50 protein-coding genes and 1 tRNA gene are annotated in these 51,880 nt (G+C 62.0%); 20 read left to right on the top strand and 31 right to left on the bottom strand.

Annotated elements, in window-relative coordinates:
• The 4 genes from B7449_RS13110 to B7449_RS13095 all read right to left on the bottom strand — a co-directional run.
• Positions 1-629, bottom strand: a 629-nt coding sequence (locus B7449_RS13110; RefSeq protein ID WP_048883687.1) for a sulfotransferase family 2 domain-containing protein, incomplete at its 3' end; no start/stop codon positions are given.
• A gap of 982 nt (positions 630-1,611) precedes the next feature.
• Positions 1,612-2,853 (bottom strand): MFS transporter, encoded by a 1,242-nt coding sequence (locus tag B7449_RS13105; protein ID WP_235721217.1) that lies wholly within the window; start codon positions 2,851-2,853, stop codon positions 1,612-1,614.
• 253 nt (positions 2,854-3,106) lie between these two features.
• Positions 3,107-3,772, bottom strand: coding sequence for a hypothetical protein (locus B7449_RS13100; RefSeq protein ID WP_048883684.1), 666 nt, complete (start codon positions 3,770-3,772; stop codon positions 3,107-3,109).
• 63 nt (positions 3,773-3,835) lie between these two features.
• Positions 3,836-4,636, bottom strand: coding sequence for a hypothetical protein (locus B7449_RS13095; protein ID WP_039736726.1), 801 nt, complete (start codon positions 4,634-4,636; stop codon positions 3,836-3,838).
• A gap of 541 nt (positions 4,637-5,177) precedes the next feature.
• Between B7449_RS13095 and B7449_RS21340 the strand changes: the two genes are divergently transcribed.
• Together B7449_RS21340 and B7449_RS13085 are read left to right on the top strand one after the other, a co-directional pair.
• Positions 5,178-5,339 carry a hypothetical protein gene (locus B7449_RS21340; RefSeq protein WP_167335759.1) on the top strand — a complete coding sequence of 54 codons (162 nt, stop codon included), beginning with the start codon at positions 5,178-5,180 and terminating at the stop codon, positions 5,337-5,339.
• 357 nt (positions 5,340-5,696) lie between these two features.
• Entirely contained in the window at positions 5,697-6,314 is a 618-nt protein-coding gene (locus B7449_RS13085) for a hypothetical protein (RefSeq protein ID WP_039736724.1), read from the top strand.
• A gap of 77 nt (positions 6,315-6,391) precedes the next feature.
• On the opposite strand, the gene B7449_RS13080 is transcribed toward B7449_RS13085, so the two are convergent.
• The 4 genes from B7449_RS13080 to B7449_RS13065 form a co-directional block, all read right to left on the bottom strand.
• The gene (locus B7449_RS13080; RefSeq protein ID WP_010515849.1) at positions 6,392-6,643 is read right to left on the bottom strand and encodes a hypothetical protein; all 252 of its coding nucleotides are present in this window, start codon (positions 6,641-6,643) and stop codon (positions 6,392-6,394) included.
• A gap of 118 nt (positions 6,644-6,761) precedes the next feature.
• Positions 6,762-8,207 (bottom strand): cardiolipin synthase, encoded by a 1,446-nt coding sequence (gene cls / locus B7449_RS13075; protein WP_039736734.1) that lies wholly within the window; start codon positions 8,205-8,207, stop codon positions 6,762-6,764.
• 256 nt (positions 8,208-8,463) lie between these two features.
• Complete coding sequence (locus B7449_RS13070; RefSeq protein ID WP_039736733.1) at positions 8,464-10,167, bottom strand: SulP family inorganic anion transporter; 1,704 nt, start codon at positions 10,165-10,167, stop codon at positions 8,464-8,466.
• A gap of 162 nt (positions 10,168-10,329) precedes the next feature.
• Positions 10,330-10,881, bottom strand: a complete 552-nt coding sequence (locus B7449_RS13065; protein ID WP_039736723.1) for a hypothetical protein — start codon at positions 10,879-10,881, stop codon at positions 10,330-10,332.
• 448 nt (positions 10,882-11,329) lie between these two features.
• Here B7449_RS13065 and B7449_RS13060 point away from each other — a divergent pair, with 448 nt between their 5' ends.
• Complete coding sequence (locus tag B7449_RS13060; RefSeq protein WP_039736722.1) at positions 11,330-12,328, top strand: aldo/keto reductase; 999 nt, start codon at positions 11,330-11,332, stop codon at positions 12,326-12,328.
• Between the two features lie 320 nt (positions 12,329-12,648).
• Here the strand turns inward: B7449_RS13060 and B7449_RS13055 are convergent.
• A tRNA-Arg gene (locus B7449_RS13055) sits at positions 12,649-12,725 on the bottom strand.
• A gap of 57 nt (positions 12,726-12,782) precedes the next feature.
• Positions 12,783-13,865, bottom strand: coding sequence for an alpha/beta fold hydrolase (locus B7449_RS13050; RefSeq protein WP_048883686.1), 1,083 nt, complete (start codon positions 13,863-13,865; stop codon positions 12,783-12,785).
• Positions 13,866-13,940: 75 nt separating this feature from the next.
• Between B7449_RS13050 and B7449_RS13045 the strand changes: the two genes are divergently transcribed.
• From B7449_RS13045 to B7449_RS13030, 4 genes are read left to right on the top strand one after another with little or no spacing between them, the layout of a single operon-like run.
• The gene (locus B7449_RS13045) at positions 13,941-14,156 is read left to right on the top strand and encodes a zinc-finger domain-containing protein (protein WP_010515816.1); all 216 of its coding nucleotides are present in this window, start codon (positions 13,941-13,943) and stop codon (positions 14,154-14,156) included.
• Positions 14,157-14,170: 14 nt separating this feature from the next.
• Positions 14,171-16,939, top strand: coding sequence for a DNA polymerase I (gene polA, locus B7449_RS13040; RefSeq protein ID WP_039736720.1), 2,769 nt, complete (start codon positions 14,171-14,173; stop codon positions 16,937-16,939).
• On the top strand, positions 16,939-17,568 hold the full coding sequence (locus tag B7449_RS13035) for an SCO family protein (protein WP_039736719.1): 630 nt from the start codon (positions 16,939-16,941) through the stop codon (positions 17,566-17,568). Before polA ends, B7449_RS13035 begins: the two co-directional genes overlap by 1 nt.
• A gap of 16 nt (positions 17,569-17,584) precedes the next feature.
• Positions 17,585-19,273: an ABC transporter substrate-binding protein gene (locus tag B7449_RS13030; RefSeq protein WP_039736718.1), complete on the top strand. Its 1,689-nt coding sequence runs from the start codon at positions 17,585-17,587 to the stop codon at positions 19,271-19,273.
• A gap of 166 nt (positions 19,274-19,439) precedes the next feature.
• Here the strand turns inward: B7449_RS13030 and B7449_RS13025 are convergent, their stop codons facing one another.
• A complete protein-coding gene (locus tag B7449_RS13025) occupies positions 19,440-19,889 on the bottom strand; it encodes a DUF2501 domain-containing protein (RefSeq protein WP_010515811.1) in 450 nt (149 codons plus the stop codon).
• Positions 19,890-20,279: 390 nt separating this feature from the next.
• Here B7449_RS13025 and B7449_RS13020 point away from each other — a divergent pair, with 390 nt between their 5' ends.
• Positions 20,280-22,067, top strand: a complete 1,788-nt coding sequence (locus B7449_RS13020) for an ABC transporter ATP-binding protein/permease (RefSeq protein WP_199858403.1) — start codon at positions 20,280-20,282, stop codon at positions 22,065-22,067.
• Here the strand turns inward: B7449_RS13020 and B7449_RS13015 are convergent.
• The 3 genes from B7449_RS13015 to B7449_RS13005 form a co-directional block, all read right to left on the bottom strand.
• The gene (locus B7449_RS13015; RefSeq protein WP_039736716.1) at positions 22,036-22,935 is read right to left on the bottom strand and encodes a metal ABC transporter solute-binding protein, Zn/Mn family; all 900 of its coding nucleotides are present in this window, start codon (positions 22,933-22,935) and stop codon (positions 22,036-22,038) included. The genes B7449_RS13020 and B7449_RS13015 overlap by 32 nt on opposite strands.
• Positions 22,936-23,048: 113 nt before the next feature.
• Entirely contained in the window at positions 23,049-23,900 is an 852-nt protein-coding gene (locus tag B7449_RS13010) for a metal ABC transporter permease (protein ID WP_039736715.1), read from the bottom strand.
• Positions 23,897-24,709, bottom strand: coding sequence for a metal ABC transporter ATP-binding protein (locus B7449_RS13005; protein ID WP_039736732.1), 813 nt, complete (start codon positions 24,707-24,709; stop codon positions 23,897-23,899). The genes B7449_RS13010 and B7449_RS13005 overlap by 4 nt, the downstream gene beginning before the upstream one ends.
• A 232-nt stretch (positions 24,710-24,941) precedes the next feature.
• Between B7449_RS13005 and B7449_RS13000 the strand changes: the two genes are divergently transcribed.
• The gene (locus B7449_RS13000; RefSeq protein WP_039736714.1) at positions 24,942-25,571 is read left to right on the top strand and encodes a LysE family translocator; all 630 of its coding nucleotides are present in this window, start codon (positions 24,942-24,944) and stop codon (positions 25,569-25,571) included.
• A gap of 125 nt (positions 25,572-25,696) precedes the next feature.
• Positions 25,697-27,142 (top strand): class II fumarate hydratase, encoded by a 1,446-nt coding sequence (fumC, locus tag B7449_RS12995; RefSeq protein WP_039736713.1) that lies wholly within the window; start codon positions 25,697-25,699, stop codon positions 27,140-27,142.
• A 112-nt stretch (positions 27,143-27,254) separates the two neighbouring features.
• Here the strand turns inward: fumC and B7449_RS12990 are convergent, their stop codons facing one another.
• The 4 genes from B7449_RS12990 to B7449_RS12975 all read right to left on the bottom strand — a co-directional run bounded on the left by B7449_RS12990 (position 27,255) and on the right by B7449_RS12975 (position 30,099).
• Positions 27,255-28,466 (bottom strand): SMP-30/gluconolactonase/LRE family protein, encoded by a 1,212-nt coding sequence (locus B7449_RS12990; RefSeq protein WP_039736712.1) that lies wholly within the window; start codon positions 28,464-28,466, stop codon positions 27,255-27,257.
• A gap of 61 nt (positions 28,467-28,527) precedes the next feature.
• On the bottom strand, positions 28,528-28,842 hold the full coding sequence (locus B7449_RS12985; RefSeq protein ID WP_010515802.1) for an antibiotic biosynthesis monooxygenase family protein: 315 nt from the start codon (positions 28,840-28,842) through the stop codon (positions 28,528-28,530).
• Between the two features lie 34 nt (positions 28,843-28,876).
• Positions 28,877-29,638, bottom strand: a complete 762-nt coding sequence (locus B7449_RS12980; protein WP_039736711.1) for an SDR family NAD(P)-dependent oxidoreductase — start codon at positions 29,636-29,638, stop codon at positions 28,877-28,879.
• A 104-nt stretch (positions 29,639-29,742) separates the two neighbouring features.
• Positions 29,743-30,099, bottom strand: coding sequence for a YidB family protein (locus tag B7449_RS12975; protein WP_039736710.1), 357 nt, complete (start codon positions 30,097-30,099; stop codon positions 29,743-29,745).
• Between the two features lie 243 nt (positions 30,100-30,342).
• Between B7449_RS12975 and B7449_RS12970 the strand changes: the two genes are divergently transcribed.
• The 3 genes from B7449_RS12970 to B7449_RS12960 all read left to right on the top strand — a co-directional run bounded on the left by B7449_RS12970 (position 30,343) and on the right by B7449_RS12960 (position 33,051).
• A complete protein-coding gene (locus tag B7449_RS12970) occupies positions 30,343-30,663 on the top strand; it encodes a hypothetical protein (RefSeq protein WP_039736709.1) in 321 nt (106 codons plus the stop codon).
• 45 nt (positions 30,664-30,708) lie between these two features.
• Positions 30,709-32,145: a cryptochrome/photolyase family protein gene (locus tag B7449_RS12965; protein WP_082084868.1), complete on the top strand. Its 1,437-nt coding sequence runs from the start codon at positions 30,709-30,711 to the stop codon at positions 32,143-32,145.
• 345 nt (positions 32,146-32,490) lie between these two features.
• A complete protein-coding gene (locus B7449_RS12960; RefSeq protein WP_242407813.1) occupies positions 32,491-33,051 on the top strand; it encodes a hypothetical protein in 561 nt (186 codons plus the stop codon).
• Positions 33,052-33,329: 278 nt separating this feature from the next.
• Here the strand turns inward: B7449_RS12960 and B7449_RS12955 are convergent, their stop codons facing one another.
• From B7449_RS12955 to B7449_RS12945, 3 genes are all read right to left on the bottom strand, one after another.
• Positions 33,330-33,533, bottom strand: coding sequence for a hypothetical protein (locus B7449_RS12955; RefSeq protein ID WP_048883682.1), 204 nt, complete (start codon positions 33,531-33,533; stop codon positions 33,330-33,332).
• A 104-nt stretch (positions 33,534-33,637) separates the two neighbouring features.
• Complete coding sequence (gene grxB / locus B7449_RS12950) at positions 33,638-34,282, bottom strand: glutaredoxin 2 (protein ID WP_039736706.1); 645 nt, start codon at positions 34,280-34,282, stop codon at positions 33,638-33,640.
• An 8-nt stretch (positions 34,283-34,290) separates the two neighbouring features.
• Positions 34,291-34,479, bottom strand: coding sequence for a YqaE/Pmp3 family membrane protein (locus B7449_RS12945; RefSeq protein WP_010516260.1), 189 nt, complete (start codon positions 34,477-34,479; stop codon positions 34,291-34,293).
• A 419-nt stretch (positions 34,480-34,898) separates the two neighbouring features.
• Between B7449_RS12945 and petA the strand changes: the two genes are divergently transcribed.
• Positions 34,899-35,531: a ubiquinol-cytochrome c reductase iron-sulfur subunit gene (gene petA / locus B7449_RS12940; RefSeq protein ID WP_039736705.1), complete on the top strand. Its 633-nt coding sequence runs from the start codon at positions 34,899-34,901 to the stop codon at positions 35,529-35,531.
• Positions 35,532-35,669: 138 nt separating this feature from the next.
• Here petA and B7449_RS12935 read toward each other — a convergent pair whose 3' ends face one another.
• Positions 35,670-36,788 carry an L-dopachrome tautomerase-related protein gene (locus B7449_RS12935; protein WP_039736704.1) on the bottom strand — a complete coding sequence of 373 codons (1,119 nt, stop codon included), beginning with the start codon at positions 36,786-36,788 and terminating at the stop codon, positions 35,670-35,672.
• A gap of 92 nt (positions 36,789-36,880) precedes the next feature.
• Complete coding sequence (locus B7449_RS12930; protein ID WP_039736703.1) at positions 36,881-37,417, bottom strand: DUF1269 domain-containing protein; 537 nt, start codon at positions 37,415-37,417, stop codon at positions 36,881-36,883.
• Positions 37,418-37,685: 268 nt separating this feature from the next.
• Here B7449_RS12930 and B7449_RS12925 point away from each other — a divergent pair, with 268 nt between their 5' ends.
• Complete coding sequence (locus tag B7449_RS12925; RefSeq protein ID WP_039736702.1) at positions 37,686-38,024, top strand: hypothetical protein; 339 nt, start codon at positions 37,686-37,688, stop codon at positions 38,022-38,024.
• A 124-nt stretch (positions 38,025-38,148) separates the two neighbouring features.
• Here B7449_RS12925 and B7449_RS12920 read toward each other — a convergent pair whose 3' ends face one another.
• On the bottom strand, positions 38,149-38,358 hold the full coding sequence (locus tag B7449_RS12920; RefSeq protein ID WP_039736701.1) for a hypothetical protein: 210 nt from the start codon (positions 38,356-38,358) through the stop codon (positions 38,149-38,151).
• Between the two features lie 156 nt (positions 38,359-38,514).
• On the opposite strand from B7449_RS12920, the gene B7449_RS12915 reads away from it, so the two are divergent.
• On the top strand, positions 38,515-39,363 hold the full coding sequence (locus tag B7449_RS12915; protein ID WP_199858402.1) for an acid phosphatase: 849 nt from the start codon (positions 38,515-38,517) through the stop codon (positions 39,361-39,363).
• A gap of 128 nt (positions 39,364-39,491) precedes the next feature.
• Here B7449_RS12915 and B7449_RS12910 read toward each other — a convergent pair whose 3' ends face one another.
• The 3 genes from B7449_RS12910 to B7449_RS12900 all read right to left on the bottom strand — a co-directional run bounded on the left by B7449_RS12910 (position 39,492) and on the right by B7449_RS12900 (position 43,881).
• Complete coding sequence (locus B7449_RS12910; RefSeq protein ID WP_039736699.1) at positions 39,492-41,516, bottom strand: AAA family ATPase; 2,025 nt, start codon at positions 41,514-41,516, stop codon at positions 39,492-39,494.
• Between the two features lie 159 nt (positions 41,517-41,675).
• Positions 41,676-42,671: a hypothetical protein gene (locus B7449_RS12905; RefSeq protein ID WP_039736730.1), complete on the bottom strand. Its 996-nt coding sequence runs from the start codon at positions 42,669-42,671 to the stop codon at positions 41,676-41,678.
• A gap of 283 nt (positions 42,672-42,954) precedes the next feature.
• On the bottom strand, positions 42,955-43,881 hold the full coding sequence (locus B7449_RS12900; RefSeq protein WP_039736698.1) for a glucosamine inositolphosphorylceramide transferase family protein: 927 nt from the start codon (positions 43,879-43,881) through the stop codon (positions 42,955-42,957).
• A 105-nt stretch (positions 43,882-43,986) separates the two neighbouring features.
• On the opposite strand from B7449_RS12900, the gene panB reads away from it, so the two are divergent.
• Positions 43,987-44,817 carry a 3-methyl-2-oxobutanoate hydroxymethyltransferase gene (panB, locus tag B7449_RS12895; RefSeq protein ID WP_039736697.1) on the top strand — a complete coding sequence of 277 codons (831 nt, stop codon included), beginning with the start codon at positions 43,987-43,989 and terminating at the stop codon, positions 44,815-44,817.
• Positions 44,814-46,181 (top strand): MFS transporter, encoded by a 1,368-nt coding sequence (locus tag B7449_RS12890; protein ID WP_039736696.1) that lies wholly within the window; start codon positions 44,814-44,816, stop codon positions 46,179-46,181. Before panB ends, B7449_RS12890 begins: the two co-directional genes overlap by 4 nt.
• Here B7449_RS12890 and B7449_RS12885 read toward each other — a convergent pair.
• Positions 46,130-48,469 carry a TonB-dependent receptor gene (locus B7449_RS12885; protein WP_039736695.1) on the bottom strand — a complete coding sequence of 780 codons (2,340 nt, stop codon included), beginning with the start codon at positions 48,467-48,469 and terminating at the stop codon, positions 46,130-46,132. The genes B7449_RS12890 and B7449_RS12885 overlap by 52 nt on opposite strands.
• 170 nt (positions 48,470-48,639) lie before the next feature.
• Between B7449_RS12885 and phoU the strand changes: the two genes are divergently transcribed.
• Both phoU and B7449_RS12875 read left to right on the top strand, forming a co-directional pair.
• Positions 48,640-49,344, top strand: a complete 705-nt coding sequence (gene phoU / locus B7449_RS12880) for a phosphate signaling complex protein PhoU (RefSeq protein ID WP_010516282.1) — start codon at positions 48,640-48,642, stop codon at positions 49,342-49,344.
• A gap of 5 nt (positions 49,345-49,349) precedes the next feature.
• Entirely contained in the window at positions 49,350-50,075 is a 726-nt protein-coding gene (locus tag B7449_RS12875) for a response regulator (protein WP_039736694.1), read from the top strand.
• 80 nt (positions 50,076-50,155) lie between these two features.
• Here the strand turns inward: B7449_RS12875 and B7449_RS12870 are convergent, their stop codons facing one another.
• The 3 genes from B7449_RS12870 to B7449_RS12860 form a co-directional block, all read right to left on the bottom strand.
• Positions 50,156-50,659: a peptide deformylase gene (locus B7449_RS12870; RefSeq protein WP_039736693.1), complete on the bottom strand. Its 504-nt coding sequence runs from the start codon at positions 50,657-50,659 to the stop codon at positions 50,156-50,158.
• A gap of 10 nt (positions 50,660-50,669) precedes the next feature.
• Positions 50,670-51,302, bottom strand: coding sequence for a hypothetical protein (locus B7449_RS12865; RefSeq protein WP_235721213.1), 633 nt, complete (start codon positions 51,300-51,302; stop codon positions 50,670-50,672).
• 260 nt (positions 51,303-51,562) lie between these two features.
• Positions 51,563-51,880, bottom strand: a 318-nt coding sequence (locus B7449_RS12860; protein ID WP_048883681.1) for a carbohydrate porin, incomplete at its 5' end; no start/stop codon positions are given.

Here is a 51,880-nt window from a genome sequence, read left to right as displayed (position 1 = left end):
CAACCGTGGGCCAGGTCAGATACACAGACTTCAGGACACTCCCCGGCATTGGCATGGCCAATGGGGGTCGGGGTATAATGACGGATGAAATCCTGTATGCTGGCCATGTCATCCAGCATGAACAGGTGGTCCACCCCGATATGCCCATGCGTATCGGTCAGGTACCATGTCTGCGGGCGGAAAATATGGTCTATGCCGTACGGCGAACGGACATGGGTGATGTGGTCCAATGCGTCATCAATGCCGCCAAATGCCATATATGTTGCGCGGAATCCATGCGCGACATGGCGCGAGGAACTGCCCCCCGCACGGGCATAACGATAGGCGGACATGAACCGCTGCACCGGGTCGCGCAGGATGGCAAAGGACGGGAAGTCCGTCAGGCCATGCATGCGGCGCTGGAAATACCGGATGGTTTCGTGGCCGACATTCATGCCGTACAGGGCATGCGTGATGGATGTTCCGGCATTCTTGGGAATATGGATGAACAGAATCCCACGTTCGCGCACCCTGTCGGCGCGTTTAAGGCGCTTGGGTCCGGGCGGATAGGGGATGTGAAGCGATGCCAGACGTTCATGCACGTCACTGGACATTTTGACCCGCAAGATCGGTTGCAACAGCGTTTGCATGGACGTGTCCGTTCCACGTTTGGATAACTGCGGCCCTGCGGGGCCAGAACGATCATTATTGCGACTGGATACGTACGGTGTATTAACAAACGAAACGAAATGAAACGGGACAGGTGCGTCGTCTGTAGTCGCGGTAAGTGGGGCAAGCCTGTCTGTTCAGGACAGGGCGTGTCAGAAACTGCCAGCAAGGTCTGTCTGGGAAAGCCCCGGTGCGGAGTGCATCGATAACTGCATCCTTACCGTATGAATGAATTTTGCGTCTTTTCTGGGGCCGATTGGCATTCGGGATTTTCTTTGTGTGGAACGAATGTTTCACCGAGCACCCGTCAGAACACGGAGCGGGGAACGGGAATCAAGCGGCACGAGTTGAACGAAGCGTAATGGCAGCGGATTGCGCCCCTGCTCTCGGGCAAAGTTGGGGATGCAGGCCGCGAACGGAAAAGGGGAGAGCAGGGATCAGGCGCTGGGGCGTTCCCGAGGTGGTCTGACGACTGCTGGCCGATACGCTGGGCCGTCCGCTGCGCTGCGTTGTTACTCAGGCACAGGCTCTGCTTGCGGGTCAGGCAGGGCCTCTGTCATTCTTCTGACCCGTTCCATCCAGCTTGCGCGCGGCGCAGACAGATGTTGGTGCATCGTTTCGCCGTGTCTGTATTGATACTGACGTGGTCCGTGCATCCTTCGGTATGCGGAGACAGGATCGGTCTGCCTGACGGAAATGGACTGGCCGGTTAATGCGCTGGGTTACCTGCCACGGAACCCTGTCGTGCTGTTGGACCCGGCACAGGATGTCAATAAGCGGCATCCATGCCCGGTAGTGTTCGGTGCTGTATGTGGTCCTGCACAGCGGTCCGTCCGCCGTGGCGGATATTGAAGGGGGCTGGTGCATGGCGCGCTACCTGTAGCCGTTCCTTGTCCACGCCCCGAACGACCGGCTGACCTTGCGCATGCATGACACCGGGCGATGTCATGCATGCTGCCTGCGTCAGGCGTGGGGATGCAGGGTCTGTTCCGGTTTCGGCACCACGGCGTGGGTGGCGCTGGTCAGCGGGTGCGGTACGACTTTACGGGGTTTTTTCGTCTGCCGACGGACATAATATTCCGCCAGCCCCACCAGCGCGAAGCCAATAAAGGCGAAGCACGACGACAGGACCGGAAGCCCGCCATAGGACCAGTGGGTATCCACGATATGACTGCCTGCCCACGCGCCGATCGCATTGCCGAAATTGAAGGAACTCTGGTTCATGACGGCAGCGATGTTGGGCGCCGCCCCCGCACAGGCGACCACGTAGGTCTGCAGCGGGGCCATGGGCGCATAGATGAATACCCCCCACAGGAAAAGCAGCGCCAGACAGGCCCACGGATGCAGGCTGCCGGGCACCAGCAGGACCTGCACCACCGCTACGGCGGCCATAAGCCCGGCGCACGATGGCAGCATCTTCCAGTCTGCCAGTCGCCCGCCCAGCAGGTTGCCCAGGCATAGCCCACCCCCGATCATGAGCAGGATGCCGTCAATCGCATGCGTGCTGAATCCCGAACGGGTCTGCAGGAACGGGGTGATATAGGTAAACAGGGTAAACATGCTGGAAGACGTGCACATCGATACCAGCATCATGGTTACGACCAGTGGGTGCAGCATGGCCCTGAACTGCGCCGATAGCGGAATGGCCGGCCCGCTGGCCTGGTCCTGCGGAATCCACAGCCACATGGTGGTCCATGCGAGCACGCCAACCGCACAGATCAGCCAGAACGCCATGCGCCACGATGTCATCTGCGCCACGACGGTGCCCATCGGCACGCCAAGGATCATGGCCAGCGTCAGCCCGATATAGACAAGGGACAGGGCTTCCGCCCGCTTGGCGGGGGGCACGACCTGTGCCGCCATGATGGACGCCGCGCCATAGAACGTCCCGTGCGAAAACGATGTCAGCACACGTGCCAGCATGAGGCTGACGTACCCCGGCGCCAGGGCGCTGCACGCATTGCCCGCGATGAAGATCGCCATTGTCAGCAGCAGCGTTGCGCGGCGTGACAGGCTGTTGGTCAGGATCGCTACAAGCGGGGAGGCAATGGTCACACCGATGGCATAGCCCGATACCAGCAGCCCTGCCTGCGCGATGGTGACATGCAGCCCGCTGGACAGTTGTGGCAGCAGCCCCATGACAATGGTTTCCGTCGTGCCAAGGCCAAACGCCCCGATAGCAAGGGCCAGCAACGCAACAGGCAAGATACGCGTCCTCAGTTTACGGTAGCGGCCCATGCCGCCACGCCGGAAGAAGGGGTGGACGCGTCGAGGAATGAATGCGTCCCTTCCCATCCGTTACCGCACGTCATGGCGGCCTGTCTGCCCGGAGGGGAAAGGGCGGCTGTACCAGATTTCCCTGTCCTTGACCGTAGGGAAATGCAGGTAATTTAGAAATATATTTTATGCAGGGGCCTGATGTGTATGCAGAAATGCAAACTTAATCCATATCTCTTATTTAGCGTTTCCTGCCCGTATCGTCAGATCCGGATATGGCGGGGTCAGGCATGTTGCCCCGTCGCAGGCTGACAAGGGGCGCCACCGGTTGCGGTGCCGGACAGCTTTGCCCGTCCCATGAACGGATCAGGACGCGCACGATCCGGCGCAATGCGTCACGGTCAGCCATCAGGCGCCGGGCCTCGCTGTGTCGTACGGGGTCGTTCTGCCCGAACAGGGCGGTTTCATATCCCATCTGCCGCCCCATCTCGACATCGGGCAGCGAGGACAGGGGAGCGTAGGACACGGACAGGCTGACCTGCTGGCTGGTCGTGCGGGCGGCTGTGGTTGCAAGGCCCATGGTCGGGGCAGTTGTCAGCGCACCGACCGTAAACTGGCCGCCACGGGTAAAACTGCCGGCAAGCTGCAGCGTCACATCGCCCGTTATGGTGCCCATTACGGGGTCTGCCGCATGTTGTGCACACTGCGCGGCCCGTACCGTCTGGTCAAGACGGCTGCCCTGCTGCGTGTTCCAGTCGGCGGCGTGTGAAACCGATACCACGCCCGCCCGCGTCAGTGTGGACTGTATGCCCGCCATGACGACCGGGATGGTGGTCTGTCCGGCACGGCCATGCGCGCAGGCGGACAGGCATGCGGCAGCGGCCAGCATGGATGGAAGGGATCGCATGGTTGTCCTGTCATCGGGAAAATGAAAGTTTCCGGGTGTCGCCTTTTTTCAGAAAGCCGACGTTCAGGACGTGCCCGCCAGGTAGGCTTCGTTACTGGTGATAAGGGCGTCCCAGTCCTGCCCCGTTGGGGCCAGTATTCCGCTGGGCAGCAACTGCCGCCATGCCAGGCCATGTGCCTCCATTATGCGTGAGCGCAGCCACCGCCACGTCGCCTTCTGCATGCTGCCCCATGTCAGCAGCGTGACAAGGTCGGTATCCGCCGTGCCGGCATAATTCCATAACAGCAGGCAGTGGCCACCCGCGCTGCCCGGTGTCGGGTCACCGTGGCTGGCGGGGGTGATGGTGTCCCATACGGGGGCAAGGCTGCCGTTGCCATCTTCCCACATATCCGACATGGCAAGCCGCACCCCGAGATAGGCGGCGGACAGTCCTGCCGTGATGTTGCGGATCCCGTTCATGTCCCCGCTTTCCACGCTTCCCCATAACGGGAACAGCGTCTGGTCGGTCAGGCTGTACCCGGATCGCAGGGCGGTGGTCAGGACATCGACTTCGGCGCCGCCCTGATCCGTCAGGGGATTGCCCGGGACGTATCCGGTGGACGATGCGTAAAAGCGTACCGCATCATCTGTGGTGACGGTAATCTGGTAGCCCCCCAGGGCCGCTGTGGCGCGGATATGGTTGCCGATTCCCGCGGCAGTACAGTTACCCAGCACGTCATTGCCCAGCATGCGGGGCGCGGGATCAATCCGCGCACGGTCCAGACGGGGCGGCGCCCTGCGCGCCATGAAGGCACGCATGTCCGACAGCACAGGCTGTGGTCCCTGCAGTCGGGCGGGATGACAGCCAAGTTTACGCAGCATCATTGCATGTATCCGGATCTGAACAGATGGGTTGTCGGGTTGTTGTGGAATATAATTAGTTTTAATATTCGCATATTATTTTATATTTTGAATTAAATATCAGTGCCTGTTTCTGGGTTTTGAAATGATAATTGCGAATATACGCAGGGGTTTTCCTGTGGATAGACAGATTTTCATTATCAAATACTATGACGAATATATGTGCTGTACGTGCAGGCAGCAAAAGAAATCATGCCGCCCATCAGAATGGCTGACAGGGCAGCATGCGGACGGTCAGGGGCGTGACCGCCTGTAAATAATTGTAAGGACAGGAAAGGGGGACAGGTCGAGCACCTGAATGGAAAAGGGAAACAAAACCATGCAGATACGATCGGGAAGCGGGCTTCCTGTGCAGGTCTTGGCCCAACATTTCCGCCAAAAACGGGAAAAATCGCCAACGTTCCTGATTGACAGGGAAGCATGTTATTTTTAAGGCAATCTTATCGTTTTATGGCCAAGATTTGAATTGTATCGCGTCGTATTTCAGGAAAAGGTTTTCTGGACCATGTCACTTGAGAGCATTGCCCTGTCCCGTACGGGCCCGCAGCCTGACGGCCATTCTACCAGTGAAGTGGCAGGACATCACCGTACGCCGGTTCGTGGCATCCTGTTCGGCCTTCTGTTCAGCGTGCCATTATGGGGGCTGATTTTCTACCTGTTCCGCTGATGCGGTTATATGGATACGGAAGTCCCCTGATCCCGGTCATTCATCGGAACCGGCTGGAAAACCTGCATACCTCAAAAAAAAGTTTCTGGTGAAGCTTTTCCCATAAAGCTTCGGACAACATTATCTTTTCAAAAAAAGACAATGCATTGAAATATTTACATTTCAGTCAACGGATTGCGCCCGGCAGCCTGTAAAAAAAACGGACGGTGGGGGTAAGCCTGCACCGGAGCAGGAAACGGGATTTCCGTCATTATGTTTGTTTCGTGTGTGCGAAACAGGCAGGATGAAGGCCACGACATCCGCGTCAGGCCCCGCTTTAGACCTATGCCGTCCCCACTTCCGGAGCAACATACCCGCATGACAGTTGAGATCCACCGCAGCAACCGTCCTTTTCACTCCCTTCTGTCGCGTTTTGGAGGGGTCTGTATTGTCTTGTTGCCTGTCAGTGGTCTTGCGGGGTGTGGTTATGCGGATTCACGCACCGCGCACCGCGCGCAACTGGCCATGATCGGCATGAACAGCACGGATGTGCAGTCCTGCGTGGGGATTCCCGACAAGATCAAGAAAATAGACGACCATGTACAGATTTTTGAATATTCGCGTACGCTGAACATTCCATCCACGAATGATTCAACATTCGTACCGCTGCAGACACTGGTCAACCTGACGGAAACAACCGTGGGCGGCGCGGGCAAGACCTGTATCGCGGATATTCGTATCGAGGATGACAAGGTCGTGGACCTGCATTATAGCGGCGATGATGATGAGATCATCGGGTCCGACGGGGTCTGTTCAATCGTGACACGTGGGTGTGTGCGTAAACCGGTCGAATCAATGCGCAGGGTCAGGCGTGGTCCGCTGGGGCCCATTTCGGCGTTTCATCCGCCCAGAACGCCCGTCGTGCCGGAAGACCCCACACCAGCCGAAACGACTGTGACAACCGCCACGGTCAAAACGGTTCAGGCAGGAAAATAACCTGTTCCCCATCCCGCCACATGGTCATGGGGCAGGATGGGACGGGCAAAGCATTGTTCAGGCGGTCTTCAGGATGTTTATTCGGCCGACTTGCGACCAAAGACATAGCTGACCACGGATGCTGCCGCCAGAATCAGGAATCCGAACACCTTGCAGTACGTCGGAATCCTGTTTTCATGCAGGCGCACTTCACCCTTCAGGCCAGACAAGTGGTCCGAAATCTGCTTGTGCAGTTCGGATTTGTGCTGATGCAGGGATTTCTCAAAATGCTTCGTGATTTCCTGAATGTCTTCAGGGCTGAGCTTACGAAGGTTTTCAGCGGTACTCATGATCCGGTTTCTCCTGTTCGCATTCAGTGCAGGCTGCCCGTGCAATGGAGCAGGCTTCTGTCCTGAATGTCGGTACAGGGCAGCGGATTTTCAAGGGTTGATGATATATACTGCTTATTCACAAAACGGGGCCAACCATGGCCAGTACGTTGTTCCATAATATGCGGTATCTGGGCCAGTTCATGACCATATCCAGCGTGATGGGGGTGGCGGCATTGGTATAGGTCTGCTGGCGTGCGTGGATGTCCGCGGTGAAGGCAGGGTCCACGAACAGGATGTTGTTTTCAAAATTGAGGTCAAAGCTGCGCCGGTCCAGGTTGGCTGACCCGATCATGGTCATCTTTCCATCAACCGTCAGTGCCTTGGTATGCAGCAGGCCGTGCGGGTATTCATACAGCTTCACCCCCGCTTCCAGCAGTTCACGGTAATAGCTGCGGCTGGCACCTGCGACGATCCATGAATCATTGCGTGTCGGCACCGTCAGCGTCGTGTTCACGCCGCGCCGGGCGGCGGCGCACAGGGCGGCCTGTATGGGTTCATCCGGCACGTAATAGGGCGTTGTCACCGTCAGGTCCCGCGCCGCCGCGTTCATCAGCGATACGAACACCTCCGGCATTGCGGCATAGCGTACGGCTGCACTTGTCCCGATGACCTGCGCCACGAAGCCCTTGCCCGCCGGAATGTCCGCCGTGGTCAGCAGGCTGGTCAGGTCCTCGCCGGTGTGGCCGAACCAGTCGGTTGCGAACAGGTGCTGGTTCTGCAGCACCACGGGACCTTCCAAGCGTGTGACAAGGTCGACCCATGGCGCAAAGCGCGGCTTGACCCGGAATGCCGCGTCGGCGCAGTTCTGGCTGCCGCAATAGGTTACGCGGCTGTCTATGACGACAATCTTGCGGTGGTTGCGCATGTCAAACCGCCCGCGAAAGGGACGTTGCAGCAGGTTGCCAATGGGCAGGGCGCGTACAAGCCGCACGCCCGCTTCGTGCATGTCCCGCCAGTGGCGGCTGTGGATCAGGCGCCGCGACCCCAGGTCGTCCGCCATGACGCGACACGTAACACCGCGCGCTGCCGCGTGTTTCAGGGCCTCGACCACTTTCATGCCGTTTCTGTCGGACAGCCAGATATAGAAGCTGATATGCACGTGTTCCCGCGCGGCGTTGATATCGGCCACCATTGCGGTAATCGACGCATCGGAATCCGGCATGAGTGCTGCGCTGTTGCCCCCCATGGGGGGATAGCCGCTGATCGATTGCCCGACGCGGAACAGCGGGGCAAGGCGCGGGTGCAGCCCGAAGTCCCGTTCGGCGTCAATCAGTGCGTTGCTGGTCTTGCCGGGAACGGGCAGCCGTTTGATGGCCTCGCGGATACGCTCGAGGATACGCCCGTTCAGATGGGTTTCGCCCAGCAGCAGATAGGCAATCATGCCAAGGATGGGCAGGGAACCGATAATGGCCACCCATGCCACGCGTGACGCGGGCTGCCGGTGTGGTCTGAGCAGGACGCGGATGATGAACAGGATCTGGAACGTAATGGTGGTTGCCGCACTGACCCAGCCCCATTGCATGACCTGTTTCCCATCCTGTTTGGAAATGACGCGCGACAGCGTGTATCGTATCGCCTTGGTACGGTATGGACAACCGATGGCGGCCATGACTGGTGGTTGTGTCTTCGTGCTGCAGGCGGGACGGGATATGCGCAAGACCGTTTTGGGTGTCAGCTGCCGCAATGTCCTGAAAACCGGGAGGCTGCCTGACAAATCGGCCTATGAAACATCCTGTAAATCTACTGAAAATTTTTGGTGAAGCTTTTCCCAAACAGCTTCAGGGACCGCCATCCGCCATTATCTTTTGTGCCGCCGCAATGGCAGTATGCAGCTGCGCATGGATGTTGGCCGCTCCGATGACCGGGGTAATGCGATGGCGGTCCATGTCGGCGCGCAGGTAGGGGCTGACGCGACCGAATACGACGGTAACATGCCGTGCCCGCAGGGCCGTAAACAGGTCGCGCAGGTCGCTTGCGGCGGAAAAGTCGATATCCGTGATGGGGCTGGCGTCAATCACCAGGCAGCGGACGGGGGCGGGCGCATTGTCAACCAGCACCTGCACGTCGCGCGCGAACCGGGTGGCGTTGGCGTAGAACAGGTCAGCGCAGAAGCGATAGACAATCAGCCCCGGTGCGGTCTGCTGGCCTGCCTTCACGTCATAGGGTTCCAGCAGGCCCGACTGCCCGTCACGGCGCAGGATCATGGTATGGGGTTCGTAGCTGTGGCGCACATGGCGGAACAGCGACAGGGCGATGGCCAGGAATATGCCCTGTTCCACCCCGATCCCCACGACGGCGGCTGCCGTGACCAGCGCCAGCCCGAACTCCCCGGGGCTTTCACGACGGATGGCCTGCATCGCCCGTGCATCGATCATGCCCAGCGCTACGGTAAAGACGATGGAGGCCAGAACGCAGCGCGGCAGGTACTGCAGCGGCGCGGTCAGGAACACCAGCACCAGCATCGTGACGGTGGCGAATGTCAGTTGCGCAAGCTGGCTGCGCGCACCCGCGCGTACCGCCATTGCCGTCTGGGTCGGGCTGCCATTGACGGTGAATGTCCCGCTCAGCCCCGCAACCGCGTTGGCGGCGCACAGGCCCAGAATGTCCGCATTGTCATCCACCGGGTCATGGAAGCGCAGGGCAAAGGCGCGTGATGTCGCCGCACTCTGCGCAATGATGACAAAAACGCACGATGTCGTGGCCGGCAGCAGCGCCAGTATGTCGTTCCATGATACGTCGGGTATGGACAGGCGGGGCAGGCCGCCCGCGATCGGGCCAATGGTCTCGATCCCGAACCGTGACAGGCCGATGCCCATGCTGGCCACGATCGTGCCCACCACGATCACCAGCGCCAGTGGCGCGCGCGGGGCCAGCCTGTCCCCGGTCATGATCGCCGCTACGATGCAGGTGGACAGCAGCAGGGTGGGAACATTCACGTGCGAAAGCTGCGTTACGGTCTGGAACAGCTGCAGCATCGGGTTATGCGCCGTGGTGGCGATGCCCAGCATGTCGCGCGTCATGGCCAGCGCGACCTGCACGCCCACCCCGGCCAGAAAGCCCACCAGCACGGTGCGGGAGAGGAAATCCGCCAGGAACCCGAGGCGGAACAGGCGCGCGACCAGCAGGAAACCCGCGCTGAGCAGGGCGACCATGCTGACCAGCGCCATGTAATGCGGGCTGCCCGGCGCCGCCATGCGGCCCACCGCGCTGGAGAAAATGGCGGCGGTGGCGGAATCGGCCGCGACAACAAGATGTTTCGAAGCCCCGAAACAGGCGAACGCCATCAGTGGCAGCAGCACCGTGTACAGCCCCGTAACCGCCGGCATGGACGCAATGCGGGTATAGCCCAGCACCTGCGGAATATTCATGGATGCAAGCGACAGCCCGGCCATGACATCGCGCAGCCGGGCACGCCACCCGATGCCCGCGTGTGACCCGTTGGCCATTGTGCCTGATTCCGACCCGCCTGTTCCGGTCCGCATGACCCATACCGTCCATTCCCCACACGGCCGGACTGGCATCGGGCCAGTTTTCATGACGGCATGTGGTCAGTAACGCAGGTCATATCCGGAAAGAGTGCAGACCTGGCAAGCTCCATCGTCCTGTCATCTGCCATGCCGCCATTTCCGTGGCCGGGGCATGTGTTACTGCAGGTGTTCGGTTTCGACATCCATATCGTGGACCAGCGCCTGCGCCAGCGCCTGATGGGACTCGATCAGCCTGACGTTATCCTTATCAAGCTGTGGCGTGTCCTTTGTCTTTCTGGGGGGCGCCTGAATCATGGCGTTCGTCATTTCAAAGGCGGTCAGGCTCATGACAAAATCTTCTGCTGACATGCCATGCTGCTGCAGGATCGGCTGAAGCTGCGGCATGGCCTGCGTACGTCGGATGGTGGTGACCAGTGTCATGTTGGCGGTCTGGGTGGGGGGGATGATGCCAGCACGCCTGATCTGCCGGACCAGGGGCAGCATGCGGGCGAAGAAGTCCCTGGGCAGCTTGTACTGCGCCACCTTGCGGATGTCCTGCTGGATCGCTTCATGCACGGCACGCTGGATTTCCGCGCGCTGTTCATCGGTGGGGCCATGGCGTTCTTCCGCCTGCTGCGCATGGGCCGGGCGCAGGGGGCAGGCCAGGTCGACAAAACCAAGCGCGCAGGCGCTGGCCACAAGCATGCCCCGCAGGGGTAAGGGTGTCATCGGTCGCTCCATTTGCCCCGTTCAGGCCGGGAATCGCAGGAATCAGCATGGCTGACGGTAATTCATGCCGATTTTGCGGGACGGGCCCATTCAGTCAATATGGATGAAAAAGCGCGAGGGAAACCGTTCAGCAGGGCAATGGCGATTTTATGCCGCTTCGGGAACGTCCCGGCGTCTGATCCTTCACACTTCGTGCGCCAGCACGGGATTCAGTGAATCACACGTTCCACAATAAGGTGCTGGTGGTCATGTTCCATACCATGTCCATAGCCTGTACGGATGATGGCAGGCAGCATGGTCCAGAGATTCTCCTGAAAACCCGGTTACCGCACCGCGACCGGAGTCACCGGGTCGGGGCGGCTTAACAACGAACCCCAGGCTGTGGCACGGTGGGCTGCGAGGCGGTTGGCACGCCGTCATAACCGGTTCACGAACACGGAGAGTATTCATGACCCAGGCGTCTGTTACGGAAACCACCACGATCCGGGGACTGAAACACCCTGTCTCGCGCATTGCACTTGGCACATGGGCCATTGGCGGATGGATGTGGGGCGGCCCGGATGACCGGAACGCCATTGCCACCATACAGGAAGCCGTTGATCTGGGCATAACGCTGGTTGATACCGCCCCCGTCTATGGTTTTGGCCACTCGGAGGAAATCGTGGGGCAGGCCCTTGCCGGACGGCGGGACAAGGTGGCGATCGCGACCAAGGTCGGGCTGGACTGGACGGACGACCACAAGCCGTTCCGCAACACATCGCCAGCGCGTATCCGCAAGGAAATCGAGGATTCCCTGCGCCGCCTGCGCACGGATTACATCGACCTGTATCAGGTCCACTGGCCTGATTCCGCCGTGCCGATGGAGGAAACCGCCCGCACGCTGGAAGATCTGGTGAAGGAAGGCAAGGTACTGGCGCTTGGTGTCAGCAACTTCACCATTGCCGAGATGGATGCCTTCCGTGCGGTTGCTCCGCTGGCTGCGGTACAGCCGCCGTACAACCTGTTTGAGCGTGGGATGGAACATGACATCCTGCCCTATGCACGCCAGCATGACCTGACCATCCTTGCCTATGGCCCGCTCTGCCGTGGCCTGCTGTCGGGCAAGATGACGGCGCAGACCGAATTCGGTCCCGATGACCTGCGCAGTGCCGACCCGAAGTTCCAGTCACCCCGCTTTTCCCAGTATCTGGAAGCCGTGCGCCAGTTGCAGGCATTCGCACGCGAAAAACATGGCAAGTCGCTTCTGGCGCTGGCCATCCGCTGGGTGCTGGATCAGGGACCGACCATCGCCCTGTGGGGCGCGCGTCGCCCGGACCAGATCGCAGCGGTCGCCGATGCAGTCGGCTGGCACCTGAGTGCTGATGACCTGCGTGAGATTGATACGATCCTCAGCACCTGCATCAAGGATCCGGTCGGGCCGGAATTCATGGCGCCTCCCGGCCGTTGACGGATGGGCCGGCCCGTTTCATGGCCCGCCTGCACACGCGCCCTGTGGAGGTGAGTATGCCGGGCAGCCGGTGGCTGCAGGCAAGCCAACCGGAATAGTGGGCCGCATCGCCTGATGGGATGCCCGCGGGGCCGCCTGTCATTCAGGGCTGGTTTTTTTTCGGAAGGCCCTACGTCAGGCAGCAGGCCAACTGTCCAGACAGCACCGGACGCCTCTGCATGTTTCCGGAATGGGTCGGTCCATTGCGGTTTCAGTCGCCGGTCCAGAAGGCGGACATACTGGCCCGGACCGTGATGAGGAACAGAAATTTCAGGGGGAAATGGCGGACTCGAAAGGATTCGAACCTTCGACCTTCGCCTTCGGAGGGCGACGCTCTATCCAGCTGAGCTACGAGTCCACGTCCGCCTGCATACATCGGGATCAGGTCAAACGCCACCCCTGAAATCAGGAAAAATCATTGCGGCGCGATCCAGTCCAGCCATCCGGGCAGGATGGGCAGGGGGGCCGCGCGCCCTTTCTGATCTGCCATCCATGCCGCTGCCGCCATGTCTCCGCCCGAAGGCAGGAAACTGTTCGGACTGATGATCCAGCTGGTCATGTCCGCCGTAACCCGGTCGGCATCCCGGCTGCGCAGCAGCAGGTGATAGCCACCGGGAACGTAGTCATGCCGCGTGGCCTGTGGCATGCGCCGCCACGCCCGCGCCATGGCCGGGGCGGGAATGACCTGGTCATGGCCGCCATAGATCACCAGCACGCGTCCATGCATGTGCGCATCCACCTGTGCCGCGCGGTGCATGAGGTCGGTCAGGCCGGACAGGGCCACCGTGCTGGTGTCACGCAGGGTCAGCGGGTCATAATACAGGCGGGCCAGCGCCAGCATGTCATCGGCCGCGGTGACATGGACGGGCAGTTCATGGCCGCTCAGCCGCCATCGGGGGGCCAGCGCGGCGATCAGGTGGCTGGTCATGCGCGTGCCTGCATCAAGATCCCATACCGCTGGCGCCAGCAGGATATAGCCCGCCACGGGTGGCGTGTCGGCCTGTGACGCCAGCACGATGGCCAGCGCGCCGCCCATGCTTTCCCCCATGACATACAGCGGAACGCCGGGATGTTCGCGCCCGATGGTCGTGGCAAGCGTGGATACGGTGCGCAGCAGGGCATCCGTTCCCACCCATCCGCCACGCTGCGCCGTCTGTCCGAAACCGGGCAGGTCCGGGGCGATGACGGTCATGTCCGCCGCAGCCAGCGTGGGGGCGGGGCGCTCCCATGCATCGCGGCTGTCATTGAAGCCATGCAGTGCAAGAATGACGGCACGTTCCGCCCCCCGTGCGGGCCAGATGCGCAGCGGGACCGTACCGACGCCCGCAATTGTGACAGTCCGGTCAGCCGGGACCAGGCGTGCAAGGTCGGGGTGCCGTGCGGGGACGGCGGGCGGTGCGGCTTCATGCGTGCTGCAGGCCGCCAGCATCACAAAAAGCGCTGGATAAAGCAGGCGTGACAGGCGAATGTTTGAAAGCACGGCAATCCTGCGTATCATCATGGGCAAGGCGCATGGTCCGTCAGTGGATGGACATGCAGACCAAAGCCGGACAACAACCCGAGGCCCGTCAAAATGCAAGCCCTGTCCCACGATCCCGTTCCGCACCCCCGCCTGGGTACGATTGAAACCATTGTCGTCGATTCGCGTACCCTGTCCTGTGACGGGGGCCTGGGGGCGCTGGGGCACCCGCGGGTTTTCCTGCGCATTGCCGACCACCAGACGTTCTGCCCCTACTGTTCGCGACTGTTCGTGCTCAGCCCCGACGCCCCGGCGGGCACCGGTCACTGACTGCATCCTGATATATGTCCAGCGACAAGCAGGTTCACCTGATCCTGGTGGATGGTTCGGGCTTCATTTTCCGCGCCTTCCACGCACTGCCCCCCATGACCAGCCCCGACGGCACGCCCGTCAATGCGGTCTATGGTTTTTCAAACATGCTGTCGCGCCTGCTGCGCGAACATGCAGGTACCCATCTGGCGGTCATATTCGATGCGGGACGCCATACCTTTCGCAATGACCTGTATGGCGAATACAAGGCCCACCGCCCCGAACCGCCGGAGGAACTGCGCCCGCAGTTCAGCCTTGTGCGCGACGCGACAGCTGCCTTCGGCGTGCCGGCGCTGGAGGAAGCGGGCTGGGAAGCCGATGACCTGATCGCGGCCTATGCCCGCAAGGTGACCGATGCGGGTGGGCAGTGCACCATCTATTCATCCGACAAGGATCTGATGCAGCTTATCCGCCCCGGCGTGATGATGATGGACCCGATCAAGAACCGGCCCATCGGGGCGAAGGAGGTCGAGGCCAAATTCGGCGTCACCCCGGACAGGGTGGCGCAGGTACAGGCCCTGATCGGTGACCCGGTGGACAACGTGCCCGGCGTTCCCGGCATCGGTCCCAAGACCGCATCGGCGCTGATGGCGGAATATGGGTCGCTGGACGCCATACTGGCAGGTGCGGCGGGCATGAAGGCGTCCAGGCGGCGTGATAACCTGCTGGCCCATGCCGACATGGCCCGCCTGTCGCTGCAACTGGTGACATTGCGCGAAGACGCACCGTGCCCCGAACCCCTGTCCGACCTTGCCTGCTGTGACGTGGACATGGAACGTCTGGGCGCATGGCTGTCGGATATGGGGTTTTCCTCCCTGCTGCAACGCATGGGGCTCAAGGCGAAGCCGCGTCCGCGCATCTCGGCGCATGATACGCCTGCTGCCCAGCCGGCTGGCGGGCTGCCCCCGATCCCGCCCGAACCCTATGGCCCGTATGAAACGGTGACCGATCCCGAAGTGCTGCGGAAATGGGTGGAGCAGGCGCGCACCGGTGGCGTCTGCGCGGTGGATACGGAAACCGACGGCCTTGATCCGCTTACGGCGCCGCTGGTTGGCATATCACTCGCCCCGCAATGCGGCAGGGCATGCTATATTCCGCTCAGCCATCAGGTCGACCTGATGGACAGCCTTGGCACGCCACAGATGCCGGTGAAAACGGCGCTGGATATTCTTGCCCCGCTGTTTGCCGATCCGTCGGTGCTCAAGGTGTTTCAGAACGCCAAGTTCGACCTGCTGGTGCTGACACAGGCAGGCTGCGCCCAGCCCGCCCCGATTGATGACACCATGCTGATTTCCTATGCCCAGTCGGCGGGAAAGCATGGGCAGGGGATGGATGAACTCTCGCGCCTGATCCTTGACCATACGCCCATCCCCTATGACGAGGTGACGGGCACGGGGCGCAACCGGGTGGTGTTTTCCAAGGTGGATATCGCCCGCGCAACGCCCTATGCGGCGGAGGACGCGGATGTGACCCTGCGGCTGTGGCAGGTGCTCCGCCCGCAGCTGCGCACCAATCACGCACTGGCGCTGTATGAGGAAATGGAACGCCCGCTGGTGCCGATCCTGGCGGACATGGAACGGGCGGGCATTGCGGTCGATGCGGATGACCTGCGCGCCATGTCCACCGAATTCGCACAGCGCATGGGCGTGATCGAGGCCGAGATCCACACGCTGGCCGGGCGTGACTTCAATGTCGGCTCCCCCAAGCAGCTGGGCGAGATCCTGTTCGATGAAATGGGCCTGCCCGGCGGCAAGCGCACCAAGGCGGGGGCATGGGGCACGGATTCGTCAGTGCTGCAGGACCTGGCGGATCAGGGGCATGACCTGCCTGCGCGGATTCTGGCGTGGCGGCAGCTTGCCAAGCTGAAAAGCACCTATGCCGATGCACTGCTCAACCAGATCAACCCCGCGACAGGACGGGTGCATACATCGTTCCAGATGGCGGTGACGACAACGGGCCGCCTGTCATCGAATGATCCCAACCTGCAGAACATTCCCATCCGCACGGAAGAAGGCGGGCGGATCCGCCGGGCCTTTGTCGCGGCGCCGGGGTATGTTCTGGTCTCGGCTGACTATTCCCAGATCGAACTGCGGCTTCTGGCGGATGTGGCGGACATCCCCGCATTGCGTGAGGCGTTCGAACTGGGGCAGGACATCCATGCCCGCACGGCGTCCGAAGTATTCGGCATCCCGATCGAAGGCATGGACCCGCTGACACGCAGGCGCGCCAAGGCCATCAATTTCGGCATCATCTACGGCATCAGCGCTTTCGGCCTGGGCCGTCAGCTTGGCATTCCGCCCGGTGAGGCACGGGGCTACATCGACGCCTATTTCGCCCGTTATCCCGGCATCCGCGATTACATGGAACGGGTGAAGGCCGAAGCGCGGGTGAAGGGATATGTCACCACGCCATTCGGCCGCCGCTGCTGGGTGCCGGGCATTGCCGACAAAAGCGCCGTGCGCCGCAACTATGCCGAACGCCAGGCCATCAACGCCCCGTTGCAGGGGGGCGCGGCCGACATCATCAAACGCGCCATGGTGCGAATTCCTGCCGCCCTTTCGGATGCGGGACTTGACGGACGCATGCTCCTTCAGGTCCATGACGAACTTGTGTTCGAGGTGCGCAAGGATGATGCCGATCGTCTGGCAGCCCTCGTCAGGCAGGTCATGGAATCCGCAGCCACCCTTTCGGTGCCGCTGGTCGTGGAAACCGGGACCGGAACGAATTGGGCGGATGCACACTGATGATGCGAAATGAACGGGACCGGTTCTTTGTTATTGTAGGGCTGGTCATACTCGCGGTTTCCTCGGTCGCCGGATATTTCGGCTACCGTTATTCCAGCAACGCCCCCGTGCCGCTGACCACGTATGGCAACCCGGTTGGCGGCTCGTTCCGTCTGATTAACGGGGCGGACGGATCGGTGATGGATACCGATTTCCGCGGGCGGTGGATGATGATCTATTTTGGCGACACTCACTGTCCCGATACGGTCTGTGGCGCCACCGTCAAGGCGATGGCCGATGGGGTGGAGGCGCTGGGCCGTGACCGCGCGCATCTGGTGGTACCCATTTTCATTTCCCTTGATCCCATGCGCGATACGACGGAGGAACTGCGCACCTATGCCCTGCGGTTCGGGACGCATGTCACGGTCATGACGGGGTCGCCCAAGATGCTGGAAGCCGTGGCGAAGGAATACCATGCCCCCTACGTCCGCCATGACGGGGAAAATGGCGACTACAGCATGGAACCCGCCACCCAGATCGTGATCATGTCACCCACCGGGCGGTATGCTGGCAGCCTGCCGTCCACCGCCACGGCGGCGGAGGTAACGGCGCGCATGACGGAACTCATGAACGCACCGGGCAAGCACTGAAACAGCGGGACCGCGCATGAAGGCACCATGGCAGGCATCCGGCGCGGCCCTGTTCCTCCTGCTGGGGGCGGGACTGCATGGCCTGCCTGCCCGTGCGGCTGACGGTACGCAGGACAGCCCCCACCGGGGGGGCACATTGCGGCTGACGGCGGTCACGTCCGCGGGCACGCTGGACCCGCAGATCAATTACACCAGCCAGTACATGCAGCTTGTGGCCGTCATGTATGACGGCCTGCTGACCTACCCCAAGCTGGAAGGCCCGGCCGGGGCGCAGGTGGTGCCCGATCTGGCGCAGTCCATGCCTGAACGGCTGGATGATGGGCGCACATGGGTGTTTACCCTGCGCGACGGCATCCGTTTTTCCGATGGGACCCCGGTCACCGTGGCGGATGTCGCGGCGTCGTTGCGACGACTGTTTCGTGTGGGTTCTCCTACGGCGGGGTCGTTTTACGGGGGCATACGCGGCGCGGATGACTGCCTGCGCGATCCGGCGCGCTGCACGCTGGCCGGTGGGGTGGAAACGGACGCGGCCACCCGGCGCATCATCATTCACCTGACCGCGCCGGATTCCGAATTCCCGCAAAAGATCGCGTTCGGGCATGCGGTGATCCTGCCCGCCAGTACGCCCGCGCATGACCTTGGCAACGTGGCGGCCCCGGGGACCGGGCCATACCGCATCGTGTCCTCCACCCCCGACCGGGGCATGCGGCTGGAACGCAATCCCTATTTCCACGAATGGGACGCCGCCGCCCAGCCCGACGGGTATGTCGATGCCATACAGTATGATTATGGCCTGTCGGAGGAGGATGCCGTCACGGCTGTGGAGCGGGGACAGTACGACTGGATGGCGGGACTGAAGCCACTGGACCGGCTGGGAGAAATTGGCGGGCGGTATACGGCGCAGGTCCATGTCTATCCGCTGTATGGGCTTATGTTCCTGCCCATGAACGTCAATATCCCGCCCTTCAGCGACATCCGCGCAAGGCAGGCGGTCAACTACGCGCTCGATCGTCGCGCCATGACCATCCTGTATGGCGGATCGGGCATTGCCGCCCCACTATGCCGCATGGTGCCGCCTGGCCTGCTGCCCGGTGACGGGCAGTGCGCATGGACCGAAGGGGCCGATCCCGACCATCCGGCCCCGCGCTGGACCCGTCCCGACATGGCGCGTGCCCGCCAGCTTGTGCATGACAGCGGGACAGCAGGGCAGGACGTGACCCTGATCGTGCCAGCCACCGCCATGGGAACCAGCATGGGCGCCTACCTGCGCGACATGCTGCAGGATATTGGCTACCGCGCGCGGCTGCATCCGCTTTCGGCAGCCATGGAAATGTCCTATGCCCAGAACAGCGCCAATCATGTCCAGATCAGCCTTATGGGATGGTATGCGGATTATGTGTCGCCATCCAATTTTGTCGATACGCTGTTCGACTGCGACAGTTTCCATCCCGGTTCCGACAGTTCGATCAACATGTCGGGCCTGTGTGACCCGGGCGTGCAGGCGCTGGTGGCGCGCATCCGTAACGAACACGACCCGCAGGTGACGCAGGACCTGTGGCGTCGGGTGGATGACCGGATTACCCGTCTTGCCCCTGCGGCCCCGATGATCAGCATAAGCTATGTTGATCTGGTATCGCCCCGTGTGGGGAATTATTTTTCCACGCGACTGTACCACATGACGTTTTCACGGGTATGGGTGCAGTAAGAGCGTGCTGATAATGAACTGATAAAAGTGTTTGGATATCGCCTTTTTTCGAAAAGGCGATGTGTCCCGGGCACAGCCTTTTCAGGCAGCCCCGGCAATGGCAGCAGGCATTAAAAAACCCCGCCGGTAGAACCCGGCGGGGCGGATACGGGAAGGGGTACCCGGATCAGAGCATGGACTTCGCGCGGGCTTCAACCTTCGCGCAGGCCTGCTTGCGGATGTCGGCCGATGCGTCTTCCAGCGAGATCGGCGCCTTGCCGCCCACCTTCAGCAGGCCGGTGGAACCGTCGGCATAGGACATGTTGCCCTTCTGGTTGGACGGCACGTCGTTGGTCTTCTTGTTCAGAGCCGCCAGGACCGGCCATGCTTCGGACGAGTTCAGGTAGTTGGACTGGATGCAGTAGTTCAGGATACCGCCCAGGTCAGCCGGCTTGGCCGACGCCACGGCCGAGTACACCGTGTCGGCTGACAGGGAACCGGGCTTGATCGCCTCGACCTGGTTTGCAACGCCGGCCCCGGTCGGCGGCGAGATTTCGGCGGCATGGGCCGCAAGCGGCGCGACTGCCAGAATTGTGGCAAACGCACCGGCAGACAGGACGCGACTGAACGACACCATATTGATTTTCCTTACATTGTTTATCGGGCGGAACAGGGCTGACCGTCCCGCCATTTGTAAATCTGTGTGTCAGACATAACACGATGTGGCAGTCCGGTACCCGTGTGGCTGATATGTCTGGCATTCGGCTTTTCGATATATGGTCCTCTTGTCTATTCAGGCCCGCGTTCCATAACCCCCTGTTGTCGGGTGGTATTTCGCTTTTCTGCACGGCAGGTATGGCGAAGGGGTACGGTGCATACCGATCGTCAAGAAGTCGTGAGGATTCTTAAGACTGTCTCCGGTTGCGCCACAAACCGCCATGCATGCGCAATGGACATTGAGTCCGCCCCGACTTCGTGGGAATGCTTGGCTGACAGTCTTGGCCCTAACCCTGTGCACGGGATCAACATGCAGCATTTGCGCCTTCTTCTGAAAGATGTCTGGTATCTTACCCGCCCCTATTTTACGTCCGAGGACAGGAAATGGGCATGGGGCCTGCTGGTGGCGGTACTGGTGCTGACCTTTTCCATCGTGGGGCTTGACCTGCTGCAGTCGTTTTCGCGCAATGCCTATTACACGGCGCTGCAGCAGCATGATGCCAGGACCTTCCTGCGCGGCCTGTTCTGGTATGTGCATAATGATCAGGGCCTTGTGCTGGGGTTCTTCATCGTGACCATCCCCATGGTGCTGTGCAGCATCTATGCCACCTACCTGCAGCAGATGCTGGGCCTGCGCTGGCGACGGTGGCTGACACAGCGCATGACGCGGCAGTGGATGGAAAACCAGACCTATTTCCGCATCGCCATCACCACGTCCGGGCTGGAAGCCGGGGCCGACAACCCTGACCAGCGCATACAGGAAGACCTGAACAGCTTTGTCACCGATACGCTGACGCAGTTCATCAACCTGCTGTCCAATGTCGTGACGCTGCTCAGTTATGTCGGCCTGCTGTGGGCGCTGTCCGGCCCGCTGGAGGTACTGGGCATTTCCATACCCGGTTACTTCTTCTGGGCCGCGCTGATCTATTCCGTGCTGGCGACGTGGGTCACGCACCTTGCGGGACGCAGGCTGGCGGGGCTGCAGTTTTTCCAGCAGCGCGCCGAAGCCGATTTCCGCTACAGCCTTGTCCATGTCCGCAACAATGCCGAAGGGATTGCCCTGTACCGGGGCGAGGGCGAAGAACAGGCCGGGCTGAACCGGTCGTTTTCGCAGGTATATGGCAATTTCCTTGTCATCATGCGCCGGACCAAATGGCTGGGGCTGCTGACGACGGGGCTGGAGGTCGTGTCGGGCAACTTCGCGATGCTGATCGGTTCGATCCGCTATTTCGCGGGCAAGATGACGTTCGGCACGCTCATGCAGCTTGTCATGGCGTTTTCGCGCGTGCAGGGCGCGCTGGGGTGGCTGTCCACATCCTATGCCTCGCTGACGACATGGCATGCGGAGGTCGCGCGTCTGGCCACCTTCCAGCGTGTGATGGACCGCGCGCAGGCCATGCGTGACGAGGTCACGGTGGTGTCCGCCCCGCCCACCGCGAACCTGCAGGTCAGCGGGCTGGATGTCTTCCGTCCCGACGGCGCGCCACTGCTGCGCAATGTCGGCTTCACGCTGGAACATGGGCAGATGACGGTGGTGACCGGCCCGTCGGGCACTGGCAAGTCCACGCTGTTCCGTGTGCTGGCGGGGATATGGCCGTTCGCCACCGGCACCATTACGCAGCCGGACGTGGCGATGATGTTCGTGCCCCAGCGGCCCTACGTGCCCACCGGCACGCTGCACCGGGCCGTGACCTATCCCGCCGGGGTGGAAGCCTACGCGGAAGCGGATGTGATCCGCGTCCTGCAGCAGGTCGGGCTGGGCACCCTTGCGCCACGGATCGAAAGCGAGGAGGCATGGGGCCAGATCCTGTCCCCCGGTGAGCTCCAGCGTCTGGCGTTCGCGCGTATCCTGCTGGCGCGGCCGGGTTGGGTGTTCCTTGACGAATCAACATCCAACCTTGATGCGGAATCGGAAGCGGCGCTGTACGCGCTGCTTCGTCAGATGTGCCCGGACATGACAATTGTCTCCATCACGCATCGGGAATCGGTGGTGGCGATGCACGTCAACCGTGTGGACCTGTCCCCCTTTGCCGTGCCGGCCGCCCCTGCGGACAGTGGCGGAACCATCAGCGCGCTTTCTGCATCGCCGCAACCATAAGGTCGGTATTGTGCCGCATCATGGTGATGTAGTCGGGTGCGGGGCCATCGGGCGGGGACAGCGCTTCGGCATACAGTTCCCCGCCGGGACGTGCATCCGTCGCCCGCGCCACCTGCTGGACCATGCGGGGATCGGTTGCGTTTTCCAGGAAATAGGTGGTCACACCCGTCTGGCGGATCTGCTGGATCAGGTTGGCGATATCCCCCGCCGAGGCTTCCGTCTCGGTTGACAGGCCCTGCGGGGCCATGAATGTCAGGCCATAGGCGCGCCCGAAATAGCCAAAGGCGTCATGGCTGGTCAGGATACGTCGATGATCGGCCGGAATGGTGGCGATGCGTTCGCGAATGTCATGGTCCAGCGTGCGCAGCTGCGTGACATAGGCGGCGGCGGACGCGCGGAAGCTGTCGGCATCCGCCGGGTCGATGGCGATCAGGGCATCACGGATGTTGTTGGTCCAGATGATGACGTTGGACACGCTGTTCCACACATGCGGGTCCGCTTCGGCCTGCTGCCTGCCCGGCGGGGTATAAAGGCTGATTCCGTCGGATACGATAACGGGCGTGCCATGGTATCCCGCCGCATGCGCAAGGCGGCTGAACCATGTTTCCAGTCCTTCGCCACTCATGAACACGATATCGGCCTGCCGCAGTTGACGGGCGTCGTCGGGGGACGGTTCGAATTCATGCGGATCGCCATCGGGCGGCACCAGCGACGTGACATGCACATGCGTGCCGCCGACATGCGACACCACATCGGCCAGCACGGTAAAACTGGCGACCGCCTGGACCGTATGGGACGCAGGTGCCGCATGGGCAGGCATGATGGACAGGACCCCGCAGAGGCCCAGCAGGCAGGACAGGCGACGCATGGGCGTGAACTTCCTATGACTGTTGAAAAATAAAAGGCGGTGTACATGATGTGCGGGTGTTCGTATGGCTGGCTGGCCATCCTGGGATCGACCACTGAACCTGTCCGCGGACATCAGGAACGGGCCGCGCGCAGGCCCGTGGGCGACGTGACAAGCGAGAGGACATACAGCACGCTGCATGTCAGGATGATCGATGGTCCCGCCGCCAGACGGAAATGATAGGACACCAGCAGCCCGATCAGTCCCGCCACCATGCCCGTCAGGGCGGACAGCGCCATCATGGGCAGGAGCCGGCGCGTCCACAGGCGTGCGGTCGCGGCGGGCACCATCATCATGCCCACCGACATCAGCGTACCCAGCGCCTCGAACCCCGCCACAAGGTTGATGACCACCAGAAACAGGAACGCCATGTGGTACAGCCCGCCCTGTCCGCCGGTCATGCGCATGAAGCCGGGATCGACACATTCCATGACCAGCGGCCGCCAGATGATGGACAGCAGGGCAATGGTGAGCGTCGTGATGCCGCCCATCAGGTACAGCGCCGGTGCGTCAATACCCAGTATGGTGCCGAACAGGACATGCAGCAGGTCGATATTCGACCCGCGCGCGGAAACGATCAGCACGCCCAGCGCCAGTGAAGTCAGGTAGAAACTGGCGAAACTGGCATCTTCGGCAAGCTGGGTGCGCCTGCTGACCAGACCGGCCAGCAGGGCCACCCCCAGTCCCGCCACGATACCGCCCAGCCCCATGGCGGTCAGCGACAGGCCACCCGCCAGCAGGAACCCGATGGCGGCCCCCGGCAGGATCGCGTGGCTCATCGCATCGCCAATCAGGCTCATCCGCCGCAGTTGCAGCATGACGCCAACCGGCCCGGCCCCCATGCCAAGGGTCACGGACGCCACCAGCGCGCGGCGCATGAAGCCGAATGACGCAAAAGGATCCCATAACGTGGACAGGATGCTCATGCCTGCATTCCCGTTTCCGGCCACGGATCCCGTGCCCCGCCATAGGCGCGCTGCAGGGTGACCGGTGTCAGGATGTCGGGCGTCCGACCCCATGTGGCCTGCCCGGCGTGAAGCAGCACGATATCGGGAAAGCAGGTGCGGATCTGGTGAATGTCATGCAGCACGGCAATGATGGTGCGACCCTGCGCATGCCATTCACAAACCAGCGCCAGCAGGTCCTGCGTTGTGGGCGCATCCAGCGCGGTAAAGGGTTCGTCCAGCACGATGACCTGCGCATCAGTCATGAGCAGCCGGGCAAAAAGCAGGCGCTGGAACTGGCCTGCGGACAGGGCCGAGATCATGCGCTCCGCCTGGCCTTCAAGGTTGACGCGCCGCAGGGCGGTCGCCGCGCGCAGGCGCACCGTCCGGTCCGCCCCGCCAAAGGCCCCGGTCTGCCGCCATGCCCCGCCCAGGACCATGTCGGTCACGCTTATGGGGAAGTTCCGGTCGATGATGCGGGCCTGCGGCAGGTAGCCAAAGTCACGCGGACCAAGGCCACCGCGCGTGATCGTTCCCAGCGCCAGCGGCAGTTCGCCCATTATGACACGCAGCAGCGTGGACTTGCCGGTACCGTTGGCGCCGGCAATGGCTGTCATGCTGCCGGGACTAAAGCTGCCGCTGACATGCTGCCAGACCGGCTGGCCGCCCATCGTGGCGGCGGCATTTTCCAGCCGGATTGTGCCATGGGTCATGGCGCCGCCACGGCCCATGCGATCAGTGCCCACAACACCGCGCATGGCACGGTCATGCAGGCCAGACGCTGCCACCATGCACGCGCCATCCATGTCAGGGGCAGCGGGGAAGGGGGAACAGCGGGGGCGGGATGCTGCATGGCTGTCCGTCTGCCTTGGTCCGGGGGCAATGTGGAAACAGGGGGGGAAAGCGGCATGGGGACGACCAGAGTGTTATAATATAACATATTCTTACATCATGGACTTGCCGACCGTCAAGGGAAGGCGGCATGGTGCTACCCCGACATCATGAACAGGCTGGTCCGGACAGGTGACGTTTCATACATGGCTGCTGTTTGCGGCTACTGCCTTTGTATTATCCGCAATGCCGGGACCGAACATGATGCACGTCATGTCCACCAGCATCCGTTATGGGGTGCTGCGCAGTGTCGGGGTCATGGCGGGGTGCATGCTGGCGATCGTGCTGGTGGTCAGTGCATCGCTGGCTGGCATGGCGGGGGTGCTGGCGGCTTCGCCCCGGCTGTTTGCGGTGCTGCGGGTGGTCGGGGCCGCGTATCTGGTGTTTCTGGGCGTGCGGGTATGGCGCGCGCGGGACGGGGCGGGGGAGGACGGGGTGGATATGGCCACGTCGCCACCCGTCGCCATGCGGGACCTGTTCCGCGACGGGTTCCTGACCGGGATCAGCAATCCCAAGCTGCTGCTGTTCGCCGCGGCCTTCCTGCCGCAGTTCGTCAATCCTGCCGTTGCGCGCATGCCGCAATATATCGTTCTGGTCGTGACCTTCGTGGCGGTGGAGGCGTTCTGGTACGGGATTTATGCCGGTGGCGGGCGCGTTCTGTCCGCATGGCTGCGTACGCCGGTGGTGCGGCGGGTTTTTTCCATCGTGACCGGACTTGTGTTCATGGGGTTCGGGGCCATGCTGCTGCTGACGCGCATGTAGGCAGGGCAGTGGCCAGCTGGTGGGCTCCCACCATCCCGCGCACCCGCTTGTGATACCGGACGGGGGCGCGAACGGCTGGCAGTGTGCCCATATTCCCTTCAACCATAAAGGGAAGGAACGCCAGCATGACCGAACCCACGATCAGAGACTGCCCCATCGGCCTTGATGCCACCGGCACACGGCGCGAAAAGGATTCGATGGGGGAAATCGATGTCCCCGCCAACCATTACTGGGGCGCGCAGACACAGCGCAGCCTTGTGCATTTTTCGATCGGGCGGGACCATATGCCCATCGAGGTCTGCCACGCCTACGGTATCGTCAAGAAAGCGGCGGCGCAGGTCAATGCGGCCGACGGGCGCATGCCGCAATGGAAGGCCGATGTCATAAGCCGCGTTGCGGATGAGGTGATCGCGGGCAGGCTGGATTCCGAATTTCCGCTTTTTGTCTGGCAGACCGGATCGGGCACCCAGACGAACATGAACGTGAACGAGGTCATCGCCAACCGCGCCATCCAGCTTCTGGGCGGGACCGTCGGGTCCAAGGCCCCGGTGCACCCCAATGATGATGTCAATATGGGGCAGTCGAGCAACGATTCCTTCCCCACCGCCATGCATGTCGCAACCCTGCTGGAAATCGACAGCCGCCTGCTGCCGCGCGTGCGCGAACTGATCGAAAGCCTGCGCACGAAGGCCGAGGAGTGGATGCAGGTGGTCAAGATTGGCCGTACCCATCTGCAGGATGCCGTGCCGCTGACGGTGGGGCAGGAATGGTCCGGCTGGGCGCAGCAGCTTGAAGATGCGCTGGAAGCGGTCGAGGCCGCGCGTCCCGGCCTGCTGCAGCTTGCGGCGGGAGGTACGGCGGTGGGCACCGGGCTGAATGCCCCGCCGGGTTTCAGCCGCGCCATTGCAAAGCGCATTGCCGCGCTGACCGACAGGCCGTTTGTCACCGCGCCCAATAAATTCGCGGCCCTTGGTGGTCTGGACGCCATGGTGCGGGCATCTGCCGGCCTGCGCGGGGTGGCGGTCACGCTGCTCAAGATCGCCAATGACATGCGCCTGCTCGGGTCCGGGCCACGCTGTGGCCTGGGCGAACTGCACCTGCCGGAAAATGAACCGGGGTCTTCCATCATGCCGGGCAAGGTCAATCCGACCCAGTGCGAGGCCATGGTCATGATCTGCACGCAGGTGCTGGGCAATGACGCCACCGTGGCGTTCGCGGGCAGCCAGGGGCAGCTTGACCTGAACGTGATGCGCCCGGTCATTGTTGCCAATGTGTTGCATGCCATCCGCATTCTTGCCGATGGCTGCCATAATTTCCGGGTCTTTTCGGTCGAGGGCACGAAGCTGAACCGCAAGCGCATTGATTCTTATGTGGCGGGCTCGGTCATGCTGGTCACGGCGCTCAGCCCCGAAATCGGGTATGACCGGGCGTCCGCCATCGCCCATCAGGCCATGGAACACGACATCAGCCTGCGGGAGGCCGCTCTTGCCTCGGGTTTCGTGGATGACGCGACGTTTGACCGTCTTGTCCGTCCGCTGGACATGGTGGGCAAGGGTGTGGGTGGAGCCTGATGCCTGAAAACGGATAAAATTTTTTGGTGAAGCTGTTTTCAAAAAGCTTCGTTAAATGCTGCCTTTTTAAAAAAAGGCAGCACCCGCAAACTTTCATTTTCCAGGCAAAACCTTAAGAAGGCGCGGCCCCCTGCGTATTCACCTGCAGGGTAAACAGCGCATCGCCCGCGCACATGAACAGCACATCGCGCTTGGGGCCGCCAAATGTCAGGTTCGATACCCCGCGTGGCAGCCGCAGCCGCCCGATCATGTGGCCGTGGGGGTTGTACACCACAACGCCACACAGCCCCAGCGGCCCGTTGGCCCCACACCACAGGTTGCCAAAGATGTCGGTGCGCATGCCATCGGGGATCATCTGGTGGCCACCCAGCATCATGTCGGCGAAGGGGCGCAGGTTGCGCACGTCGCTGCCCACCACGTCGCCCGCATGGATATGCTGGTCACCGCCATGCCCGTCCTGTCCCGGTCCGGGACCATCGGAAATGACATAGACGATCTTTCCATCTGGGGAGAACGCGATGCCGTTCGGGTCCGGCAGCTGCTGCTGTGTCAGGACGGCGCGGACATCGCCGGTGGCGGGGTCAACGCGGAACACATGGTCTTCCTGCCGCCTGTGCCCGCCAAACTGGGTCACGACTTCCCCATCCAGCGTCCAGCGTTCGATCCCGCCACGGTTGGCGGGTGCACCGGGGGCATCGGGGTGACCTTCCACGATCGTGTCGCCATAACCGGGATCGGTAAACCAGACGCTGCCATCGGGGTGGACCGCCACGTCATTGGGGGAGTTCAGTGGCGCGCCGCCGTAACTGTCGGCCAGTACGCGGCATGACCCGTCGTGTTCCCACCGGACCACGCGGCGCATGCCGTGTTCGCAACTGACCAGACGGCCTTCATTATCAAAGGCATTGCCGTTGCTGTTGTAGGAATAGTCGCGGAAGACCGAAACCGCGCCATTTTCCCACAGATAACGGTACTGCTGGGCACGGATCGTGTCGCTCAGCAGCAGGAAGCGCCCTTCGCTGTTCCATGCCGGACCTTCCAGCCACCCGCCGCCACGCCATGCCAGCTTCAGGCCGGCATTGGCGTAGACCAGATTACCGAAGCCGGGCTCAAGTACCAGTATGTCCGGGTCCGGCAGCGGCGTGACCGGCGCATCTGCCCCCCATTGCCGGGGCGGGGTGGAGATCACGCTGGCCGGTTGCGGCAGGTTGTCCACGGCCACTGCGCGGGTGGACAGGCCACCTGCCCATAACCCGCCCGTAACCAGCCCCCCGGCCAGCAGGGCGCGCCGGGTGGGTGGGAACGGACGGGTGACTGATGGCATGGAACGCGCCTTTCTGTTGTGGGACCAATCCCCCGTTCAGGCCGGGGGCAGGGCAGTCAGTTCAGTTTTCGATATTCTGCAGCACTTCAAACCCTTCGAACACCGGGGGACCGGCCATAAGCGGCTTGCGGTTGCCCGCATGGGCGTGGGCGGCGCGGAACTGTTCCGACTGCGTCCAGCCGACAAAGGCTTCATACGATTCCCATACGGTGTGCGAGGCATAGAGGATATAATCCTCGTGCGTGGGGCCTTTCAGGAACTGGAAACTGACAAAGCCGGGCACGGTGCGCAGGTGGACTTCGCGGCCCAGCCAGCGTTCACGGAATTCCTGTTCGTTTTCTGGCGGGATACGGAAACGGTTCATGGCAATGTACATGGTGTGCTTCTCCTGTTCTGTAGCCCGGTGTCCCCTAGCGGCCGCCGGACACCGTCATCACGCTGCCTGTCATATACGATGATGCGGGGGAAAGGAGAAAGGCCACCGCCTGCGCGATTTCGTCCACATGTCCCACCCGCCCCATGGGTACGACGGTTTCCGCCAGTTTTGCGGTTTCGGGCGGCACCATGTCGGTTGCGGTCAGACCGGGGGCGACAGCGTTGACGCGTATGCCCTCACGCGCGACTTCATTGGCCAGGCCACGGGTAAAGGTCTCGACCGCCGCCTTGCTTGCGGCATAGGGAACCAGCCCCGGCAGCCCACCCAGACGCGCCGCGACGGAGGACAGGTTCACGATCACGCCGCCCTTCCCGCCATGGCGGGTGGACATGCGCCGCACGGCCTCGCCTGATGCCAGCATGGTGGCGCGGATATTGATGTTGAACAGGGTATCCAGCGTTTCGGCAGTCTGTTCATCAACCCGCACTTTCGTGCCGGTAATGCCCGCATTGTTGACCAGCCCCGTCAGCGGCCCGAGTCCGGATGCCTGTTCAAACAGGGCGCGGATGTCTTCAGGCTTCGATATGTCGGCCCGGATCGCCAGCGCCCGGCCACCTTGCGCCGTAATCGTACGGGCCAGTTCTTCCGCCGGGGCGGCGTTGGCGGCATAATTGATGGCGACGGCATGGCCTTCATGTGCCAGCAGGCTGCTTATGGCATGGCCGATGCCCCGGCTGCCCCCTGTCACGATCACGACGCCATGCGGGTGCGCGGGGGTAGAATTGACGCTGTTCATAAACCCGTCCTGCCTGCTGTGCTGATATCAGATGGGATGATCATAGGCCCACGGGCAGGCATGCAAACAGGAAAACATGCCCGCCTGCAGGCCATGGGCGTATATCAGCCATCCAGCCGCGACAGGTGCGGCAGGAGGTCGGACAGGCCCTTGATGGTGGCGTTACGGGACAGACCCGTTTCGGCAGAGAAGCGGTCGATGACCGGGGCGGGGATCAGCCGGGTCACCACATTTTCATCAACCGGGGTATTGGTCGGGTGGTTTTCCCATTGCGTGACCTGCGTCTCCAGTCCTGCCCTGCGGGCGCGGTCATGCAGGTCACGCCGTCCGGGGCTGCCGGCATCACCCATATAGGCGATGACCGCGCTCATCAGGCCCGATGTATCGGTGCGCGCGCCTGTCAGCACGTCTGCAACCTTGTCCGCCGTCTGTCCGATCTGGTCTGTTGCGGCTTTGGCCATGGGGTGGCTCCTTCCATAATCAGTGGTCAGGGATATGAAGCCAACGTAGGCACGGGCACGCACGTCCCATCACGGATTTATGAAGAAAGACGTGAATTCCTATGGGAACTTTCCGCAGACTGCATCTGCATCGTGCCATGATGGCAGCACTGCATGGATGTGTCTTGACTCAGGCGGCAAACTGCAATGCGCTGGATGATATAACAAAAACTGCCATGTCATTATCTGAAGGGAGACAGCCAGATGCAATGCATTCCCGCCGTGTGGCGTTATGGGGCGCACGGCCTGATCTGGACATTCCATCTTACCATGGCCGTCGTACTGGTCAGTGCCAGCGCGCATGCAGCAGGACGCGAAGACCAGGCCAGCGCCTGCAAGGGCGATGTCTTCCGGCTGTGCTTTCTTGACATTCCGAACGAAAAACTGATGACGGAATGCCTGGAAAGCAAGCTTGACCAGCTTTCCCCCAAATGTCGCGCCATGTTCGAGGATGACGAGGCACAGGACGCTGAACACAGGCAGGAAGATGCCGCCGTGGCCCGGGACGTCGCGCCCACGCACTGACCACGCATTTGACGGGTCGGGGGATTGTGTCCACACAGGACCGTAATGATGATGTCCCCAGCCCACCGGGAAACCGTGACCCGGCCTGACCGCGCCCCGACCATCATGTGGTTTCGTGATGACCTGCGCCTTAAGGACAATCCCGCCCTGTGTGATGCTGCGGCCCGTGGGCCGGTCGTGTGCCTGTATGTCCATGATCCGGCCTTTCCACTGGGCGGGGCAGAAAAATGGTGGCTGCACGGGGCGCTGACGGCGCTGGACCATGACCTGCGTGCATGTGGCGGCCGGTTGTGGATCATGGCCGGGGCCCCGTGGGAAAACCTGTTCTGGCTGGTGGGCCAGACCGGGGCGGGGGCCGTGGTGTGGAACCGGCGTTATGGCCCCCATGCCCGGCAGGCGGACGCGGACATAAAGGCGGCCTTGAAAGCGCGTGGAATCGACGCATGCAGCCATTCCGGCAACATGCTGCATGAACCGTGGCAGGTCCGCACGAAACAGGGCACGCCTTTTCGCGTTTTCACGCCCTGGTGGCGTGCGGTGCAGGCCATGGGGGCGCCCCTGCCTCCGCTGCCTGCGCCCGTCCGGCCCACCTTCGCGCCAGTTCCGGCCGCGGTTGCGGACCGGCTTGTAGCGGTTGCGGACCTTGCCCTCCTGCCTGTGCGGCCTGACTGGGCAGGGGGATTGCGCGGGCAATGGCAACCGGGGGAGGCGGCGGCCCATGTCCGGCTGGAGTCCTTTGTGGCGGAACAGGTTGATGGTTACGCCACGCGGCGTGAACTGCCCGCGCAGCCTGCCACATCCGGACTGTCGCCCTATCTGCGCTTTGGTCACGTATCCCCCCGGCAGGTCTGGCACGCGGTGGAGGCGACGGGGAAAGGGGATCAGGATACCGCCTGTTTCCTGAGTGAAGTGGGATGGCGGGATTTCGCGCAGTCCACCCTGTTTGACTTCCCCGATCTGGGCACGGCCAACCTGCGTCGCGAATTCGACGCCATGCCATGGCGGCATGATCCGGTGGCATTGCGGGCGTGGCAGGCAGGGAAAACCGGCTATCCCATCATTGACGCGGGCATGCGTGAGCTATGGCATACGGGCTGGATGCATAATCGCGTGCGGATGATTGTTGCGTCATTCCTGACCAAGCACCTGCTGATTGACTGGCGCGCGGGTGCTGCGTGGTTTGCCGATACGCTGGTGGATGCGGATGCCGCCAGCAATCCCTTCAACTGGCAATGGGTGGCCGGGTGCGGGCTGGATGCCGCCCCCTATTTCCGCATATTCAACCCGGTATCGCAGGGGGAGAAATTCGATCCTGCAGGGGAATATGTCCGGACATGGGTGCCTGAAATCGCCCGCCTGCCTGATAAATACATCCACGCGCCATGGAAGGCCGGATCTGTTGTCCCTGCCGGATATCCTTCGCCCATTGTGGATCTGGCAGGTGGACGTGCGCGTGCCCTTGCGGCATGGAAATCATTATAAAACTTTGAAAATAAAACGAATTTTCAGAAAGTGGACAGATTTTACGCTGAATGTTAAGAAGTTTGCCAAGAATATGAAGTAAATTCAGGCATAGAAAACGTGATTTAAAATAAAAATAAAGGGATTCAGAGGCATTATGGAGATTTTTTCCTGCCATTAAAATGCAGAATTAAATACCTTGTTTCTGTAATAAAACGTAATTTCAGGTGCTTTTTTTAATCATGCTCCCCAGATGGAGCATGTATATCTAACAGGGGACAATACTACATGGGCAGGCGGTCCGGTTCTGCAATAGCCATTTCATACAGTGGGGGACGCCTTGCCTGTAGTGGCGGGCACTTCGATATGGATATGATCCGTCGCGCCATTGTCCGCTCCCACAGTGGCAGCAGGCATATATCCGCGATTTCCCTGCAGTCGATCCTGGCCTGCTCCGGTGCGTGGATCAGCCTGTGCCTTCATGAACTGTATGACTGGAACCAGGGAATTTTTGGTATTGATGGCGGGACGATTGCCATCACCCCATCCCATTCGGATGACGCCACCATCCTGCCGGTTGAAGTGCGACGGGGCGGCGGTAGCCTGATATTCAGCGCAGCGGAAAAAAAAACGGATGGCCTGCTGCTGGTGCACCTGACCCGCATGCATGACGTCCATGCCTGCGTGCAGCTGGTGTTTCAGGGCTGTGCCCGACAGTTTGCCTGTTACGATCCCATGACCGACATGACCCTTGTCGGCCTTGTGCCGGGGCAGGAAAAACCCGATGGCTGGGTGGCGGTGCGTCTGGAGGGGAATCCGTGGCATATCGATCATTCCGCCATGACAGGGGAGCAATGTCCCCCTGTCCCGATGCGGGAATGGCAGGCCACCGGACAGGATGCGATTATCCTGCGCCTGCCTGCATAAGGACGGATTGCGAACAAATCACGAAAAAGAGAAGACTCTGCATTTCGCAGGCTGGAGTCCCAAAAAGCCAACAGACTTATCCACAGGCATTCGGGGTCACTTCAGGCTTGCGACTCTGGGTTCGTGTTGCGGGAAAGAGACAATAAATGGCTATTTTCCGCCATAAGAACGATTCAACCGCTTTCTTTTTCGGTAACTTTGTGCTGGTGCCTACCGGACTCGAGGCGAGTCTGGCAAAAAAAATCCACACCTGACCGGTCCGTTCAGGCGCCCGTGCATCAGGCGTCCATATCATGCTCCCCATGGGGAGGAGTCAGGGATACGCCGGGGCCGTGAGGGTCAAACTGATCAAGGATTTCCATAGGGAATTTTTCATTGCAGACCATGTCGAACCGGTTATGCAGCGATCGTCGGATCCAGACCTCGAACGGCGTGGAACGGCGGCGTTCATATGGCTGTCCGGGTTCATGTGATTCTGACATGGAGTGTCTCCCTGCCTGCCCAAGGTGTCATGCGGGGGAAACGGTCATGGTGCCATGACAGTTGCCATGCATTTCCTTTCCCCCACATGTTCATGCATGACCGGTCAGCCCGCCATGTGGTCCAGCAATGGTATGCCGGTGGCCTGTGACATATGCTGGCAATACGTCCGGACCGGCGCGGGCCAGTCGAGTCCCGCCACCAGCGTCAGGCTGCGCAGGTGGGCAAACAGATGGATGTCATCGGTGGACAGCGCGCCATTGACCGCATCGGGGGACTGGATCAGATCGGCAAGCTGGCCAAGGGCTGTGTTCGTGCTGGCCCGTAATGTGTCACTTTCGGCCAGGCATGTGCCGAACGGGCCGATCATCGCTTCCTTGTTCTCGATAAAATAGAGGCGCGCGCCCGTTGTCGCGAATTCCGCCAGCGGGGCGGCGGCGAAACGCGGCAGGATCAGGCGGATACAGGCCTGCTGCCCGTCGCGCATCCACTGGCCTATTTCCGGTCGTGTTGGACCGGTCAGCACGGGGTGGCCATCCATGGCGTCGACATGGGCGATGATGTCCATGCTTTCGCCCATGAAGTGACCGTCATGTTCCAGTATGGGCACCATTTTCTGCCCGATCATCCGCATTGGTGTCTGCACGTCATCGTTGAGCAGCACCACCTCGGTGACGGGCAGGTTTTTGAGCCCGAAGATCATGCGTGCCTTCACGCAGAAAGGGCAGTGATCGTAGATGTAAAGCTTCATGTCAGGTTTCATGACCGTCGCAGGGCTGCAAGCTTGCGATCGGTCGAGTACTGGCTGAGCGCATAGACCGACCAGATCGCGGCCGGAATCCATCCGATGACGGTGACCTGCAGGATCAGGCAGATGATGCCGGCAAAGGGACGGCCAATCGTAAAGAACTGCAGCCACGGCAGCAGCAGGGCGAGGACAAGCCGCATGATATCTCTCCATGTTCAGGCCCGAAGGGGCGCATTGGTAAACCTAGCGTGGATCATCGTCAGGCACAGCCTGGATATGTGTGCGTGAAGCACTACGACATACGCCGTGGGCGGGGACGGGTTGCCCTGGCAGGTCCCGGAGCAATCTGTTGATCAGATCAGAATAAAGGTTTTTGGATGCAGTCTTGTTTAACAAACGCAACGTTTTCTGAAGCTTTTCGAAAAAGCTCCACCAAAAACTTTCTGCTGAATTCATGGGTGGATTTTGTGACGCGGGTCATGCGTGGCTGACCGGCTTACATGGTCGGGGAATAGCGCCTGGCCGCAGTGTATCGTCCTTTTTTCCTGCAGGAAATGGCAGGCTGTAATGATGCTGTATGCCCTTTCTTTTGGTACGGGCGCACGATAGAAACAGCACGATGGAAAACGCGTCGGATACACAATCGGCACCCGGTGGGCGCCGGAATTTCCTGGGGCTTGTTACCGCAGCCACGGCTGCCGCCGGTGCGGGCGCATGCCTGTGGCCCTTCCTGCAGAGTCTGGCCCCGCGTGACAGTGCGGCAGCGCACCTGCCGGTTGATGTGGATATATCCGCCCTGCCGCCGGGACAGCAGATTGTCGTGACATGGCAGGGCAAGCCCGTTTTCATTACACATCGCACGCCCGAAGCCCTTGCCGCCCTGCAGGACGCCGCGCTGACCGGACGGCTGCGCGATGGGCAGTCCAATGATCAGCAGCAGCCGCCCTATGCCCGGAACTGGCATCGTTCGCTGGACCCGCGTTATGGCGTGGTGGTGGGGATCTGTACCCATCTGGGCTGTGTTCCCGCCTATCGCCCCCTGCCCGAAGGACAGGGCAATACCTGGCCGGGTGGATATGCCTGTCCCTGCCATGGGTCGAAATTCGATCTGGCAGGGCGTGTGTTCCGTGGGGCGCCAGCACCGTATAACCTGCCGGTGCCGCCCTATAGCATGCCGTCACCAACCATGATCCGGCTGGGGGAAAACCCGGCGGGGCAGGATTTCGATTTTGGTGGCATCCTGCAATTATAAGAGACTGTTTGAAAGCAGCCCATTGATGAAAAATGATAGTTGCCTTTTTTAAAGGTAGCGGTCTGTCGAATATTTTTGAAAAAAGCTTCGCCAAAAATTTTATTTGTTTTTTAGTGATCGTGTATTTTCAAATATGCCCTAACGCACGGGCTTGAGATGCAGGTCCATGGTATAGATCGCCACCGGCAGATGCAGGCGTGAAACGCCATCGGGCTGGAATGTCGCGGTACGGTTCAGCTGCACGGCGGGTATCCACAGGACACCATGGCTGTCGATCCACATGGCGTCGGCCCAGACCAGTCGCCTGTCATGGATCAGCGTGCTTGTCTTTCCCTGTGGCGTAATGCGCAGGATGCCCAGCCTGTTCACATCCGACACATACAGGTTGCCATCCCCGTCAATGGCCGTCCCGCCGGTCGTGGGCGTGTCGTGGAACAGGGTTACGGCATGGGACAGGTCGGATGCCGACAGGGTCGGGTTTTCCAGTGCCGCCGTGGGGACGACCCACATGGGGCCGGAGCTGGGTTGGAAATAGAGTTTCTGCCCATCCGGGGAAACCTCCAGCTGATCGGCATGGATCCGCACCTGCTGGCCATGGGCCATCAGCATGTGACCTTCGGCATACATCGGGCGGTCATCTGTCGTGGAGCGGTCATGCGCCAGCACCCGGCGCTGCGTCCCGTTGGACAGGTTGACCACCACCAGCGCGGGATCGCCCGCATCGGTTACGAAAATCGTATCCTTATGGAAACGGATGTCATCCATGTAGCTGTGCGACGTGCTGGCGGCGCGGAGCGGGATGGCATGCACCATGCTGCCGGTGTCCATATCAAACGCCAGCAGGCGCGCCGGGGCCCCTTTGGCGGGATTGGGCGGACCGCCCACGTTCGCATCCCCTGAATCCACGACCCATAACAGCCCGTCCGGGCCAATGCGCAGGGCGTTGACGCGCACGAAAGGCTGCTTGTCGCCCCTTGTGCCGTCGGGGTGGTTCCAGCGTGCATCGGGAAAGGCATGGGGCTGGCCGCTGGCATCAATTTCGGCAACGGTGGGGCCATTGCCACCCCCGCCCCAATAGGGGAAGGAGACGAAAGTGCGCCCGTTATCGGCCACCGCCACGGCATTCAGGACGCGGTCGGATGTCCATTGCACATGCAGTTTTTCATGCGCGCGTGCCGGACCGTGCCATGTGGTGGCCGGGATGGCCAGAAGAACTGTCAGGAACACGCCCCGCAGGCGCTGCCGTATGGTCTGCATGGCGCCAGCATATCATTACGCGGGATGATTGGTCATCACGGCTATGTGTCGGGGTCCCACATGCCGTGGGTGGCATGTGGGACAACCGGCAGTCAGGCTGCCGGTGCGGGGGCCGCCATCTGGCCCAGGGCGGCGCGCAGCCTGTTTTCGTTTTCCGGGGAAAGCGAGGTCTGCAGCACGCGGGCATGGCCCTTGAACTCACGCAGGTCGGCCAGCACCTTTTCGGGCTGGGACTTGCGTACCAGAATGAACAGCGCGGAGGTGTTGGCGGGAATGGTGGCGCCCAGCGACTTGATGAAATTGTCATCAATGCCGTAGTCGGACATCTTGCCCGCGATCGCGCCGGCCCCCGCGCCTACGATGCTGCCTGCGACAAAGCCTGCCAGCGGGTTCAGGCACAGCAGGCCCACCAGCGCGCCCCAGAAACCGCCCGAGAAGAGGCCGTACGATGCACCGACCTTTTCCAGGTTGACGCTCTGCTGCAGGTGCAGCTTGCCATCGGCGGTGCGGACAACAACAACCGCATCCTCCAGATCCAGCAGGTATTCCTTTTCCAGTTTCTTGCATTCGGTCAGGGCAGCCGTGGCTTCATCCTGGCTGTCAAAACCGATAACGATCAGATCGGACATGGGGTACTCCGTTTCATGTATCCGCCACCGGCCCGTGGTGGTGGAAGGTCACCATGATATTACATGGATACGTCCCTCATGCCGTGGCGGTTTTTAGGCATGGATGCCCCCGGCGGGGTGCAGGTCTGCCCCGGTTGCGCTGGCTGCCCGCGCTACCCATTTCCAGGATGCGTGTCATTCGGACGCGGCGGTGAACCGTCCCCCTGTCAATGTGTTGTCTGACCTGCAGGGTGTCACGCACCCGGTTATTGCAAGGAGAGGGAAGCCGATGCCCCGTTTCATGAATGATGATGATCGTCCCGATAATGCAGGCGAAGGCAAGCACGGCACCGCGCGCAGGCTGGCCGAAGCAGGATTGCGGGCCGAACGCGCGGGAGATCAGGCGCGTGCCGATGAACTGTTTGACGAAGCCGAACGGACGGACCCGGAAGCGCTGGAAAACGTGCTGATGGAAAATCCCGCCCCCCGCCGCCGCGTGTCAGGACGCGGGTTTGGCGATGACGCGACGGTTGCACGCATGAGTCGCACGGTGGAACCGGATGCCGATGCCCCGTCGCGTGCCGGGATCACGGATGAAGGCAGCGGTGCTGATTCCGAACGTCGGTAAAGGCTGGAATACATGTCAGGGCATGACGGGTTCCGGGTGCCGCCTTTTTTCAGGAAGGCGGTAGTCCCTGAAGCTTTTGGAAAAAAGCGTCGTCAGAAACTTTCCTGTAACATCGTATGCCGTCTTACAGTGATGGTCCCCACATGCCCACGATGAATATGATGGCCCCCAGCGCCAGCATGGCGATGTGGAACATGACCTGTCCCGGCATGGAATCGGGACTTATGTGCAGGCCATGAAAGAACTGGACCACCACCAGCGTCAGCCCGACAACGCACAGACCGATGCGGACAGGGCTGACCGATGTGGGCCATATCGGGTTTCTACGGTTCATTGTTACGTGTCTCCGGGCTTTGGTGCCAGCATGCCATAAAACCCGGCGGCGCAGAAGCAGCACCTGTTACGCGCGGGATTTGCCAGTCCCTGCGCCCATGCTATGCGCATGACGGGGCCGTGGAATGCGGCCAACAGGTGAACTGACAGGAAACAGATGCGTCTTGACCGTTGTGCCATGGCTGGTGGCCTTGCCGCCTCTGTCATGATGACCCTGCTGACGGCGGTATCCGTGGATGCCCGTGCGCATCCCCACCATCACGGCACAGGCGCCGTGCATCACCATGCAACGCAGGCGGCGGAGACCTCTGCCGGGCCACCCCTGCCGGATGGGCAGGTTTTCCTGCCGCCACCGCCCGGCCCGGATACGGCGCAGCGCGCGGCCGATGCCAGTATTTTCGCCGCAACCCGCGTGCTGGAAGGCACGCCGCGGTGGAAACTGGCGCAGGCGGATAATCGTGATACGCCCGCCCATATGGTCTCGGCCTTTTCATGTGCGGCGGGGTTTACCCTGCCGCCAGACCGCCTGCCTGAACTGGTCGGCCTTGTGACACGGATCGAACACCGCCTGACCCCTGCCGTCCATGCGCAGAAAACGCTGTGGAACCGCCCGCGCCCCTTTACCGAAGCGGAACTGCCGACCTGTATCCCGCTTCGCGCCAACCTGAAACAGGATCCGTCCTATCCGTCGCTTCATGCCACGCTGGGCTGGGTTACGGGGCTGATCCTGTCCGATATCCTGCCCGACCGGACGGCATGGATCATGCAGCGCGCCCGGGTGTTTGGCGAAAGCCGGGTGGTATGTGGCGTGCAGTGGCAGAGTGACGTGATGGCGGCGTGGCTGAATGGCGGCGTGCTGTATTCCGCCATGGAACAGGATGAAGGGTTCCGTCAGGAAATGGACGCAGCGCGCGCGGAAGTCACGGCGCTGCATCCGACCATGGCGGCGCCGCCTGCGGCCGAATGTGCGATCGAGGCTGATGCCGCCGCCCATCCGCCGCAATAAAAGACTGCCTGAAAAGAGTTTCCGGGTGCCGCCTTTATTTCAGAAAGGCGGTGTTTCCTGAAGCTTTTCGCCAAAGGCTTCACCAGAAACGTTCTTCAGTTTTCCCGCCCCACATCCCATCCAATGGGTCAGGACAGGAAACCGATGCGCCGGGTTCCGTCCCGTCCCGCCGTTTCCGCCTTCAGGCGTTCCAGCAGGTCATCGGGCGTCGGGTCTTCATCCAGCAGGCGCGCGCGGCGCAGCACCAGCGCAAAGTCCGATGGTACCAGCGTGCGGACGTGGCGCAGGCCTGCTGGCGCATCCTTTCCGAAAAAACGCTGGAAGGCATGGGCCGCCTGCATTTCCGTCAGGTAGTCAAAGCGGGCGCGGAACAGGAAGCGCCGCATGCTGGCCGGGTCCAGCTTTTCCACAAGGTTGGTGGTGCAGGCAAAGGGCAGGGGATGGTGTTCCATCCATGTCAGCATTTCATTGACCTGGCTGATTTCCCACGACCGTTCCGCCGACCGGCGATCACCCAGCAGGCTGTCGGCCTCGTCAATGATCAGGAAGGCCCCGCTGTCGCAGGCTTCGGCAAAGGCGGCCGCGATCTGCTGCTCACTCTGCCCGACATATTTGTCCAGCAGGTCGGATGCGCGTTTCTGCAGCACCGGCATGTCCATCCGTTCCGCCAGATGGCGGGCATACGCACTCTTGCCCGAACCCGGCGGTCCCGACAGCAGCAGCGAGACCGCACGCGGCGCGCCGGGGCGGGCCAGCCGCGTGGTCAGGGCCTGCAGGTCACAGTCCGTGTTGATCAGGGTCGAATCGTAATCCGTGACATCCGGCTGGGATGGCATGGGCATCTGGCCACCCGCCGCCGCACGGGCAATACCGGTCGCGATCATGCTGGCCATGGCGGAATCGCCGCCCGCCAGATGGGTGGACCGCAGCGCATTGCGGAAAATGGCCGGGGCGGCCGGAATGGCGCGGGCCAGGTCGGCTGCATCGTTGGGTGCCAGGGCGACCTTTTCCTCGCGCGCCATGTCCTGCCACAGTCGCGTGCGCACGCCGATTCCGGGCTGCCGGACCTCGATGCACAGCGCCATGCGCCGCGCAATCGCGGGGCCAAGAGTATCAAGGTCATTGGCCGTCCAGATGACGGGCGTGCCGCCCTGTTCCAGCAGCCGGTGGAAAAACACGCGGCTGTAGGATTGCGGCGGGTCGAACAGGCTGGCGGTGAACAGGTCTTCCGCCTCGTCGAACAGCAGGATGGAGTCCGTATTGCGCAGCAGCCGCGTGCTGCACCGCAGGTCAGCCAGCCGTTCGTGGCGCGATGGCTCATCGCCCGCGCTGTCCGCCTCGCCCACGGGGTACAGGGTGGCATTGATGTGCCGCGCAAGGGTGGCCGCGAATTCGGTCTTGCCTGTGCCCGGCGGCCCATACAGCAGGATATTGATGCCCGTTGCATGCTGTTCGACCGCGGCCTTCAGCAGCTTTGCCGCGATATCCGCCTGCTGGCCCAGATGGGCGAAAGCATCCCACGGCAGGGTTGCTTCACGCGGTTGCCCCAGCAGCAGGGAGCGGATGTCGCCCACCACGCTGGCGCGGCGGTTCATCAGCGCCATGAGACGGGGCAGCAGGGTAATGTCGCCGTCCTCGTCCACGGTCATGAGGCCGCTCATGCGCAGCTGCCCCTCGGGGGCGAGCGCGGTGGCGATCGCGTCCTCCTCCTGCCCCAGAAGCAGGTGCAGCAGGGGAATGTCCTCGCACAGGAACGGCCCGCGTGACCGGTTTTCACACAGGTCATCCCATAACTGTTCGAAATGCCCGTTCAGGCGATAGCACATGGCAAGGCCAAGCACCTCGCTGGCCACGCGGCCCAGACCGGTGGCCTGGCTCAGTTCCTCCAGCCACGTATCCACGTATCCCCGGTCGCCCGCGTGCTGGGCGCGCGCTTCTTCCAGCGCGTGGCCAAGGCGTTTCCATTCGGTGGCGGTTGGCGGGTTTTCCCCGTCATGGCGGGGGGCGGCGGGCAGTTCCTTGTCATGCAGGCCAAGGTCGGGCTGGGCCTGCACCACGCAGCGGACCAGCGCGCCGGCGTCACGTGATCCACGATGGATCGAACCATGCAGCACGCACAGCATCTCCAGCAGGCGGCGTGTCTCGCCCCGCACGCGCGATGAGCGCGGCTGTACCGTCCTGCGGCGTGTTGCCGGTCGTCTGCTTTTGGCTAGCGCCATATATCGGGTCTCCTGCTGCTCCTGTCTGAATATAGGTAGTGCAGGGACGGATGTCGTGGGGGAAGGACGATGTTTTCTCTTCCCCCACGCCCATCAGCTGCGACCTGACAGGGCAAAGCCGGTTTCAACCTGATCCAGCAGGGCTTCAAGTTCTGCGTGGCGCAGGGGATCGGTGCCGGTGGTGATATGGCCACGTGCGCGTTTTTTCAGGCTGCCCGCGATTCGGGGGCTGATGGTGCGGTCGGTCCCGTGGCGCAGCATGTCGGCAATGCTGATCCCGCGTTCATGGGCCGTCTGCACCACGGAAAACGCCATGTGGTTGACGATGTTCTCGAACTCGAAACGGCCAAAGCGCGACTGGCAGCGGCTCAGCTGGTCAAGGGCCGTGGCATAGCGCTCCACCGGGTTGGCCTGCGTGGCCGTACGGAAATGCTGGGTATAATGGCGCGAGGCCTGGATGTGTTCCTCCCGCGCAAGGTCCCATTCGCCAATGGCGGTGCATTCCGTCTCGATCAGGCAGTGCAGGGCGCGGGCGTTCAGGCAGGAAGCGACAAAATCCGTATGGGTGATGTCGTTCCATTCCAGCTTCTGGCCCGCGCGCTGCATGGCGAAACGGAAGCCACGATGCCCGTCAATGCCGTACACGATGGTGGTGTTGCCGCGGCATAGCGGGTCGGTCCCGGTCACCATGATATGCCCGCTATCGGCGCGGTGCATGTAATGCTGCCATGTCATGACATCCAGCAGCGTGTCGTCATCCACGAAGCGGTCGGTATGACGGCGTACGTATTTCATGAAACTGGTGGCCTGCAGGCCGGTCACCGCATGGGGCGAGAAATCGACCTGCCACCATACGCAGGCCCGCAGCAGGTGAAACGCAAGCGAATCGCGCAGATCCGCCAGTGCCGCATGTTCGGTGGCCAGGCTGTCCACCTGCGCATCGCACAGGGCCTTTACGGTCCGGAAGCGGTTGGCAAGCATGTCCAGCTGCCGCGCCACGGGCTGCCATGGATCAAAATAGCTGACCAGGCTTTCGGGACGGGAATGCTGCAGATGCCAGGCAGCCGGGGCGGTACGTGGTTCACGCATCGGACGGTCCTTGAAGTATCTGGGGCCGGAAGGATCGGTGGTTAACGGGCTGATCATGCCGGAGTTGCCGACATGACCCGGATCCATGCGCCACAGGATGATGGGGGCGGGTCGCACGGGGTACGGCATCGGCCCGGTTATCGGGACGGGGCGTTGGGAAGGTTATCGTTACATGCCGTATTAATGTATATTATAGGCATGTTATTTGATAATGGTAATTAATATCACATTAAATCCATGACAGAATTCCTGACCCGGTCATGAATATGTTTTTTTCAGTTTATTAGTAACGCAGCATGCGGCGGGTCAGTTTTCGCGCCATGCGGTGAAGATCCACGCCCGCGCGCCCGATGACCGACCGGCTGGTCTGCTTGGCGTCCACCAGTGTCACGGGTCCCGCGGCGGACAGGGTATGCAGACCGTCGGTCGCGGGCCGCCATGCGGGTGGCGCGGTCAGGGGCGGCAGGGGATGCGCCGCGAATTCGCGCGTGTTCAGGGTGGTAATGGCCAGCGGGGTGATCGCGCCGCCATAGGTCCGCGCGCAGTCCTGCGTGGGCAGGATGATCGTGCCGTCATCCATCACGACCGGCGTTCCGCCCGGTCGGGCGCTGTGTATGTCGCGTCGGACCGGATTGGCGGGATGCGGGTGCCACGGCCCCGTCAGGCTGTCGGCCCATGCCACATGCAGGGTATCGACGCGGGGGCGTTCTTCTTCATGCCATGGGGTATGGAACAGCCACCACCGGCCATCATGGAACAGGGGGGAGGCATCGATCATCGGGCCGGGAAAGGCGCAGCCCTCGACTTCTTTCCAGCTATAGGGAAAATCGGTTGCGCGGTACAGGCGCTGCACGCCGCTTTTTCCTGATTCGGGCATCATGAGGAACGACCCGTCCCGGTCGCGCAGGATGACGGGATAGGACAGGTGCCATGGTTCCACCAGCACCGGCGCATGCGCGATGACGCGCAGGGTGCGGTCAAGGATGAAGACATCGATCCGCCCGACCTTTACCCGGTAATCATAGGCTTCGGCAAACAGGTACAGTCTGTCCTCGTGCCAGATGCCAAAGGGGTCGGCAATGAAACGGAAGGGGCCGGGATCGGGCAGCCATGTAACCGGCATGTCCGCCAGCGTGCCCGCGCGCAGCACGTCGGGCATGGACCGGTGGATAAGCCCTGTCTGCCATATATCGGTCCGGCCAAGTCCCATTTGCGCAGCCCCTGCCTGTGTCGGATGGCGGATTTGCAAACACCGATGTGCTGCAATATGCCAGATGACATCGTACCAGATGAACAGGTCAGGGGAATAGCAAGCATGGGCAATGGGGAACAGCCCCGGCGTCGGACCATTCGTGATGTCCGGAAGGGAGACGTGCCAGGCGTATGGCTGACAGCCTATACCGCGCCCATGGCCAGCAGGCTTGACCCGCATGTGGATGTAATGCTGGTGGGGGATTCGCTGGGTATGGTGGTGTACGGCATGTCCGACACGCTGGGCGTCAGCATGGACATGATGATCGCCCACGGGGCGGCCGTTGTCCGCGCATCCCGCCGGGCGCTGGTGGTGGTGGACATGCCGTTCGGGTCATACCAGCAGTCACCCGCGCAGGCCTTCGGCAATGCCGCGCGCATCATGGCGGAAACCGGCTGTGGCGCGGTCAAGCTGGAAGGTGGAACGGAAATGGCCGATACCGTGCGGTTCCTGTCGCAGCGCGGCATCCCGGTCTGCGGGCATGTGGGGCTTATGCCGCAGGCGGTCAATACGGCGGGTGGCTTCCGCACGCAGGGGCGTGACGCGCAGCAGGCGCGCAAGGTCCACGCGGATGCACGGGCCATTGCCGATGCCGGTGCGTTCGCCGTCGTGCTGGAAGGGACCGTGGAACCCGTATCGCGTGACATCACGGCGGACGTGCCTGTTCCCGTTATCGGGATCGGGGCCTCGCCCGCATGTGACGGGCAGGTTCTGGTGGTTGACGACATGCTGGGGGTGTTCGGTACGTTCACGCCACGCTTCGTCCGCCGCTATGCCGATGTGGGCAGCGTGATTGATGATGCCGCCGCACGCTATGCGCAAGATGTGCGTACCCGCCGCTTTCCGGGACCGGAAGAATGTTTTGGCGTGCGCAGCAAAGTCCTGCCGGGATGAAAGCCCCCCGCGCGGCTGCCCCCTCCGTCTCCCGTATCGGACTGGCGGAGGTCATGGCGTTTGGCGCGGGGGACATGGGGTTCAACATCATCTGGGGGCTGATGCTCAGCTACCTGGCGTATTTCTATACTGAAATCTCGCTGCTGCCGGTGCAGATGGTGGGGTTCATGCTTATGGCCGCACGCGCGGCCAGCCTTGTGACCGACCCGGTGGTGGGTCTGTGGATCGACCACAGGCCGGCGGGGCGTCAGGCCATACCCGTACTGCGCGGGGGGATTGCGCCGTTCATGGTGCTGGTGGCGCTGACCTTCATGCCGCTGCCGCACGCGTGGCCGGTGGGCATGCGTGGCCTGTGCGCGGCCATGGGCTACATGGCGCTGTGCGTGGCGTATGGCGTGGTCAATACCGCCTATGGCGCCATGACCAGCCTGATTTCGCCGGACCATGACATGCGCCTGCGCCTCGCCACCAGTCGCATGGTGGGGGCGACACTGGGCAGCCTGCTGGTCAGCATCACGACGCTGCCCATGGTGGACTGGCTGGGTCATGGTGACCGGCAGGCGGGATTTGCCCTGTACATGGTCGTGGTGGCGTGCGTGGTGGGTGGGCTGCTGTGGCTGCCATCGCGGTTCTGCCACGAACGGGTTGCGACGGATGGGGGGGATATGACGGCGCGCGCGCGCGTTGCCGGGCTGCTGGCCAACCGGGGCTGGCGGCGGCTGACGGGGGCGATGCTGCTGACCATGCTGGGCAGTACCTTCCTGTTTGGCGCGCTGGTCTATGACGTGCGCTATGTCCTGCATGACAGTGACCATGTGGCCGGCTGGCTGCTGGGTCTTGTCAGCCTGATGGTGCTGGCGGGGTGTGGCCTGTCGCTGCCGCTGGCCGGGCGGTGGGGTACGGCCTCGGTCATGCGCGGTGGCACGCTGGCGGCGGGGGGCGTGCTGCTGGTGGCGTATGTGCTGCCCGCGCGTATGGAGGTGCTGGGCATCTCGCTTGCGCTGTTCGGGTTGTGCGTGGGGATCTGCAATCCGGTCTGCTTTACCCTGCTGGCGCACTGCATGGACGGCGGCGACGGGTTTTCGGGCACGCACACCGTGGGACTGGCATGGGCGCTGAATTCCACCGCATCGAAAATGGCGTTTGATGTGGGTGGCAGCCTGCTGGCGGGCGTGCTTGCAGCGTCGGGACTGGTCAGTGGCGTGGGCGTGCAGTCGGTCCATGCACAGGCAGGCATCCATGCCGGTTTCCTGCTGGTGCCCGCGTTGCTGTACCTGCTGGCGGGTGGGGTGGTGCTGCGGTATTTCGCCCCTCAGAACCCGGTGGAGGCGGTAAACAGTACCGCAAGCCCGCCGCCCACGTAATATTGCGGGCCATCTGCTCTGGTCAGGGTGGGGGTCGCGACGCCGGACAGATAATGCTGGTTGGTGATATTGTTGAAATTCATCCTGAATTCGGGGTGGGAGAAGACGGCATGATCATCCATGCGGTATCCGATGGCCAGGTTGCCGGTCGTATGGTCGGGCATGCGTTCATCATTCATGAAAGTTGAGTACTGCCGCCCCGTGTAATGGACGGAGGCCATGCCGAATATGTGCCCGTCATCATAGCTCAGCCCGGCGGAGGCCTGTAGCGTGGGGCTTTCTACCGCCGTTCTGCCACGTGTCGCCAGCATGCCGTCGGCGGAGGGGATGTCACTGTCGATGGTGGCATGCAGGTATTCCCCCGACAGGTAGGGCGCAAAATGGTGCCATGGCTTCAGCCCGATTTCCACGTCCACCCCGCGTGATGTCTGGCCACCACCATTTATGGTGGAGTCCACCTGCCCGATCTGGGTCTGGATTTCGCGGTTGGTGAAATCATAGTTGAACAGCGTCAGGCTGCCGACAATCAGGTTACCGCTGTAGCGGTAGCCCAGTTCTTCGGACACGGAATATTCGTTCTTCAGCTGTGTGGCGACGCCTGTGTCGGTCACGCCGCCGAACAGGGCGGTTTCATCTGGCGTGCGGAAATTGGTCGTGGTGTTGAAAAAGACCATGTGGCGCGGGCTGATGCGGTAGCGGATCGCAATGCGCGGCAGCGGGGTGGCGGAATTGCTGCCTGCCGCCGTCTGCACCCCGTCCGATGTGGTCGTGCCATGGCGGTCCAGCATGACTTCCCTGAAACCCACATCCACCATCAGGCGGTGGCCCAGGAAATGCATCCGGTCGCCGACATAGAGCGCGTTGGTCTGGGAAATCATGTGGTAGCTGCCCGCATCCACCTGCTGGCCATCGGGCTGCAGCAGGGTGCGGCTGATCCGGTCCACCCATATGTCGGCGGCATAGCCCTGCGCGTTGACGGCGGTAAAGGGCTGGTGCTCGCTATCATCGGAATAGTCGTACCAGTATCCCATCACCAGGTCATGGTTGCCCAGCTGCCAGTCCAGCGCGGCGTTGAAGCCGGAGCGGTAGCTGGTCTGGGTCCAGTTCGCGCGCACCACGGCATTTTCATCGCAGCCACCCGTGCCATCGCACAGGCCGCTCTCTCCCATGGTCGTGCCGCTGGGGGCGTTGCCGTAACTCCACTGCGCATAGGGCGTGACCTTCAGGTGCACGCTGTCCGCCAGCGTGAAGCGCGCGGGCGCCGCGATATAGGCGATGCGTTCGGGCTGTCGGTACAGCTGCCAGTAATCCGTGCCGCCTGCCGCATCATTGGGGTTATAGGTGGCGGCAAGGTTGTTGGCCGCCCCATGTGGCCCCTGCGCCTGCCAGTCCGCCCTGTCCACCGGCGGGTAGTAACTGGCCACCATCGTGTTCCATGTCCCGATCACGGATACCCGGTTGCCCGCCCCCCATTCGCGCAGGAATTTGAAGTCGATATGCTGGCGTTCATCATGTCCCGGCCCGCGCCAGTTATCGGTATAACCATGGGAATAGGACACGAAGCCCCGGATGCCGGTATGCCCGATCTGCCCGGTATCCAGCCGCAGGAACTGCCGGTTCGTGTTGTATGACCCGTATGAGACATCGGCATATCCCCCCGCCCGCATGGAGGGATCGCGCAGGGACATGCTCATCAGTCCTCCCGCTGCATTCAGGACGGGCGAATCCAGATCGGCCGACCCCTGGGCGAGCGACACGCTCTGGTAATTTTCCGTATCCGCGAACTGTCCGGGGTAACCGTTGTAATAGGCGATGTCGTTCAGCGGCATCCCTTCGAGCACATAACCAAGCGAATCCCCGCCCAGGCCACGCACGGTTATGTTGGTCTGGGGTGAAAACCCCAGCGCGTCGGAGGAGGAGACATTGGCCCCGGGCAGCAGGCTGACCATGTCGAAGGCCGTGGCGCTTGGCGCCTGCTTGCGCATGAAATCGGTGCCAATGGTGCTGACGGATTTCGCCGCATCTTCCGCCCGGATCAGGCCGCCGCCGGGCTGGGTGCCCACCACGTGCCGGCTGGTCACGGTCATGCTTTCCGTCGGGGCGGCAGGCGCGCGAGAAGCCGGTGCAGCCGTGCCGCGGGTGAGGGGCGTGGCGGACGGCGTATTGTCATTTCCCGCCGCCATGCCCGGCCCCATGCCCAGCATCGTGCCCAGCGCGATTGTCAGCATCCGCCGGTAGGAAACGGGGGCCGGATCGGATATAATATGGGGACGGGGCGCGCGCGGCATGGGGTGTTCCTGAAGAAATCTTTTTATTTCATTATTTTGTACCATTCTGGTGGGGTATGACATCGTCTTGAACAGGCCGGGACGGATATAATATATCTACGTGGCGTATCATAAGCCCTGATATCGGGCGCATCCCGTATAATTGTGCGGGCAGGGAGGAAGGGTCGCGGGTGGGACAGGAATCAGCACATATCGTCAGCAGTTACGAACAGGAACTGGAAGAACTGCGTTCCATGATGGCGCGGATGGGCGGGCTGGTTGAACAGCAGACATCGCAGGCGGTCGCCGCCATTGCCGACCGCGATGAAAACGCCGCCGGTGTCGCAGCCGACCTTGATCCCCAGGTTGATACGCTGGAACGTGATGTGGAAGCGATGGTCATCCGCATCCTCGCCCTGCGTTCCCCCGTGGCGGGGGACCTGCGCGAAGTGGTCTCGGCGCTCAAGATCACGGGAGACATGGAACGCATCGGTGACTGCGCCGCCTCCATTGCGCGACGCTCGCTGCGTACCGAACTGGTATCCTCACGCCTTTCGCTGAGCGGACTGCGTGGCATGGGGCGTCTGGTGCAGGACAACCTGCGCCGCGCGATCGACGCCATGAGCCAGCGGAACGCCGACCTTGCCCGCGAAGTCTGGCAGTCCGACACGGCGGTGGATGAACTGTATAACGCCATGTTCCGCGAACTGGTCACTTACATGATGGAGGACCCGCGCAATATCGGCCCGTGCACGCACCTGCTGTTCATCGCCAAGAACCTTGAACGGATCGGTGACCATGCCACCAATATCGCCGAGCGTGTCTATTATACCGCAACGGGTGAAATTCTGCCTGTCGTGCGCCCCCGTGGCGGGTTTTCAGGGCAGGGAGGCTAGCGTCCTTGCTTGAAGACCGCCCGCTGCGCATCCTTGTCGCAGAAGATGATGCCGCCCTGTCCGTCATGCTGTCCTACAACCTTGAAGCGGCGGGGCATCTTGTCATGCCGGTGGATAACGGTCTGGACGCCCTGCGGGAAGTGACCGAGTGGAAACCCGATCTTGTGCTGCTGGACTGGATGATGCCGGGGCTGTCGGGAGTGGACCTGTGCCGCAGGCTGCGCATGGCCACGGCCACGCGTTACCTGCCGGTCATCATGCTGACCGCGCGGGGAGAGGAACAGGATTCCGTCCACGCGCTGGATACCGGGGCGGATGATTACCTGGTCAAGCCATGTGGCATGGATGTGCTGCATGCGCGTGTGCGGGCTGTCATGCGGCGCAGCGCGGGTCGTGCCGCGGCACCTGCCACGCAGGCGGAAGATGTCCTGAGCTTTGCCGACGTAACGCTGGACCACGCCGGACGCAGGGTCAGCCGCGCGGGCACGCCCGTTGCCCTGGGGCCGACGGAATACCGTATCCTGCTGCATCTTCTGCGTAATCCGCGCCGGGTGTTTTCGCGTGCTGAAATACTGGCCGCCGCGTGGGATGACCGGATCCATGTGGAAGAGCGCACGGTGGATGTCCATATCCGCAGGCTGCGACTTGCGCTGAACGCCACGGGCGGGACGGATCTGATCCGTACGGTGCGTTCCAGCGGTTACATGCTGGATGATGGCAAGGTTGGCTGATCTGCTGCGTTGATCAATCATTGATAAAAGTTTCTGGGGCCGCATTTTTCAAAACGCGTCACCAAAAACTCTTGCATGATTTACAGACTGTCGCGTCCCAGCCTGGCATAACGCTTCAGCGCCCGTTCACGACGCAGGCGGGACAGGCGTTTCAGCCAGAAAACACCGTTGATCTGGTCGATTTCATGCTGCAGGCAGGTGGCCAGCAGGCCATCCGCGACATCTTCCGCTTTCGTGCCATCGGGACGGTCGTAACGGACTTTCACACATGCAGGGCGGGTGACGGGCGCATGGATGCCGGGCATGGACACGCTGCCTTCTTCCTGTGTCGATGTTTCTGCTGACTGCCAGATGATTTCGGGATTGGCATAGACATGCGGGCCGTCCCCGTCTGGCAGGTCGATGACCACCAGCCGTTGCGCAATGCCCACATGGCATGCCGTGATGCCGATGCCCGGCGCTGCATGCATGGTTTCCAGCAGGTCGCGCGCCAGTTGCGCCGTTTCCGGCGCGGTCGCATCAACGTGGGCCGCCACCTGTTCCAGACAGGCATGGGGGAAGCGGATAATGGGCAGGATGGCCATTGCGACGCGATCAGTACAGGAAGGGACCGTTATCGTCCGCGTTCAGGTTGGTGTAATAGGGGATGTAGAAGTTCATGCCGAACGGGCTGTAGGTATGGTCCACGCCCGATACGGGGCGCAGCGGCTTGACGTCATGGTCCGCCAGGCAGTCATACAGCGTCTCGCGCAGGTGTTCCGTTTCCTTGTCCGACTTCTGCGTGCCGTAGAACAGGTCATGCGCGTAGGGTTTGCAGGCCTGCGGCGTGTGTGCGTAATATTCGGCGTACCGGCTCTGCTTGTTTCTGGCTATGTCCGCATCCGATATCCACTGATGGCTGGCGGCACTCGTGCCCCAGATTTCCTTCCATCCCGTGCGCATGTGCGGCAGGCGGGCGATGGCAATACCGTCCTGACGGGTGCCGTCCTTGCGTACCAGGCTGCCATGGCAGGCCATGACCTGCATGTGGTCGTTATAGACGGCGCTCTTGACCGTCCCGTCTTCAAACCGGGTGGCGGGCGATGCGGAGGGCGCGCCCTGGTTGGCAATGCCCACGATCGCGGATTCCACGGCGGGCTGCTGGCAGTAGTTCACCATGGGGCGGGGTGCATGCTGCGCGCAGGCGGCCATACCAAGCGGAAGACATAGAGCAACAAGACGGCGCAACGGTTTTTTCCTTTTGCAATGCGGCACGGGACCCAGCCATGTGCCTGTCTGTTCAGGCGTATAGAAGGGGCCCGTACCTCACAACAATGTAAATTTTCAATACCGCCCTGTGCTTTTGTCTTCTCTTGGTGTCTGGGCTTCGGGACGGCGCGGGGTACGGGCTGCGAATGCAAACAGCAGAACGGCCACCAGCAGCAGCACGGGCGATGTACCCGGCCCGCATGGTGGGGGCCGGATGGGGAGGGATGGGCGCGCGGCCATCAGAATGTAATATTGCTGTGCAGTCCGAAAATCGCCTCATCGCCGGTACGGCGATAGGGGTAGGACGGGTCGCTGCCGCCGCCTGCGGGGTGCCAGACGTACTGGAAGTCGGGCTGCATCACCAGCCACGGCGTGACCTGTGCCTGATAGGTCAGTTCAAGGTGGTTTTCATTGCCCGGCACCAGGCTGTCGGTACCGGTCTGGGCCACGTTGCGGGTATACTGGCGCTCACCCGAACTGGCGCGGCCAATGCCCCAGCCCAGCCCGATCGTGTCGTTGTCCCGGCCCCGGAACGGGGCTTTCAGGTTAAGCCCTGC

Origin of the sequence: Komagataeibacter intermedius TF2, assembly GCF_000964425.1 — a bacterium.
Lineage (GTDB): Bacteria > Pseudomonadota > Alphaproteobacteria > Acetobacterales > Acetobacteraceae > Komagataeibacter > Komagataeibacter intermedius.
Note: the sequence above shows the minus strand (reverse complement) of the source record. Positions and strands in the feature narration are given on the sequence as shown.

Bases quoted from the DNA above. Each gene is read 5' to 3' on its own strand.
- B7449_RS13045 (WP_010515816.1), top strand. From the start codon at position 13,941: ATGCAAGCCCTGTCCCACGATCCCGTTCCGCACCCCCGCCTGGGTACG.
- B7449_RS12925 (WP_039736702.1), top strand. From the start codon at position 37,686: ATGCCCCGTTTCATGAATGATGATGATCGTCCCGATAATGCAGGCGAA.
- B7449_RS13070 (WP_039736733.1), bottom strand. From the start codon at position 10,167: ATGCGGACCGGAACAGGCGGGTCGGAATCAGGCACAATGGCCAACGGG.
- B7449_RS12905 (WP_039736730.1), bottom strand. From the start codon at position 42,671: ATGCGTGAACCACGTACCGCCCCGGCTGCCTGGCATCTGCAGCATTCC.
- B7449_RS12915 (WP_199858402.1), top strand. From the start codon at position 38,515: ATGCGTCTTGACCGTTGTGCCATGGCTGGTGGCCTTGCCGCCTCTGTC.
- petA (WP_039736705.1), top strand. From the start codon at position 34,899: ATGGAAAACGCGTCGGATACACAATCGGCACCCGGTGGGCGCCGGAAT.
- B7449_RS13030 (WP_039736718.1), top strand. From the start codon at position 17,585: ATGAAGGCACCATGGCAGGCATCCGGCGCGGCCCTGTTCCTCCTGCTG.
- B7449_RS12900 (WP_039736698.1), bottom strand. From the start codon at position 43,881: ATGGGACTTGGCCGGACCGATATATGGCAGACAGGGCTTATCCACCGG.
- B7449_RS13080 (WP_010515849.1), bottom strand. From the start codon at position 6,643: ATGAGTACCGCTGAAAACCTTCGTAAGCTCAGCCCTGAAGACATTCAG.
- B7449_RS13085 (WP_039736724.1), top strand. From the start codon at position 5,697: ATGACAGTTGAGATCCACCGCAGCAACCGTCCTTTTCACTCCCTTCTG.
- B7449_RS12890 (WP_039736696.1), top strand. From the start codon at position 44,814: ATGAAAGCCCCCCGCGCGGCTGCCCCCTCCGTCTCCCGTATCGGACTG.
- B7449_RS13025 (WP_010515811.1), bottom strand. From the start codon at position 19,889: ATGGTGTCGTTCAGTCGCGTCCTGTCTGCCGGTGCGTTTGCCACAATT.
- B7449_RS13020 (WP_199858403.1), top strand. From the start codon at position 20,280: ATGCAGCATTTGCGCCTTCTTCTGAAAGATGTCTGGTATCTTACCCGC.
- B7449_RS12920 (WP_039736701.1), bottom strand. From the start codon at position 38,358: ATGAACCGTAGAAACCCGATATGGCCCACATCGGTCAGCCCTGTCCGC.
- B7449_RS12955 (WP_048883682.1), bottom strand. From the start codon at position 33,533: ATGTCAGAATCACATGAACCCGGACAGCCATATGAACGCCGCCGTTCC.
- fumC (WP_039736713.1), top strand. From the start codon at position 25,697: ATGACCGAACCCACGATCAGAGACTGCCCCATCGGCCTTGATGCCACC.
- B7449_RS12930 (WP_039736703.1), bottom strand. From the start codon at position 37,417: ATGTCCGATCTGATCGTTATCGGTTTTGACAGCCAGGATGAAGCCACG.
- B7449_RS13005 (WP_039736732.1), bottom strand. From the start codon at position 24,709: ATGGTGGCAGCGTCTGGCCTGCATGACCGTGCCATGCGCGGTGTTGTG.
- B7449_RS12935 (WP_039736704.1), bottom strand. From the start codon at position 36,788: ATGCAGACCATACGGCAGCGCCTGCGGGGCGTGTTCCTGACAGTTCTT.
- panB (WP_039736697.1), top strand. From the start codon at position 43,987: ATGGGCAATGGGGAACAGCCCCGGCGTCGGACCATTCGTGATGTCCGG.
- B7449_RS12965 (WP_082084868.1), top strand. From the start codon at position 30,709: ATGATGATGTCCCCAGCCCACCGGGAAACCGTGACCCGGCCTGACCGC.
- polA (WP_039736720.1), top strand. From the start codon at position 14,171: ATGTCCAGCGACAAGCAGGTTCACCTGATCCTGGTGGATGGTTCGGGC.
- grxB (WP_039736706.1), bottom strand. From the start codon at position 34,282: ATGAAGCTTTACATCTACGATCACTGCCCTTTCTGCGTGAAGGCACGC.
- B7449_RS12870 (WP_039736693.1), bottom strand. From the start codon at position 50,659: ATGGCCATCCTGCCCATTATCCGCTTCCCCCATGCCTGTCTGGAACAG.
- B7449_RS12960 (WP_242407813.1), top strand. From the start codon at position 32,491: ATGGATATGATCCGTCGCGCCATTGTCCGCTCCCACAGTGGCAGCAGG.
- B7449_RS12970 (WP_039736709.1), top strand. From the start codon at position 30,343: ATGCAATGCATTCCCGCCGTGTGGCGTTATGGGGCGCACGGCCTGATC.
- B7449_RS13050 (WP_048883686.1), bottom strand. From the start codon at position 13,865: ATGATACGCAGGATTGCCGTGCTTTCAAACATTCGCCTGTCACGCCTG.
- B7449_RS13100 (WP_048883684.1), bottom strand. From the start codon at position 3,772: ATGCGATCCCTTCCATCCATGCTGGCCGCTGCCGCATGCCTGTCCGCC.
- B7449_RS13060 (WP_039736722.1), top strand. From the start codon at position 11,330: ATGACCCAGGCGTCTGTTACGGAAACCACCACGATCCGGGGACTGAAA.
- B7449_RS12945 (WP_010516260.1), bottom strand. From the start codon at position 34,479: ATGCGGCTTGTCCTCGCCCTGCTGCTGCCGTGGCTGCAGTTCTTTACG.
- B7449_RS12885 (WP_039736695.1), bottom strand. From the start codon at position 48,469: ATGCCGCGCGCGCCCCGTCCCCATATTATATCCGATCCGGCCCCCGTT.
- B7449_RS12980 (WP_039736711.1), bottom strand. From the start codon at position 29,638: ATGAACAGCGTCAATTCTACCCCCGCGCACCCGCATGGCGTCGTGATC.
- B7449_RS13010 (WP_039736715.1), bottom strand. From the start codon at position 23,900: ATGAGCATCCTGTCCACGTTATGGGATCCTTTTGCGTCATTCGGCTTC.
- B7449_RS21340 (WP_167335759.1), top strand. From the start codon at position 5,178: ATGTCACTTGAGAGCATTGCCCTGTCCCGTACGGGCCCGCAGCCTGAC.
- B7449_RS13015 (WP_039736716.1), bottom strand. From the start codon at position 22,935: ATGCGTCGCCTGTCCTGCCTGCTGGGCCTCTGCGGGGTCCTGTCCATC.
- B7449_RS12975 (WP_039736710.1), bottom strand. From the start codon at position 30,099: ATGGCCAAAGCCGCAACAGACCAGATCGGACAGACGGCGGACAAGGTT.
- B7449_RS13035 (WP_039736719.1), top strand. From the start codon at position 16,939: ATGATGCGAAATGAACGGGACCGGTTCTTTGTTATTGTAGGGCTGGTC.
- B7449_RS12985 (WP_010515802.1), bottom strand. From the start codon at position 28,842: ATGTACATTGCCATGAACCGTTTCCGTATCCCGCCAGAAAACGAACAG.
- B7449_RS13095 (WP_039736726.1), bottom strand. From the start codon at position 4,636: ATGATGCTGCGTAAACTTGGCTGTCATCCCGCCCGACTGCAGGGACCA.
- B7449_RS12990 (WP_039736712.1), bottom strand. From the start codon at position 28,466: ATGCCATCAGTCACCCGTCCGTTCCCACCCACCCGGCGCGCCCTGCTG.
- B7449_RS13065 (WP_039736723.1), bottom strand. From the start codon at position 10,881: ATGACACCCTTACCCCTGCGGGGCATGCTTGTGGCCAGCGCCTGCGCG.
- cls (WP_039736734.1), bottom strand. From the start codon at position 8,207: ATGCAATGGGGCTGGGTCAGTGCGGCAACCACCATTACGTTCCAGATC.